Here is a 56665-nt window from a genome sequence, read left to right as displayed (position 1 = left end):
AAAGGCCACAATTTCGCAGGGAAAGGCGGGGTGACGGGCTAATGCCGCCTGCAGATGCTCCAGACTTTGCAGGCCGCTGACCGGATCAATATTGCAATGGCTGCGGGCGCGGGTGGTGCCTTTGGCGTGCAGCAGGGCGATCAACCCTTCGGCGCGCGCCTGAGAGTGCGGCAGCAGTTGCGGAATCAGCACCTGTTCACGCGCAATCATGTCCATGATGGTTTTGCCCTGACGGGGACGCGGAGCCTGCCACGGGCCGCCGTAGAAGGTTTTATCAAGGTGGATATGCATATCCTGGGTGGCGGGCAGCAGCAGGGCATCCTGTGCATCCCACGACGGCAGGGTGCTGTCACCCTGACCCGCAGGTGTCAGCTGGTCAATTTTACCGTCGCGCACGCTGATGTCGTAACGCCCGGTTCGGGTCGCGACGATCTCATCATCCTCACGGATAAAGCCCTCCTCCAGCCGCACATTGCGCAGCAGATAGTGATCCTGCCGGGGCAGGGCGGCGGGCTGGTCGGGATTGATGGAGGACAAAGGTGATGGCGTGGCGGCACTGGCCTGGCCGAAACCAGCCGCCAGCAAGCCGCCTGCGGCGGTCCAGCGGACGCTCTGGCCAAGGAAATCACGGCGGCTCGGCGAAGAGGAAATAGGCATCAGAGGCTCCTGCAAAGTGAACAAAATCTTAATCTGACAAACGACGCTCCACCCTGCTGCGTTATTTTCCACTGACGACTATTCGATATCTCACTGCCAGCGCAGCTGGCTGAAGGTCGCCAGGGATTCTGCCAGCTCACGCTGCAGCGGATCCTGCGGATCACGACAGAACAGCGCCAGTTCGAAGGTATCAATTACCGGCAGGCCCTGTTCCGGGCCCAGTACCCGATGTTGCGGCAGGCGACAGCTGGCGGGCAGTAACGTCAGCCCCAGACCCTGCGCACTGGCGGCGGCCAGCGCGACCAGGCTGGCGCTGCTGTAACTAATGCGCCAGCCACGGCCCAGTGCATCGAGCGTCTGACACACCTCATCGCGATAGAGCCCCTGCTGGGGAAACAGCACCAGCGGTACCGGCGTCTGCTCAAAGCAGGGCCACTCTGCGCTATCGAGCCACAGCAGGGGTTCAGGACGCGACGCCAGCGGACGCTCGCCGTAAGGCTGCTTAATCAGCATGATGTCGAGCTCTTCACGCTGCCAGGCGCGACGCAGCTCCACCTGCATGCCGCTCATCACGTCCAGCCGAAGGTGTGGATGGTCGCGACTGAAGTGCGCCAGCAGACCGGCCGTAGGCGCGGCGAAATCTTCCGGCACGCCAAGACGCAGCACGCCGTCGCGCCACTGGTCACTCAGCACATCGTGCGCTTCCCCATTCAGGGCGATAATCCGCCGTGCGTAGCCTAAGAGTTTCTCGCCCTCTTCGGTGATCTGCACCTGATGCGAGGAGCGGTTAAGTAGTGCTTTGCCGACCATCTCCTCCAGCCGTCGTACCTGCTGGCTGACGGTGGACTGCGACAGGTGCACCCGGTCGGCGGCGCGGGTGAAGCTGGCGGTTTCGCACACCGCGACAAAGCTGAGCAGCTGCTGCGGAGTAAACATCGGCTGACGATTCATATTTCCACTACCTGGCAGAGTAATATTTCATTTCCAGATAGTAGCGACTGCTGCCAGGCTGGCAACTTTTAACTGTATGGATCTCAGATGAAGAGAGAGAACAACCTGCTGCTGGCGGCGCTGGTGCTGGCCGGGCTCAATATGCGACCGCTGATGACCTCGGTCAGTCCGTTACTCGGCGAGTTGCGGCAGAGCATCGGACTGTCGCCACTGGCGGCATCGCTGCTGCCTGCGGTGCCGATGATGACGATGGGTGCCATTGCGTTAGTCAGCGCTCCGCTGATGCAGCGCTTTGCGGTGCGTAAACTGCTGCTGGGTGGCCTGTTGCTGCTGTTGCTGGCGCTGGTGAGTCGGCTGTTTGTGGCTGACGGAGGCTGGCTGGTGCTGAGTACTGTGCCAGGTGGGGCGGGCATTGGCATCGTACAGATGGCGATGCCGGGATTGATCCGGCAGCGATTTGGCAGCCGCAGTGCCGGCGTGACCGGACTGTGGGCGGCGGCGCTGATGGGTGGCGGCGGGGTTGGCGCGGCCATCTCGCCGTGGCTGAATGGGCAGCTTGGCTGGCAGGGCGCCCTGAGCAGCTGGGCGCTGCCAGTGGTGCTGGCCATCCTGCTCTGGCTGTTTATCACCACGACACCCGCTGCCCGGACGGAGGCCGCCGCTCTGCCTTCACTGTGGCGGAAAACCCGCGCCTGGACGCTGGCATTAAGCTTCGGTCTGGTGAACGGCGGATATGCCATCTGTGTCGCCTGGCTGCCCGATTTTTATCATCTACTCGGCTGGAGCGCGCAGGCGGGCGGTTCACTGCTTGGTATGATGATCGGCTGTCAGGTCACGGGTGCGCTGCTGCTGCCCTTGCTGGCGCGAGGCCGCGATCGCCGTCCGCTGCTGCTGCTGACGCTGGTGATGCAGTTCAGCGGCATGCTTGGCTTCCTGTTTGCGCCACAACTGGCCCCGTGGCTCTGGGCGGGAATGGCGGGCTTCGGGCTGGGCGGGGCATTTCCGCTGGCGCTGGTGCTGGCGCTGGATCATCTGGATCAGCCGCAGGCTGGCGCGCGGCTGGTGGCTTTTATGCAGGGCGTCGGCTTTATTATCGCAGGCAGCATGCCGTTTATCGCCGGGCAGTTGCATGCGCTCACCGGTCACTTTACCAGCGTCTGGTTATTGCAGGCAGCGGTCACGCTGCTGTTAATCGTGCTTAATCTGCGTTTCCATCCGCGTAGCTATCAGCACGCCTTTCCTGAGGTGAATCGCTGATTTTGGTCCGACCAATCCCGGCAATATTTTTCTCTGGTTCACACTCCGGAAAAATTCGCGCATCTTCTGTTGCCACAGGTTAACAATGCGTTAACTATCTGTTGCCATAAGCCCCGACACAACGGTTTGGTCTGACCAATCCGGGGCAGATGGCACCAGCGCTGCGGCTGCGTGCCACGTCACCTTTTTCCTCTGGAGATACTGGCATGCAGATCTGGCAACAAAACTACGATCCGCTGGGTAATATCTGGCTTTCAAGCCTGATCGCACTGATCCCGATTCTCTTTTTCTTCTTTGCGCTGATTAAGCTGAAGATGAAAGGCTACCTGGCGGCCTCCACCACCGTTGTGCTGGCGCTACTGGTGGCGCTGTTTCTCTATCAGATGCCGGTTGCACAGGCGCTGGCCGCCGTGGTGTATGGCTTTCTTTATGGCTTGTGGCCGATTGCCTGGATTATTGTCGCCGCGGTGTTCGTCTACAAAATCTCGGTCAAAACCGGCCAGTTCGACATTATCCGCGCCTCGATTCTGTCGATTACTCCCGATCAGCGTCTGCAGATGCTGATTGTCGGCTTCTCGTTCGGGGCGTTTCTGGAAGGTGCCGCAGGCTTTGGTGCGCCGGTGGCGATTACCGCCGCGCTGCTGGTGGGACTCGGCTTTAATCCGCTCTACGCCGCCGGGCTCTGCCTGATTGTGAACACCGCGCCGGTGGCCTTCGGCGCCATGGGCATCCCGATTATCGTGGCGGGTCAGGTGACCGGGCTCGACAGTTTTGCCATTGGCCAGATGGCCGGACGCCAGCTGCCGTTGCTGACTCTGATTGTGCTGTTCTGGATTATGGCGATCATGGATGGCTGGCGCGGGGTGAAAGAGACCTGGCCGGCGGTGGTGGTGGCAGGCGGATCGTTTGCCATTGCCCAGTTCCTCAGTTCCAACTTCCTGGGGCCGGAGTTGCCCGACATTATCTCGTCACTCGCCTCGCTGATTTCGCTGACGCTGTTCCTGCGGGTCTGGAAGCCGGTGCGCATCTTCCGCTTTGCCGATGCAGAGGCGAAGCAGGGTGATCCGTTGCTGCCACCGCAGAAGTATCGGCTGGGACAGGTGATCCGTGCCTGGATGCCGTTCCTGTTTCTCACCGCCACCGTCACGCTCTGGAGCATCCCGCCGTTTAAAGCGCTTTTCGCCAAAGGCGGTGCGCTCTATGAGTGGGTGCTGGCTATGCCGGTGCCGATGCTGAATGAGCTGGTGGCGCGGATGCCGCCCGTGGTCGGCACTGCAACCCCTTATCCGGCCATCTTTAAGCTGGATCTGGTTTCCGCCACCGGCACCGCTATTTTAATTGCAGCGATCATGGCGATGATTTTCCTGCGCATGAAGCCAAAGGCAGCATTGCAGACTTTTGGTGAAACGCTGAAAGAGCTGGCGCTGCCGATCTACTCCATCGGGATGGTACTGGCCTTTGCCTTTATCTCGAATTACTCCGGGCTGTCTGCGACGCTGGCGCTGGCGCTGGCTCACACCGGCCATGCTTTTACTTTCTTCTCTCCGTTCCTGGGCTGGCTGGGCGTCTTCCTGACCGGATCAGACACCTCATCGAATGCGCTGTTTGCCGCCTTACAGGCCACGACCGCGCAGCAGATTGGCGTCTCCGATATTCTGCTGGTGGCGGCCAACACCACCGGTGGCGTGACCGGTAAGATGATCTCGCCGCAGTCGATCGCCATCGCCTGTGCGGCGGTCGGGCTGGTGGGTAAAGAGTCCGACCTGTTCCGGTTTACCGTTAAACACAGCCTGATTTTCACCTGTATGGTCGGGGTGATAACCACGCTTCAGGCCTACGTCTTCCCCTGGATGATCCCATGAGCAGTAATGCCGATCCGCTGGTGACGCGCCTGCGGGCGTACATCACCGAACATCAGCTTGAGCCGGGCATGCGCCTGCCCGCCGAGCGGCAGCTCTCTGCGGAGCTTGGCGTCTCCCGCTCCTCGCTGCGTGAAGCGATACAGCAGTTAATCAGCAACGGCATGCTGATCAGCCGACGCGGCGGCGGCACCTGGATCCGTCAGCAGCTGGCGCCCTGGTCGGAACAGCGCATTGTCGAGCCGATTCGCCAGCTGCTGCGTGACGATCCCGACTACCGCTACGACATTCTGGAAGCGCGCCACGCCATCGAGGCCAGCACCGCCTGGCACGCTGCACTGCGCGCCACCGACGCCGACAAAGAGAAGCTGCAGTACGCTTTCGACGCCACCCTGAAGCTGAAAGAGAGTGACGATCCCGATCTCGCCGCCCAGGCGGATGTACGCTTCCATCTGGCGATTGCCGAGGCGTCGCACAACGTGGTGCTGCTGCAGACCATGCGTGGCTTTTTTGAGCTATTGCAATCGTCAGTGATGCAGAGCCGTCAGCGCATGTATACCCAGCCTGCGATTTTCGCCCGCCTGACTGAACAGCATCAGGCGCTGCTCGATGCAATCCTCACAGGCGATGCCGAAGCTGCGCGTCAGGCGGCGATGCAGCATCTGGGATTTGTGCACACCACCATGAAAAGCCTGCATGAAGATGAAGCGCGTCAGGCGCGCATCACCCGCTTACCGGATAACGACACACGCAACCCAAAGGAATCTGACTGATGATTATCTCCGCTGCCAGTGACTATCGCGCGGCCGCGCAACGTATCCTGCCGCCGTTCCTGTTTCACTATCTTGATGGCGGTGCCTATGCCGAGCACACCCTGCGTCGTAACGTGGAGGATCTCTCGGATGTGGCGCTGCGCCAGCGCATTCTGAAAAACATGTCGGAACTGAGTCTTGAAACCAAATTGTTCAATGAAACCCTGTCGATGCCGGTTGCGCTGGCACCGGTCGGCCTGTGCGGCATGTATGCCCGCCGGGGCGAAGTGCAGGCGGCGCGCGCGGCAGACCTGAAAGGCATTCCGTTTACCCTGTCGACGGTCTCGGTCTGCCCGATTGAAGAGGTGGCCCCGCAGATTAAGCGTCCCATGTGGTTCCAGCTCTATGTGCTGCGTGATCGCGGCTTTATGCGCAATGCGCTGGAGCGGGCCAAAGCCGCTGGTTGCTCTACGCTGGTGTTTACCGTGGATATGCCCACGCCGGGTGCGCGCTATCGCGATGCGCACTCCGGGATGAGCGGCAATCACGCGGCGCTGCGTCGTTACTGGCAGGCGGTCACCCATCCACAGTGGGCGCTGGATGTGGGTCTGCAGGGGCGTCCCCACGATCTGGGAAATATCTCCACTTATCTGGGCAAGCCTACCGGGCTGGAAGATTACATCGGCTGGCTGGCGAACAACTTCGATCCCTCTATCTCGTGGCGCGATCTGGAGTGGATCCGCGAGTTCTGGGATGGGCCGATGGTAATCAAGGGCATTCTCGATCCGGAAGATGCGCGTGATGCGGTGCGCTTTGGCGCCGATGGCATCGTGGTCTCTAATCACGGCGGGCGCCAGCTGGATGGCGTCCTCTCCTCGGCGCGTGCGCTACCGGCCATTGCCGATGCAGTAAAAGGTGACATCGCCATTCTGGCGGACAGTGGCATTCGCAACGGGCTGGATGTGGTGCGGATGATTGCGCTGGGCGCAGACAGCGTGCTGCTGGGACGGGCATTTATCTATGCGCTGGCAACCCACGGTCAGCGCGGCGTAGAAAATCTGCTGACGCTGATTGAAAAAGAGATGCGCGTTGCCATGACCCTGACCGGCGCGAAGTCGATCGGTGAAATTACCCGCGATTCGCTGGTGCAGGCTGAGACGTTACTGGCACCGCAGAGCGCATCGCCACGTCCCCGCGCGGTGAGTTAAGCCTGCGAAAATGAATGTATTGTCTATACTTAGCTTCTTTACCAACAGGAGGAACGACATGACCATTCATAAGAAAGGTTCGGCGCACTGGGAAGGCGATATCAAAGGCAAAGGCACCGTCAGCACCGAGAGCGGCGTGCTGAGCCAGCAGCCTTATGGCTTTAACACCCGTTTTGAAGACGGCAAAGGCACCAACCCGGAAGAACTGATTGGTGCAGCGCATGCAGCCTGTTTCTCTATGGCGCTGTCGCTGATGCTGGGCAACGCGGGTCATCCGCCGGAAAGCATTGATACCACGGCCGACGTGTCGCTGGATAAAAAAGGCGATGGCTTTGCTATTACTAAAGTGGCACTGACCAGCACCATTTCCCTGCCAGGCATTGATGAGTCGACCTTCGACGAGATCATCAATAAAGCCAAAGCGGGCTGCCCGGTTTCTCAGGTACTGAATGCGGAAATTACGCTGGATTACACTCTGAACAACTGATGCGGACAACGGGTCGCCTTTTGGCGGCCCGGGCGTTATGCTATGCCTCACCGGTCTCGTTGCTGACCGGAACAGATGCGCCTTGTGGCGCATCTTCGCTTTCTGACCAGAGGAAACTGAGGTGACGAGATACCGGGCGGCCAAAAAGTACTGGAAGATGGTGCTGGTTCTGTTATGCATCTGTGGCGCGCTGCTGCTGATCCGCTGGGCTGCTATGATCTGGGCCTGAACAGATGAAAAGGATTGGCCGCCACACGCTGGGCATATTATTGATGGTGATTATTGTGCTGGAAGCAGTTCACTATCTGCTTACTGCCTCATGGCTGCCGTGGCGATAAACGCGCTCAGACAAAGACATCCTCGCGCCTTTTAGCCCGTACATCGCTGCGCGCAATGCGATAAGCTTTGCGGGGATCGCCCACCACAAACTCAAAGGTTGGTGTGTAGTAAAAGGGCAACCAGCCGCCATAGCTGCTCTCCCACTCCCATCGGACGGGGCAGGGCCACAGAATGCCATCATACAAAAGATAGTAAACCCAGCGTCCACCAGGACGACGGGGGCGTGATGTTTTCATGGGATTCACAACGATAATGGTTAACAACAGCTTATATTTTGTACGCTAAAGCGTCAGCTTGCAACGTTACAGCCCTGCTTTATTGAACCTGGCCCTGAATTAGCGATGCACTTCGCCGCACAGCAGTACCACATTCGGTCTGACTTTATGAATGCGGTTCGCCATCGTTTCACAGTCGACCTTCGTCGGATAGATGCGCTCTGAAACCGGCAGCGCCTCGCAGGCATCGTAGCCGCATGCGCTCACTAACAACACAAATCCTATCAACATAGATCCTCTCCTTTACACGGTCTGGTGGTCCGGACTGTGGTGCTTTTTATCCCTTTTTAACATCCAGTATAGACAAACGTGCCGGGGCGGCATTGTCAGTGTGAGCTGTGGGCCGCCAGTCAGGAGGGTGCTGCGGTCTGTAAGGCGTCTCAGAAGGGGCGTGCCTGGCGCTAGCCTGCGAAATACCAGGCGGGCAGCAGTGCAATCAGGTTATTCAGCGTATGCAGGAAGATGGGCAGCGCCAGACTGTTACTCCGCAGCCGGGCGTAACAGAGCAGCAGGGAAAACAGCGTCAGGGCGATAAGGGTCTGCCAGTGCACATACTGCGTATGCATCACCGCAAACAGCAGTGAGGTCAGCAGCATACAGGCGAAGCGACTTCGCGGCGCCCACAGCAGAAAGCCCTGCAACAGAAAACCACGGAACAGCACCTCTTCAAACACCGGTGCCAGCAGCACGGCGGTGAGCAGCAGGATCAGCAGCGAATTACGTCCCTGCTGGGCCTGCATCACCAGCCATCCTTCCGGCTGCATGAACTGCATCTGTGCGGCCATCAGAACAAACAGCGCGCCAGTAAACAGCAGAGTTTGCAGCGTGCAGAGTTCACCCAGCGGCAGGTCGGTGCGGCGCTGGCAGTAAAAGCGGTAAAGCGGATAGATAACAGCAAATTCAAACAGGCAGAGCACCGGCACCAGCAGGCCGTCATTACGCAGCACGCTGTAATTAGGGAACAGCGTGATCAGCATGGTAACCAGGTAATAGACCACAAAGCTGCCGACGTAGAACAGCGTCAGTGTCACTCTGTCGGAATTGGTATTCATAGGCGACTCTGCCAGCGAAGGTTAGCGCATAGTAGCAATGCACCAGATCGCTGTCGAGTCAGCCTGTAACACAATATTTAAGCGCAAAATGTTAACCGCAGACTAAACACCAGCGCGCGCGAGCCGATAACTGAGGAAACTAATCTGGTCAGCACTGCATGTTGTATTGCAGGCCCGTCATCTCAAACTCTGGCTGTGTAGTGAGCACTCTTAATGACTTCTAACCCTCCGGCGCCACCCTCGCCTCCATTCAGACATGCCGCTGAAGACCGCACTGTCCGCTTTACGCGGCGCAGCCTGCGCACGCTTTCGCTGCTGCTGTTTGGCGTGCTGGTGCTCTCGATGCTGATGGTGCTGACGATTGCGCAGCGGCAAAACAGCGTATCGGTTGAGCATGACCGGCTGCTAATGCAACAGGCGTGGAAAAGTCGTCAGGAGGCGATGGTCACGGATATCCGGGATTATGCGTTCTGGGGCGAAGCCTGGCGCAATCTCCATGTCAGGGTCAACAAAGTCTGGGCTTACGACGAAGAGAACTTTGGTCCGGGCCTCTACGAAGAGTATCACTATGAGGGCGTGTTTGTAGTCGACGGCAATGGTCACACCACGTACAGCGTCATTAATGGGCAACTGGTGGATACGCCGCTGGAAGCCTGGCTGGGAAAAAAGACCCCAGCGCTGATCGCGGCGGCACGTCAGCGCAACGACACGGCGATGACCCGTGATGCGCTGATTCATCATCTGCCCGCCATTGTGGTTGCAGCCCCCATCGGCAGCGGCAGAATTGCCAATATGCCGCCAATGGCGGGGCCAGCGTCAGTCATGGTGTTTGTAAATCTGTTCACCCCTGCCAAATTACAGGCGCTGGGCGCCACGCTGGATGTGCGCGAACTGCGCCTGCCCGTCAGTGAAGGGGATGCCCTGCGTGAACCGCGGATGGTGCAACGGTTACCCGGTGGCGAGCTGATTGTGCTGCGCTGGACGCCAAAGATGCCTGGTATGGGCCTGATCTGGTTTTTGTTGCCACTGCTGATGTTCATGGCGATCATCATTGGCATCATCACCCATCGCGTCAGCCGCCATGCGCTCTCCAATGCGATTCTCTCTGATCGGCGCTTTGACCTGCTGGCGATCAGTCAGCAGGAGCTTGCCAGCAGTGAAGCGCGGTTCCGCGATCTCGCTGAGGCGGCGTCAGACTGGATCTGGGAAACGGATGAAGAGGGCCGCCTGATCTACCTGTCAGCGCGCTTTCATACCGTGACCGGCCACGATATTACACACTGGCTGGGACGTCACATCGATCACCTGCTGACGCATCCCAGCCATTCGCTGGTCGCCTGGCTGCAGCGTCAGGAGGAGGAGGGTCAACAGATGCCACTGCGCTGTCAGTTTATGTCGGCACACGGCAACCGCCGCATCGGCCAGCTGGTCGCGAAAACGATCTGGCATGACGCGCGACGTATCGGGTTTCGCGGCACGGTATCGGACATCACTCAGGGCATGGAAGCGGAGGCGCGCATTCAGTTTTTGTCGCGTCACGACGTTTTAACTGGCCTGTCGAACCGCGTGCAGCTGCAGGAGTTTTTGACGCTACACCTTGAGCTGCCTGAGGGCGCTGCGCCGCTGACGCTGATTACCCTCGATCTCGATCAGTTCAGGCCGATTAATGAAACCTGGGGCCATGCGGCGGGCGATGAGGTGCTGAACCAGATCGCGCAGCGTCTGAAACGCTCTATCGGCCCGCAGGAGCTGGTGGCGCGGCTGAGTGGCGATGAGTTTGTGCTGGTATTGCGTGAAACGAACCGTGAGCGGGTCGATCAGCGTTGCGCTCAGCTGGTGCATGAGGTTCAGCAGCCTATCAGCACCGGCCAGCATGTCCACTATCTCACCGTCAGTATGGGGATTGCCTGTGTACCGCAGGATGCCAGCCATCCGGAAGCGCTGCTGCAAATGGCGGATATCGCGCTGAATGAAGCGCGCGAAGCGGGACGCAATCAGTGGGTCTGGTATGCCAACGAGATGGCCAGCCAGCGTGAGGATAAGCGTGAAATGGCGCGGCGGATTGAGAAAGCGCTGAAGAACAATGAATTTCGCCTGCACTACCAGCCCCGTTATCAACTGCTGACCGGTCAGCTGGCGGGTGCCGAGGCGCTGATTCGCTGGCAGATTGCACCCGATGAGTGGATTACTCCCGATCACTTTATTCCGCTGGCGGAAGAGAGCGGCCTCATCGCCACCATCAGCGACTGGGTGCTGATGCGCGCGTGTGAGGATGCGCTGGGGTGGGGGGGCGATCGCTATGTTTCGGTTAATATTTCGCCAATGGAGTTCCGCACCAGCGATTTAGTGCAGCGGGTTGCAGATGTGCTGGCGAAAAGCGGCCTGCCAGCTACCCGGCTGGAGCTGGAGATCACGGAGAACGTGACCTTTGAACATCCGCAGCATGCGCTGGAGGTGATGCAGGGTTTACGGTCACTCGGGGTAAGGTTAACCGTTGATGACTTCGGCACCGGCTATGCGGCCCTGGGCTACCTGAAGACGTTTCCGTTTAATGGGCTGAAGATCGATCGCTCCTGGATGAAAGATTTCCCGGAGTCGCAGCAGGCGCAATCAGTGGTCGCGGGGATTATTGCGCTGGCACGCGCCTTTGCCCTGACAATTACGGCTGAGGGGATTGAGACAGAAGCGCAGCTGAACCAGCTAAAACAGCTCTCGTGCGAAGAGGGGCAAGGCTACTTCCTCGGTCGACCGATGCCGCTGGCTGCATTCAGTACGCTTCTGGAAAGAACCGCGCAGAACCCGTTTAACGGACTTTGACCGCTACAGCGGTCATCAGCATTGCGCAGACGACAAAAATAATCAGTTCCATCATGACCTCCACAGAGTTAAGACTATTCTTAATATTGTAGTGGCTCGCTGTGCTTTTTTTAGGCACCGAGTGCGATTAATCTTAAAGTGTGATCTGTGACGCGACCCGTTTAATGCTGCTGTAACAACTTTACTTTTTTAGAGTTCAGTTCAGCAGGCGCGCTTTGCTACTCTTGGGACAAGGTTTTAAACGTCCAACAGGAGAATAAACGTGAAATTTTATGGAAAAGGGCTGCTTGTCGTGGGGCTGTTCGCATTAACCGCCTGTCAATCTGCCTCTAAGCCCGATACCGCCCATGTGGCGCAGGATCCCGAGGCTGACCGCTGTGGTGCCTCTCAGTTTCAGAACTATGTCGGCAAACCGTTAACCGCGCTGCAGGGTCAGCACTTCGAACAGAAGATGCGTGCAATCCCCTATAATTCTGCCGTCACCATGGACTTCAATCTCAACCGGCTTAACTTCCTGGCCGATAAAAATGGCAATATCAGCTCCGTTTATTGTGGCTAATGGCAAAGATGTCATAGGCTTGTCATAACGGCAGGCGAGGATAGCAGGGCGTTTAAGAAACGTCCTCGTCACACAATAAATAGTGCTCGTCTTGTTTATTCCCGCCCCGGCGGGAATTTTTTTAGCGGCTTCGCGCCGGAACAGGAGCAGAGAAGATGAAACGCATAATCGGGGTACTCCTGCCTGCATTGTTACTCAGCAGCACACTGGCGCAGGCTTCCAGTGAAGAAGCCTGGGAAAAGAGCCGCCAGGTGATGGTGCAGGCCTGCATTAATGCCAGTCATCTGAGCAAAGTAAAGGTGTCGGGCGAGGCGATCGAGTATGACGACAACACGGGCTTCAGCGCACTGTTGCTGGAGGGACGCTATCCCCAGCGGCAGATGAAAAATAAGCGTGGACGGGAGCTCTGCCTGTTTCAGCGCAGTAGCGGACGGGCCAGCATCAGCGAAGCGGATAAATTGCGCTGGGTGAAGTAGGCAGCGGGTTTATGTCTCCGGCCGCGTGTCGATCACCTGTGCCAGCAGAGTGCGATAACGCTGCAACTGCGTCTCATCGCCTTCCACTTCCAGTTTAGCAATCACCCGCGCAATAATGGCTTTGTTGGTCGCGGGTTCACCTGCTTCCATTATTTCACGCAGAATCACCGCCAGCAGATCGGACTCTGGCGGTGTCCGCCAGTCCGGGCTATTGAAATAGTCGCTGATAGCACGGCTGGCGCTATTAGGTTGCACTCTCATTCCCCACCTCCGCTAAAACAATACCCACTCCCTTACACCTGAGCATAAGGGCATCTATTCACCAGATAAGCTGGTTCGCCTCAGCGTAGCCGGACGGTCTGCACCGTTTATTTTGCGGAGGACGTCGCGCCGATAAAAAAGATCGCCACACCGCCGCGGCTGGCGGTTTTTTAAACATAGAAGCGAGGTGAAGCGTTGTCAGTAACAAAATGACATATTTTTCCATATTGATGAGGGCTGGTTGAGTAAGAGCGCCTCAGGGAAGACCTCCGCCCACATGATTCGCGCTATAAAACCGGGGAATGAAAAATTTGCGCCGGGGATTGAGCAGAATCAAAGAGGAATGCGGTCTTTTGCCATTTGTGCCATGTTTTGTCGGTCACGTTAAGAATAGCCGCGTTAGACTGAGCATTCCCTCTCTTTAAAACAACTGCTCATGCCACGCACTATGGAACCCTGGAAGATAAACCTGATCTCGGTCTGGTTTGGCTGTTTTTTTACCGGACTGGCCATCAGCCAGATTATCCCGTTTCTGCCGCTCTACCTTGAGCAGCTTGGCGTAACCGGTGGCGAATCACTGAGCCTCTGGTCGGGTCTTACCTTCAGTATCACCTTTGTGGTTTCGGCGGCCGTAGCCCCGCTGTGGGGCAGTCTTGCCGATCGCAAAGGCCGTAAACTGATGCTGCTGCGCGCCGCGTTTGGCATGGGCGTAGTGATTTTGCTCCAGGCTTTTGTCACCGAAGCCTGGCAGTTACTGCTGCTGCGCGCCCTGATGGGGCTGACCTCCGGATATATTCCCAACGCCATGGCGCTGGTGGCGGCTCAGGTGCCGCGTGAACGCAGCGGCTGGGCGCTGAGCTGTGTCTCAACCGGTCAGATTGGCGGGGTGATTCTGGGGCCGATGCTGGGCGGGCTGCTGGCAGACTGGGTCGGTTTACGTACGGTGTTTATTGTCACCGCAGCGCTGCTGATGGTCAGTTTTCTGGTGACGCTGTTCCTGATCAAGGAGACCGGTTACACGCCGGTGAGTAAAAAGGAGAAGCTCAGCGGACGCGAGGTTTTCCGCTCACTGGATAACCCAAAACTGATGCTCTGCCTCTTTTTCACCACCATGGTGATCCAGATGTGCAACGGATCGGTTAACCCGATCCTGACGCTCTTTGTGCGGGAACTGGCACCCACCGCTGAGAATATCGCTTTTCTTAGCGGAGTTATCGCCGCGCTGCCTGGCGTCTCTGCACTGCTGGCCGCGCCTCGTCTGGGACGACTCGGCGATCGCATTGGCACGCAGCGTATCCTGCTGGCAACGATGGTCATCTCGCTACTGCTGTTTATCGCCATGTCCTTTGTCACCAGCACGACACAGCTGGGGGTATTACGTTTTCTGCTGGGCTTCGCCGATGGCGCGATGATGCCCGCGGTGCAGACGCTGCTGGTGCGTCATTCGCGCGACAACATTACCGGCCGGATCTTCGGCTACAACCAGTCCTTTATGTATCTCGGCAATGTCGCGGGTCCGCTGCTGGGGGCCGCAGTGTCGGCGGTGGCCGGTTTCCGCTGGGTCTTTTTTGCCACCGCCGTGGTCGTGCTGATTAATGTGCTGTTTCTGAAGCGCTTTTACCGGCGTCCGAAGACAGTGCTGCCCGCGTCGACTGGCAAATCGTCAGTTCAGCCTGCCAGCGCTGCTGAGTCAGCAAAAACTCAGGACTGACGCTGGGACTCCAGGAGTCATCACCGCCGACACCCATATGGCAGGCATCCAGATGCAGCCAGCAGCCCGCTTCCGGACGCAGATGGTGGCGGTGGGATGCCTCGCGCAATTGCTCCAGGCTGAAACGGCTCAGTGAAAAAGCGAAATCGCCGCTGACCTGCCAGCTGCCGCTGTCGAGCTGACGGGTGCCGCCGCGCAGACCGTTCTCACCCGGGAAAACATAAGGCGTTGAGAGCTGATCCAGCGGCAGCTCCCACCGGGAAAACTGCGCGGCCAGCTGACGATCGGGATAGTTTTCATGCGGCCCCAGGCCGAGCCAGCTCACCTGTTGTGGTATCTGCGCCAGTTCGCAGCGTAATCCGATGCGCGCGGGCGGCGGCAATCCGCGCGACTGCTCAACGGAAAGCTGCAACTGCAATTCACCCTGCGCATTGATCAGATAACGTTTACGGCTGATAAAGGCGATCTGGCCATTGGCGAGCCAGCTGTGCAGCGTCTCAATCTGCACCGCCTGCGGCAACGCATTTGCCGTCATTGACACCACCTGGCTGCCCATCTGGTCATAACCCGCGGCTTTCCAGCGTTCAACCCAGGCATTAGGATCAACCCGTTCCGCTTCACTGGTACCGATGTCATTGTCGAGCGGCGCGCGAATAAAGCAGTCCTGGAGAGGTGAGAGCAGCGTCGGCTCCTCATTAACAAACCACTGTGTCAGTTCGCCGCTGTGGCGTGAAAAATGCCAGCGCTGCTGCTGATGGGTGACGATAATTTCACTGGCTTCATCGTGCAGGTCCGGCGCTTCGCCCGCCTCCGGTAGTGACGGCAGCGCCATTGCGGAAGGCAGCGCCCATTGGTGCCAGGCGACGCACCAGTCGGCGGCGCTCCAGCGAGTTGGGTGAATCTGATGAACCGCGACATTGAGCCAGCATTCGCCGTGTAACGCTGGCGGTGACGGCAGCGTGATGCGCTGCTGACCCTGTGGAGCGATATCCAGCGGCACTTCTCCTTCCGCTACTACACGACCCGCCTGTTCGATGCGCCAGCGCAGTACTTCGTTGTCACTGTGGCGGAACAGATAGTCGCTGCTGATCGTAAAGCTCAGCGCATCGCCGGGATCAACCGTGAACTGCCAGAACTGCTGCGCGCGCTGCGCTTCATAAAGCGCCGGATGCGGCGTGCGATCGGCAAATACCAGCCCGTTCATACAGAACTGACGATCGTTGGGTTTATCGCCAAAATCGCCGCCGTAGGCCTGCCAGGATTCGCCCTGATCGTCATAGCGGGTCAGGCTCTGATCAACCCAGTCCCAGACGAAGCCGCCCTGCAGACGCGGGAACTGGCGGAAGGCCTCCCAGTATTTAGCGAAACCGCCAAAGCTGTTGCCCATGGCATGCGCGTATTCACACAGGATGAGCGGACGCGTCTCACCCGGCAGACCGATCCACTTTTTCAGCGACCATTTCGGCACCGCCGGGAACGGCTGATCTTCATCAACCCTGGCATACATCGGGCAGATGATATCGGTAGCGGCGGTATCCGCACCGCCGCCTTCATACTGAACCGGTCGCGTTGGATCGCTGCTTTTCACCCAGCGGTAAAGTGCATCGTGTGTGGCACCATGTCCAGACTCATTGCCCAGCGACCAGATAATAATGCTGCAGTGATTACGATCGCGCTGCACCATGCGCGTCACACGTTCGCTATAGGCGGCGAACCAGCGGGGATCATCGGAGAGCCGGTTCATCGGCTGCATGCCGTGGGTTTCGATATTGGCCTCATCCACCACATAAAGCCCATACTGGTCGCACAACCGGTACCAGAGCGGATGATTAGGGTAGTGTGAACAGCGCACCGCATTAAAATTGTGCTGCTTCATCAGTTCGATGTCGCGGCGCATCGTCGCCTCATCCACCACCTGGCCCCGTTCCGGATGATGCTCATGACGGTTGGTGCCGCGGATCAGCAGCGGTTTGCCGTTCAGGCAGAGCAGACCGTTGTCGATGGTGACCTGACGGAAGCCGACATCATAAGCTTCCACCTCGATCAGCTGCTGGTTCTCATCCAGCAGCGCCAGTGTAGCGCGATAGAGATGGGGCGTTTCGGCACTCCACAGCGCAGGCTGTTCCACCGGCAGGCTGAGCAGGGCGCGTTCGGAATAGTGACCCCGCTCGTCAATAATGGCACTGCCCAGCGGCTGCTGACACTGAGCAATCTGCTGGTCACCCTGCCACAGCGTCAGGCGCAACTGATAGCGCGAGCTGACGTCAGCTGGCAGAGCAACCCGAACCCTGGCGCGCAATTCGGCACGGCAATACTCCGGGCTGAGCCGGGTTTCCAGCTGAACATCGGCCAGATGCACCTGCGGTTTATGCATTAACGTGACGTCGCGAAAAATGCCGCTCATCCGCCACATATCCTGATCTTCCAGATAACTGCCATCGCTCCAGCGCAGCACCATCACTGCCAGCCGGTTTTTACCCGGCCGCAGATAAGGCGTCAGGTCGAATTCAGCGGGCAGACGACTGTCCTGAGAGTAGCCAATCCAGTGTCCGTTGCACCACAGATGAAAGGCCGAGTTTACGCCGTCAAAAATGATGCGTGTCTGTCCGGCATCCAGCCAAACTGCGTCAGGGCTGAATGTGAGCGAGTAACATCCGGTTGGATTCTCTGTGGGTACCCGCGGCGGAGTCACCGGAATCGGATACTGCACGTTGGTATAAATGGGCGCATCGAAACCGTGCATCTGCCAGTTGGCCGGAACCGGAAGGGTCGTGGTGTCCGGCAGATCCTGCAGTAACCAGCTGGCCGGGACCGCTTCAGGCTGCGTAAAATAACGGAAACCCCACTCTCCGTTGAGGCTCTGCAGTGACGCCGAGGGGCTGTCATCCCGCGCGGCCGTTTCATTTCGCCAGCTGGCGAAGGGCGGGTGCGCATCCAGCCGATGCAGCGAGGTCACGACCGGATTTTCCCAGTCGCGCCGGGAGAGGATGTCACTGAAAGCAGCCTGAGAGAGAGTCATCGTTATATCCTGTAAATGTAATGCGCTCACAATGCGCAAAATTAAGCTGTCTGTAAAGTGTTCACCCTCCCGATTCGCACAAATAATTTTGCGCTGTAAGCTGGCCGGGATGTTGAGAATGTGGCGGCATAGTGACGGCAAAACGTTAAGTCTGGTCAGCAAAGATGAATAGTCGCCGGATGCAGAAGAATCTCACTTGTCGGCATGCAGGTAGCTTCATACACTCAGCCCGATTTCATCACCCTGAGGTAGATATGGTACGAATCGTTAAGCTGGCTGCCGCTGTGGCATTAGTGACTGCATTAAGCGGATGTATTTTCCCGCCTCCTGGCGGCGGTGGTGGCGGTGGCTGGGGCGGACACGGCGGCGGGCCTGGCCGCGGATTTGTCGATCCGCGTTAAGCCTCGCTAATCGATTTCTGGCAGTCGAAACGTTTAACAGCGGCGTTATTTGCCCGCAAAACGTTTCGGCTGCGAGATTAGCCGGATATCGCTGAAAAACGGACGAAAATAAGAGGCTAACTCACTGAAAAAATAGCTGTTACCCTCTGTTTTTTTTGCCAGCGTGGTGATAATTTCAGCTTTTCTCCACCGCTGAGACAACAGCATGAAAAACCTGATTGCTGAGTTACTGGTAAAGCTGGCTGAAAAAGAGGCGACAGCCAAAGAGCAGATGGCGCAGATTGAAGCGCTGGAGATTGTTGTTACCGCGCTGGTTCGTAAGCTGGAGCCGCAACAACATCTGGCTATAACCACCAGCATTGAAAGCGCAATGGACAACGTCGCCGATGCCGAGGATAACGATGCGCGGCTGCTGCGGAATTACATTGAAAAGCTGCTCCGGCATCCCCGCCAGTAACGATCCCAGTGCCAGACTGGAATGGGATCTTCACATCACTTTGACCTGAAACATTTACCGCTTTGCTTATTCGCTGCCAGAATAAGAGAGGATAATCCACTCTGGAGATAACAAGATGAAAGTCGGTTTAATGGCGATGATGATGGCGGGCCTGCTGGTCAGCGGGCTGGCAGGTGCGGCGGAAAAGACACCGCAGCAGGAGAAGATGACGATGTGTAACCAGCATGCCAAATCACAGGATCTTAAAGGGGATGCGCGCAAAACCTTTATGAGTGAATGCCTGAAAAAGGACAGCAAGCTGTCGCATATGTCACCGCAGCAGATGAAAATGAAAAGCTGTAACGGCGAAGCGGGCGATAAAAAGCTGGCGGGCGATGCGCGCAAAACCTTTATGAGCCAGTGCCTGAAAAAAAGCTGATTATTCCCCCGGCCACGCAGGTGGCCGCTTCTCCTTTCCACGTAATCCCGATTAAATATCCTTCCATAACAAAAAGTTAACCTTCTGATAAACATTCGTCGTCAGGCTTCCCGGTTCCTTTGCCACACTTACTGTTTGTGGGGATTTGCGCAGAACCCTGTTTTGCTGTGCAGCACAAGACAACAACAGTGATGTTTTGCCGCGCAGCACAAGACAAGAACAGTGAAAGGAGCCATGCCGTGAACTATCAATTTACCGTCGACCTGAACGATCTGCCCCAGCGCCAGCCGGTTAAAAAAACGCTCGGCGAGGTGGAGGTGTTACTGATCCGCGAAGGTGACAACGTACGTGCTTACCAGGCGAAATGTCCGCACGCGGGCGCGCCGCTGGAGCAGGGGGCTATTTGCGGCGAGCGGCTGGTCTGTCCATGGCACAAAGCCGCGTTTAATCTTGCCGATGGCAAAATGTGTGAACCGCTGGCGTTAGCCGATCTCAAACAGTATCCGCTGCGTATTGAAGACGGCCGGGTGCTGGTGAACCCGAAAGCGATGTCGCCCGCGGCGCCGATTGGCAGCGGGGCTGCCGCGCCGGTCTATGTGGTGCTTGGGGGAGGAGCGGCGGGCAGCGCAGCGCTGTGGCGTCTGCGTCATGACGGCTTTAAAGGTCGCCTGATTCTGGTCGAGCGGGAAGGGGACGCGCCTTATGACCGCACCGCGCTGACCAAATTTGTGCCGTCGGGAAAAATGGATATCAGCGAGGTGCCGCAGTTGCTCAAAGCGGATGTGATGGATCATGTTGAACGACTTCAGGCCAGGGTGAGCCGCCTCGATGCTCAGCAGCAACGGCTGATTTTCGAGGATGGCGAGACGCTCGCCTTCGACAAACTGCTGATCGCCAGCGGCGCGTCCCCAGTCCGCCCCGATTTGCCGGGCAGCGATCTCGATGGGGTCCATCTGCTGCGCAGCAAAGCGCAGACCGATGAGCTGCTTCAGGCGGTGGATGCCAGCCATAAAATCGTGATTATCGGCAACAGTTTTATCGGCACCGAACTGGCGTCGGCGCTGCGTAACCGGGGCATTGACGTGACGGTCATCGCCCGTCAGGCGCTGCCCTTTGCTAAACGGTTTGGCGATCAGATTGGCCGCTATTTCTATCAGTTGCATGAGCAAAACGGCGTGAAGTGGGTGCAGGGCGAGATCGAAGCCTTACAGGGTGACCAGCAGGTGCGCAGCGTGCAGCTCAAAGGTGGACGGTTGCTGGACGCGACGGTGGTGCTGTTTGCCACCGGGGTAGAACCCGCTACCGATTTTATCCACGATCTCCCGCTGGCAGAGGATGGCAGCCTGCTGGCGGATGAGCAGTTGCGGGTCGCTGACAATATCTGGGTGGCGGGTGATATCGCCACCTGGCCGTCGGCACAGGGGCCGCTGCGCATTGAGCACTATCGCGTCGCGCATCAGCAGGGGCAGACCGCCGCATGGAATATGCTGGACCAGGCCGTCGCCTTTGATCGTGTACCGTTCTTCTGGACCACGCAGTACGCCACCCGCTATGAGTATCTGGGCCACGCGGCAGAATGGGATGACTTTCAGCTGATTGGCTCGCTGGAGGATAAAAAGTTCATGGCGTTTTATGGCCAGCAGGGGAGGCTGGCAGCGATCTGCTCATGCGGCATGTATACGCTGACCGCTAAGCTGGTGGAGCGGATGCAGCAACCGATAACGCTTGCCGAGGCAGTGGCGCTCGGTCAGGAACACATTAGTTAATATCTGTTAAGGCGGAGGCAAGGCGGGCCAGCGTACGGGGCCGCCTTGCACATCCTTTGATGATCGGTTAGCTGCGGCTCAGTTTTTCTGACTTCGCCATGCACTGCTGCATCGCTTCCATCACCGCCGAGCGCATGCCTTTTTCTTCCAGCACTTTCACCGCTTCAATGGTGGTGCCGCCTGGGGAGCAGACCATATCTTTGAGTTCAGCCGGATGTTTACCGGTTGTCAGCACCATCTGCGCCGCCCCTTTCACCGCCTGTGCAGCAAACTGATAGGCCTGAGCGCGTGGCATGCCGCCCAGAACGGCCGCATCGGCCATCGCTTCGATAAACATAAACACGTAGGCCGGCGCAGAACCGCTGACGCCGACCACGGAGTGAATCAGATATTCATCCACCACGGCCGCTTTGCCGAAGCTCTCAAAAATCGCCACAACGTCGTCGATTTCACTCTGTTCAACCAGCACATTGGGCGTGACCGAAGTCATGCCTTCGCTCACCAGCGAGGGAGTATTCGGCATCGCCCGGACAATTTTACGATCGTAGCCCAGCACCGATGAGAGCGAATCCAGCGTCACGCCAGCCGCAATTGACACCACAAGCGCCTCTTTTTTCAGGCTGCCTGTCAGCTCTTTTAAAACTTTGAGAATGACATTGGGTTTTACCGCGCCGAACAGGATGTCCACTTCACGCGCCAGCGCTTCAGCGCTCTCGGCTGCGTTGATGCCGTACTGCTCTGCCATCGCCTGGTTGGTCTCTGCTTTGCGATCGTAAACGAAGATATCAGACGGGGCGATTTTGCCGCTGTTGACCAGTCCGCCGATAATGGCTTTCGCCATATTTCCCCCGCCGATAAACCCGATTTTCTTTGCCAGCATCGCCATCTCCTTAGGACATTATTCGTTTTTCTCAGTGAGCTAGCTTACTTCAGCCAGCCTGAATAACAAGTCAACCGGGCGCAGGCTGGAAAGCGCGCCGCAAATAAAATTTGCCATTTAAGGGGAACCCGGCAAGATCTCAGGCTTCTCTGACTTTAAGGAATCATGATGTTTATCTGGGTCGATGCCGATGCCTGTCCAAATGTGATCAAAGAGGTGCTCTACCGCGCAGCCGACCGCACCGCGACCACGATCACCTTTGTGGCGAACCAGTTTCTGCGCGTGCCACCCTCACCTTATCTGCGCACCCTGCAGGTGCCTGCCGGATTTGATGTGGCGGACAATGAAATCGTCAGGCGTTGTCAGCCCGGCGATCTGGTGATCACCGCCGATATCCCGCTGGCAGCAGAGGTCATTGAGAAGGGAGCGGCGGCGCTGAATCCGCGCGGCGAGCGCTACTCACCGGCGACGATACGTGAACGCCTGACGATGCGGGATTTTATGGATACCCTGCGATCAAGCGGCGTGCAGACCGGCGGCCCCGCGGCGATGAGTCCGCGTGACCGCCAGCAGTTTGCAAATGAGCTGGACAGCTGGCTCACCCAGCAGAAACGCTGAAATTAAACGAAGCTGTCGTCGTCGTAATCGTTGCCGCCAAAGTCATTCAGATCGCTGTTGTCGGCATAATTACTGTCCCAGCCCGTATTCTGGTCGAGGAAGGCGTTGTCACTACCGCCGTTAAAGGTATCGGCATTGTCATCGCCACCGTTGAAGGTGTTGAGATTGTCATTCACATCGGGCAGGGGTGGCTCATTGATGATGTTTACAATCTCTTCCGGCTGTGAATGGTGGAACATGCTGGTCAGCATATCGGCCATCACCACACCGCCCGCCACACCCACAGCAGTCTGCAGTGCGCCGCCGAGGAAACCGGTGCCGCGTGGTGCAGGCGCTTGTGCCGGCGCATATTGCGGCTGAGCCGGTTGTTGTGGCGCACTGTTCCACGGTGACGATTGCTGTTGCTGCTGCACAGGCGGCTGCTGACGCGAACCGCTGCCAAACAGCCCGGACAGAAAGCCGCCGCTGCTCTGTGCAGGTTGCTGCTGCTGTTGCTGTTGCTGGGCCATCTGGCTTTCCAGCGCCGATACTTTCTCATTGAGTTTTTTCAGCGCCGCTTCCTGAATCAGGATCGCCTGCGCCATGTAGTAAGGCGCGCCCGGCTGCGCCTGCAGATGCTGGTTAATCAGTTGTTCGGCAGCGGCATCGCGTGCCACGGTCTGGCTTTCAGCCTGTTTCAGACGGCTGAACAGCCCTTCGATCAGTTGTTGTTCTTCGCGTTGCATGATGACTCTCCTGTGGCGATTGTTACCAGTATATGTGGGCGCCAGCGTGAAAAGTAAAATCGGGGCAGTAAGCAAATATTGCCGACGCATTTTAGCCGCTGTTTTGCGGGGTTTTTATCGCTCTGTTACGGCCCTGATGCACAAAACGTGCATGCATTTCCCCTTGAAAACACAAAGATTGTCGCTGTTCAGGGGACGAAAATGCGTAAATCGTGCCTGACAGGTAGAGGCCATAATAATTTCCAGTTATTATGCGTCGCATTAATAAGCTCACCATGCAGCCGCATCGCGCGGTCAGGCGGAGGAACGGCCCTGATGTCACTACCCATCTTTTTGATTGGCGCTCGCGGTTGCGGCAAAACCACGGTCGGCGAGGCGCTGTCGCAGGCGCTGGGCTACGCCTTTACGGATACCGATCACCATCTGCAACTCAGCACGCAGCGCAGTGTGACGGAGATTGTGTCGGCGGAAGGCTGGGAAGGTTTCCGCGCCCGTGAAACGGAATCGCTTAAAGCGGTGACGGCACCCAGAACCGTTATTGCCACCGGCGGCGGCATGATTCTGGCTGAAGAGAACTGTCGTTTTATGCAGGAGCAGGGCCAGGTGATCTGGCTCAGCGCATCCCCCGAGGTGCTGGCAGAGCGGCTGGAAAGTGAACCTGAAGCGGCCCAGCGTCCGACTTTAACCGGCCGTCCCATTGCTGATGAGATGAGTGATGTGCTGCGTGAACGTGCGCATCTCTATCAGGCTGCGGCCCATCATCAGGTGAATGCGATGCAATCGCCCGAGTGCGTGGTAGAGGAAATTCTGCTGTCACTCTCCCTGGCGCGCGCCAGCTAACTCTCAGATTTTTCCCGCTTTGATCCCGCTTCAGACGGCATTGTCTATACTTATCCTACGACAGGCAGCGGCCTGTCCTGTGGAATGTTATTCAGACAAGAGGGACACAGTATGCCGACCAGACCACCGTATCCACGTGAAGCGAAAGTTGTGCCTGTTGAAAAGGGCACTGAAGGTAATAAAGTAACCTCTTACGAATTGCGTGCTGATCATCCCAAACCGAATTCATTAATCAGTGAGCACGAAACGGAAGAAGAAGCGCGTGACGCCAAAGCGCGCTACGAAGACGTTGAAAAAGAGTAAAGCTTTACTGCTGGCAGGGACGCCAGCCTGTCACACTCAATTACTGACCCGCACAACGCTGTGCCTGAACGACGCCTCTTTTTACCTCCCCTGAAGTCGAACGGGTTATTTAAGAAGCAAAATTGACGCAGATTTACTGTCAAATGCACTCTGCGTATGCTTCTGTTCTGCACTCTCTTTGCCTTGCCAGATAAAGCCCCGCTAATCATTTTTATCTCCTTATTTTCTCTGCTGCCGATCTCCCGGTGATTCAAATTGTCGCTTGACCGATTCGGTGCCACGCTTTATTTTCATCAAACCAATAGAGGAACTTAGTTCCATATAGTGGAACACGTAACATGACCACACTTGAAAATGCCGCCGCCATACTTCGATTGTTTCAGCACAAAGGGGTGACGCAGGGGCATGTTGGTCTCTCATTTAGTGAGGTAGTTGAGGCGTTAAACCTGCCAAAAAGCACCGTTTCGCGTCTGCTGGCCACTATGGAAAGTCAGGGGTTGCTGGAGCGGAATGCGGATACGCGCGGTTATCACATTGGTCGCGTATTACTGGCTGCCGCCGGACATTATCTTTCGGCACCGCTGGTTGACAGCGTTTCAGCGGCGATGGTCAGGCTGGCTGCGAAAACCGGCTGTATGGGCTACGTGTCGAAGCTCGACGGGCGGGAAGTATTAGTGATGCGTATGTTTCATGGGCGTCACTTTACGCAGATGGTCACGCCGCCGGGCAGTCGGATGCCGGCTGCCGCGACCTCAACCGGCCGGGCGCTGTTAGCGCAGTTAAGTGATGAAGAGGTGCTGGCGCGCTTCCATGATCAATGGCAGGTCGTATCGGCAAACTCGCCGCAAAGTCCTGAGGCACTCTGTGCCAGACTGGCTGAGATCCGCCAGCAGGGCTGGTCACTGGCCCGAAATGAATCGCTGCCAGGCATCAGCTCGCTGTCAGTTATTGTTCATAACAAACATCATGGCGAAACGGTGGCACTCTGCCTGTCGTTTCCGTCTATGGAGACTGAACCGGGTTTCCCGCCAGAGCTCCTTGAAGCATTACGCGCAACGGCCACAGAGATGACCGAAAAATATGGCGCGTAACTTCACACCGTTTTTATCGGCGTAATACTTTCGCCACACCAGGGAAAACAAAGGCCTTCGGGCCTTTTTCTTTCAATCTGATCGCCACGCTTTACGCAGCACCCCGGTTGCCTGTGTCCGTCTCTCATTGCCTCCTGTTTCGGTTCAGCATGCGGAGGGACGACCATCTGCAGTGGCGGTTGCAATGTCTGTGCGCATCAGAGCAGTGAAACTGATAACCGGCGTAAACCGGCCAGCGGGCGGGTAGACGTTATTTCATTTCTTCTGGACAAGGACTGGCGGGGACATATGGAACGGGTAAATCCGATTAAGCACGTTGGCGTGGCACTGGTTTTAATTCTTCTTTCCATCGCGGGTGCCATTATTGGCATTCAGCTGATTACCACCATTGGCGTAACGCCTAACACCTCTATTATCGGCGCGCTGTTTGCCATGCTGCTGGCGCGTATTCCGCTGCAGGCATTCCGCCGTTATCGTTCGATTGAAATCCAGAACCTGGCGCAGACCGCTATCTCTTCAGCCACCTTTGGGGCGGCGAACAGCCTGTTGATGCCGATTGCCGTGCCCTGGGCGCTGGGTGAACCGCAGCTGGTCCTGCCGCTGTTCTGTGGCGTCAGCGCCGCGATGCTGCTGGATGCCTGGCTGCTCTATCAGCTGTTTGATACCCGCGTCTTTCCGGCCAGTAATGCCTGGCCACCGGGCGTTGCAGCAGCGGAAGCGATCAAAGCGGGTGATAAAGGCGGACGCCAGGCGTGGCTGCTGGTGCTGGGCATTGTGGGTGGCGTCGTCGGTGCCATGCTGAAGATCCCGATGTCCGCTTTCGGCACCGCGTTTATCGGCAATATCTGGGCGCTGTCGATGCTCGGCATCGGTTTTCTGCTGCGAGCCTATGCGCAGCCGGTGGCCGGTATTGATATTAATGCGCTCTATATTCCGCATGGCGTGATGGTCGGTGCCGGTCTGTTGGCGCTGATTCAGGTCGTGATGGTGATCCGTAGCCGCAAAAATGATGCGCTGGTGGTGAGCCGCAATGGTAATGAGGTGCAGCGGGCGCTGGGTTTCGGCAGCGTAGGTTATATCGTGATTTCGGCGCTGCTGGCGCTGGCGGGCGGCCTGTGGAGTGAGATGGGCATCGCGATGCTGCTGCTGTTTGTTCTTTATGCCGCGTTTGCGGCTTTCGCCCATGAACTGATTGTCGGCATTGCCGCTATGCACTCCGGCTGGTTCCCGGCCTTTGCCGTGGCGCTGATTACGCTGATTATCGGCATTCTGATCGGCTTCCCACCGCTGGCGCTCTGCCTGCTGTGCGGCTTTACCGCCGCCACCGGTCCGGCGTTCGCCGACATGGGATATGACCTGAAGGCGGGCTTTATCCTGCGCGGCAACGGTGCCGATCTTCAGCAGGAGCTATGGGGACGTCGCATTCAGCTTATCGCAGCTATGATCGCTTTTGTTGTGTCAATTCCGCTGGTCTGGTACGCCCATACCTTCTTCTTTGCTGACAACCTGCTGCCGCCTGTAGCGCGGGTGTATGCCAAAACGATTCAGGCGGGTGCTGAGCCAGGTATTGCCGGGAATCTGCTGATGTGGGCGATTCCGGGTGCCGTTATCCAGTTGATCGGCGGGCCAAAACGCCAGCTGGGCGTGCTGCTCGCCACCGGTTTATTAATTAATAACGCCATGGCGGGCTGGGCAGTGGTGGTGGGGATCGCTTTACGCATTGTAATTATCCGCATCTGGGGCGAGCGGGGCCGCTCGCCTATGGAGGTGATGGCGGCAGGCTTTATTGCCGGTGATGCCCTCTACAGCTTCTTTCATTCGCTGTTTGCCAGCAGCAGCAAGAAATAAAGGATAAAGCATGAGTTTGCAGCAGACCCTGGCGGTTTTTGAGTTACTGGATAGCGCCCACATTGACGGGCAGCAGGTGGTGGATCTCTTCACGGCGTATCCTGATGTTGATGCCCGCTTTACCCGTGTCTCCGGTCCCAAAGGCCGCACCGATTTTGTGCGCATTGATATTCCGGGGACGCAGGGCAAATCAGGCGGCGGCAGTGCACCGACGCTGGGGATTATTGGTCGCCTTGGTGGCATCGGCGCGCGTCCTGGCCGTATCGGCATGGTGTCAGATGCGGATGGCGCGATTGCGGCCGTGGCCAGCGCGCTTAAACTGGCGCAGATGCAGAGCAAAGGCGACAGGCTTGATGGCGACGTCATCATTACCACCCATATCTGCCCGGATGCGCCAACTCGGCCGCATCTGCCGGTCGATTTCATGGACTCGCCGATTGACGATGTCACCATGAATGATAACGAAGTGGTGGCGGATGTGGATGCGATTCTGTCAATCGACACCACCAAAGGTAACCGCATTATCAACCACAAAGGCTTTGCCCTGTCGCCGACGGTGAAAGAGGGCTACATCCTGCGGGTTTCGGAGGATCTGCTGCGCATCATGGAGATGACCAGCGGCCGTCCGGCGGTGACTTTTCCCATCACCACGCAGGATATTACGCCTTACGGCAATGGGGTTTATCACCTCAACAGCATTCTGCAACCTTCTACCGCCACGGATGTGCCGGTAGTGGGTGTGGCAATCACTGCCGAATCGGTGGTGCCGGGCTGCGGAACCGGCGCCAGCCATGAAGTGGACATTGCGGCAGCGGCAAAGTTTGCCATTGAGGTGGCCAAGGAGTTTGGTCGTGGAACCTGTCACTTCTACGACGCCGAAGAGTATGCGCGGCTGATTTCACTCTATGGCAGCCTGGCGCATCTGCGTCACCGGAATCACTAAGATGACGAAACCACTGGTAACGCTGACTATCGGCCAGTCACCGCGCAGCGATATTCTGCCACTGCTGCGGCAGCATCTGCCGGATGCGCTGACCGATCACGCCGGTTTACTGGATGGACTCAGCGCGGCTGACGTGGCCGCACACTTCGCGCCAGCAGCGGGCGACCGGGTTCTGGTGTCGCGGCTGCAGAGTGGCGAACAGGTGCGGCTGGCGGCGTCGAAAGTTGAGCAGGGATTGCAGCGCAAAATCAGTGCGCTGGAGCAGGCGGGCTATGCGACCATTCTGCTGCTCTGCACCGGTGAATTCAGCAGCCTCCACACCCAGCATGCGCTATTGCTGGAGCCGGATCGCCTCATTCCACCGCTCATCTGCGCGATGGTGCAGCAGCAGCGGGTCGGCATTGTCGTGCCGGTTGAGGAGCAGATTGTTGAGCAGGCTGGTAAGTGGCAGCAACTGCCTGTGCAGCCCTGCTTTGCGGTCGCCAGTCCCTATCAGGGCGATCAGGCAACCTTCGCTGATGCTGCAAACAGTCTGAAAGCACAGGGCGCAGCGCTGGTGGTGCTCGACTGCATGGGGTATCACCAGCAGCATCGGATATGGTTGCAGCAGCGGCTGGGCGTACCGGTTCTGCTCTCTAATCAGCTGGTGGCGCGCCTGGCGGCGGAGTTACTTCCCTGAGGGAAGAGATCACAAACGGCCATCATTTCGCGTGACAGATCAGCGGGTTCCCTTCTACACTGCCAGACACACAACATGTGCTCTGGAGAACTATTATGCTCAACGTAAGTGAGTATTTTGACGGAAAAGTTAAATCTATCGGTTTTGACAGTGCGAGCACCGGCCGCGCAAGCGTGGGCGTAATGGCTGAAGGTGAATACACATTCGGTACCGGCCAGCCGGAGGAGATGACCGTGGTCAGCGGCTCGCTTAAGGTATTACTGCCAGGTGAAACCGAGTGGAAATGGTTTGAAGCGGGTTCGGTGTTTAACGTGCCGGGCCACAGCGAATTTCATCTGCAGGTTGGCGAGCCAAGTTCCTATCTCTGCCGTTACCTGAAAGATTAAAAAAATGGCCGCTTAGCGGCCATTTTTTTGGCGAATATCGTCTGTCAGGATGATGCTGCCGGTGACTGATTAACGCTGGGCTTCGCCGCCCAACGCTTCCACCAGATTGCTGGTCAGTGCGGCCAGTTCGCTGGTCATCAGAATAAAATCAGCATCAAAGCGCTGTGCAAAGTCTTCACGGTCGATATCGTCGTTCTGATCGCGCAGCGTGTCGCTGAACTTCAGACGTTTCACCGAGCCATCGTCGGCCAGCACGAACTGAATGCGCTCCTGCCAGTCGAGCGCCAGTTTGGTCACCAGCTTGCCCGCTTCGATGTGGTTGGCGATCTCATCGCACACCAGATCCTGTTTCTTGCAGCGGATAACGCCGCCATCTTCCAGCAGCGCTTTCAGCTCCGCTTCATCCATCAGGGCGAAACCGGCTGGAACGTCACCCGAACGCACCCATTCGGTCAGGGTCAGTTCAATCGGGCTTTCCAGCGTCAGCGGCACCACCGGCAGTGAGCCCAGGCTTTTACGCAGTAGCGCCAGGGTATCTTCCGCTTTTTTTGCGCTGGCACAGTCAACCATAATCAGGTTGTTGACCGTGTCGATCCAGAGGTAGGTCTGGCTGAAACGGCTGAAGGCGCGCGGCAGCAGGTTGTGCAGCACTTCATCTTTCAGCGAATCTTTTTCGGTCTTTTTGAGCTTGCGGCTCTGCTCAGATTCCAGCTTGTCGATTTTCGCTTCCAGCGCCTGTTTCACCACCGGCGAAGGCAGGATTTTCTCTTCTTTGCGGGCGCAAATCACAATCTGGCCTTTGTTTTCATGGGTCAGCGCATCGCTGCGGTTGCCCATCGGCGAGACCCAGCCGGTCTTGCTCATATCCTGACTGCCACACGGTGAAAACGTGAAGGCGTCGAGCTGCTTTTCCATCTCATCTGCGGACAGCGGAATGTCACGATTCAGACGATAAACCATCATATTTTTAAACCACAACATCGGGATTCCTTACCGTGGCGCGATCGGGCGCACAAGTCTGCGAGAGTCAGCGCGCATGATAGCGAAACATCGGAGTGGTTTCATTGCCTTTCCGGCAGACGCCTTTTACTGTATCTCTCACCTGAACGAATAACGAGGACGTAATCTTGCGCATAGGCATAGATCTGGGTGGCACCAAGACAGAAGTGATCGCATTGTCGGATAAGGGAGAGGAGCTGTTCCGCCACCGGGTAAATACCCCGCGTGATGACTATCAGGCAACGGTACAGGCGATTGTCGATCTGGTCACGCTGGCGGAGCAGAAAACCGGCGAAACCGGCACGGTGGGTCTCGGTATTCCCGGCACGCTTTCGCCCTACAGTAAGCGGGTAAAAAATGCCAACTCCACCTGGCTCAACGGCCAGCCGCTGGATAAAGATCTGGCGCAGGCGCTGAACCGGGAAGTGCGTATCGCCAACGACGCCAACTGCCTGGCGGTGTCGGAAGCGATCGACGGTGCCGGTGCCGGAAAGTCGCTGGTGTTTGCCGTGATCATCGGCACCGGATCGGGCGCCGGTGTGGCGATCAACGGTGAGTCGCGTATCGGCGGCAACGGCAATGCCGGTGAGTGGGGCCACAATCCGCTGCCGTGGATGGATGAGGATGAGCTGCGCTACCGTCAGGAAGTGCCCTGTTATTGCGGTCAGCAGGGCTGCATAGAGACCTTTGTTTCAGGCACCGGTTTTGGTATCGACTATCAGCGGCTGAGCGGCGTGCATCGCAAAGGTGCGGAGATCGTCTCGCTGCTGGCGCAGCAGGATCCGATCGCCGAACTGGCGATGAGCCGCTATGAGCTGCGGCTGGCAAAATCGCTGGCGCAGGTGGTGAACCTGATCGATCCCGATGTCATTGTACTGGGTGGTGGGATGAGCAATGTGGATCGTCTCTATCAGACCGTGCCGGTGCTGATGAAGAAGTGGGTATTTGGCGGGGAGTGTGAAACGCCGGTGCTGAAGGCGCAGCATGGCGACTCCAGCGGCGTTCGCGGTGCAGCGTGGCTCTGGCCGCTTAACGGCTGATGCCGCAGGCACGCTCCCGCTGACGATTCAGCGCCGGGTATCGCTGGCGCTGAATCGTTAACCCACGGCACTCACCCGCGCCGGTGTTATTCGCCGACCAGCATACTGTCCTGCGGCGCCCGATCGCGCTGGGCTTTGGTGGCGAGGAAGTAGAGATAGCCTGCCAGCATGATGGCGAAAAACAGCGCGCCAATCACCGGATTAAACCACAGCATCGCCAGCAGACAGACCACCGACAGCAGCAGGGCGATGCCCGGAACAATCGGATAGCCCGGCGCGCGGAAACTGCGGACCATCTCCGGCGCGCTGCGGCGCAGTTTAAACAGGCTCAGCATACTCATGATGTACATCACAATCGCGCCAAACACCGCCATGGTGATCATCGCCGCCGTCAGCGTCATCCCCTGCAGATTAATCACGCCATCGCTGTAAATCGCCGCGATACCCAGCACGCCGCCGAGAATAATCGCCCGATGCGGGGTCTGGAAACGCGACAGTTTGGCCAGGGCAGGCGGCAGATAGCCCGCGCGTGCCAGGGCAAAAAACTGCCGTGAATAGCCGAGAATGATGCCGTGGAAACTGGCAATCAGGCCAAACAGCCCGATCCACACCAGCATATGCATCCAGTTAGAGTGTTCGCCGACAATCATTTTCATCGCCTGTGGCAGCGGATCGTTAATGTCGGCGAGTTTGCGCCAGTCACCCGCGCCGCCCGCCATCAGCATCACACCTATCGCCAGCACCACCAGCGTCAGAATCCCGCTGATGTAGGCGCGGGGAATGGTCCGGGTCGGATCTTTCGCCTCTTCGGCCGCCATCGCCGCGCCTTCAATGGCAAGGAAAAACCAGATGGCAAAAGGAATGGCGGCGAAAATGCCGGAGAAGGCGGGCAGTCCGAAGCTGTCACTGCCTGCCCAGCCGTGCGCGGCGAAGTTCGCCAGGCTGAAGCCGGGTGAAACCACACCCATAAACACCAGTAGTTCAATCACCGCCAGCACCGTCACAACCAGTTCAAACATCGCCGCCAGTTTAACGCCGAGAATATTCAGCGTCATAAACAGCAGGTAGGCACCAACCGCCGCAGTTTTCGGGTTCAGTTCGGGATACTGCACGTTGAGATAGGCCCCAATCGCCATGGCAATCGCCGGTGGCGCAAAGACAAACTCAATCAGCGTCGCCAGACCGGCAATCAGTCCGCCGGTTTCGCCAAAGGCGCGGCGACTATAGGCAAATGGCCCGCCTGCATGGGGGATCGCGGTGGTCAGTTCGGTGAAGCTAAAGATAAAACAGGTATAGAGTGTGGCGATCAACGCGGTGGTAACCAGAAATCCCAGCGTGCCCGCCACGGCCCAGCCGTAACTCCAGCCAAAATATTCGCCTGAAATAACCAGGCCAACCGCAATCCCCCACAGATGCAGGGTGCCCAGAGTGGGCTTGAGTCTGTTTGTCATTATGTTATCCCCGTCGTTGTTGGTCTCACGCGGCGTTACACCGCCATTACTCTACAGTAAGGGGATAATGCCGTTGCATTACTCGCCACGACTTGACGCGGGCGCAGTGACTTCTGTCCTCCACGGTCAACTCACGGGCAACAACCGGGCCAGCTGCACGCTGCGGTCAACTTTGTCTCTTCCGGAGTCAAGCAGCTCACCTTCTGGCAACGCATGCTGAGATAACGCAAGTGACAAGGAGCCGGACTGATGAGCGCTAAACAATATGACAACCTGACTGATTCCCAACTCACCCTGATGGCGCAGCAGGCGCTGGCCTGTTATCCCGCCGCGCTGCAGGGCCAGCTCAGCCTGCTGTGCCGCTCAGAGAACGCCACGTTTCTGCTGCAGGCGGCAGGCCGGCGTTATGCGCTGCGGCTGCATCGCGGCGATTACCATCAAAAAGCCGACATCGTCAGCGAACTGCTGTGGCTTGATGCACTGCGCGAAACCGGCATTATGGTGCCGGAAGCGGTGCCGGACAAAGAGGGCGAAACCGTACTGACGCTGCGGCTGCCGGAGGGCGGTGAACGCTACGTGGTGCTGTTTCACTGGATTGACGGGGAGATGCCGACCACCGACGTCGATCCCCGTGCCTTTCAGCAGCTCGGCCAGATCACCGCGCGGCTGCATCAGCACAGTAAACAGTGGCAGCCGCCTGCGGGTTTCCAGCGGATTATCTGGGATCACCACACCATGACCAGCAGCGAGAGTCACTGGGGACGCTGGCAGGATGCGCCGAATCTGAACACCGCCGATCACGGCGTGGTAGAGCAGGCGATAAGCCAGGTCGGCGCGGCGATGGCGCAGTTTGGTAAAGGATCGGATCGCTTTGGCCTGATCCACGCCGATCTGCGGCTGACCAATCTGCTGCTGCACAAGGGCGAAACACGGGTGATCGACTTTGATGACTGCGGGCTCGGCTGGTATATGCACGATCTGGCGGCGGCGATCAGTTTTGTTGAGCATCATCCGCGCGCGCCAGAGTGGATCGATCACTGGATCCGTGGCTATGAGCAGGTGGCGCATATCAGCGATGCGGAGATGGCCATGCTGCCCGCGTTGTTGATCCAGCGTCGTATCCAGCTCACCGCATGGGTGGGATCGCATGCCGATACCGAAATGGCGCGCAGTCTGGGTCCGGAATGGGCCAGCCATTCGGTGCGACTCTGTCGCCGTTATCTGGAAGGTCAGCAACTGCCGGTCGGCGTCTGATGCACCAGCGGCGGGCGTTACTGCGCCGCCGCAGTGCCGGATGCCATGCCCGCGTGCAGTCCGGCCCGCCCGCAGGCGGCGCGGCGGGCATCAGGGATCTGGTATGGAATTTGCTCGGATAGAAGGGACGGGTGATCCACCTGAATTCTGACTGAGGCGACCATGAATCCGACACTGATAAAGCCCGATGCGTTTGCGGCCTGTTCGGCAGCGGCCGGGGCAGGCAATCACGGCGTGCTGGCAGCGGCGGCGACCGGCTTAAGCGATTTTATTCATACCCAGGGCGGCGATGTTGATCGCATCTTCGGCATCAGCGGCATCGATCCGGAGCGCCTGGCCAGCCCGACGCTCAGCCTGGGGCTGGTTAACTACTGTCGGGTGCTGGAAGAGGCGGCGCGTCACTCCGGTTTTGATAACTTCGGTTTGCACTACGGCAGGCAGTTTAAACCGCAGTCATTAGGCCTGATCGGCTACATCGGTTTGTGCTCCGCCACGCTGGAACAGGCGCTGCATAATGTGGTCAACGCGTTTCCCTGGCATCAGCACGACACCTTAACCCGGCTGGTGGATAAGGGAGAGTGCTGGCGGCTGGACTATCAGGTGCGACATGGCGCGATCCTGTCGCGCCGTCAGGATGCAGAGCTGACGCTGGGGATGTTTATGAATCTGATCCGCCACGTGGCGGGCAGACACTGGGCACCGCGCGAAGTCCACTTTGAACATCCGCGTCCCGGCCAGTGGCACGATCACTGCAAAGTGTTTGATGCCCCGGTCTGGTTCGATCAGCCGTTTAATTCACTGGTGATCCCCAAACGCGATCTGCTGCGCGCTATGCCGGAGAGCGATCCGATCCTGTTAATGGTGATGCAGGATGCGATCCGACGGCTTAACCGTGGGACGGCGCAGCAGAGCATGATTGAGCAGGCGCGTTCGCAGGTTAATTTATCGCTGATGCAGGGTGAGCCGGTGCTCGAAGAGGTGGCGGATAAGCTCGGACTGTCGAGCTGGTCACTGCAGCGGCGACTACGTGAAGAGGGCAGCAGCTTTACCGCGCTGGTGGATCAGGTGCGCTGCGAAATGGCGACGCACTATCTGCAGCAGAAGCAGCTGCCCATCTCAGAGATGGCGCTGCTGCTGGGCTACTCGGAAGTCAGTGCGTTCTCACGCGCGTTTCGCCGCTGGTTTGGCATCAGTCCGCGGCAGTGGCGTCAGGAAGGTCTGGCCAGCTAACCGTGCGGCGCAAAGCCGAACCACGCCGGCTGTCCAGGCGTCGGCGGCGGTGGCAGATCGCGGGTCTGCGCCACCAGTTGCCAGGCACGCAGGCAGAGCGCTTCATCCCCCTGCGTCTGTGTCACCGCATAACGTCTGCTGTGTTCCTGCCACTCCATCCGTACCAGACATTGCTGACCGGCATAACGCGCCGCATCGCGGAACTGCCGGTTTAGTACCGGCTGCATTTGATTAGTCCAGTGACAGGATTTGCTGTCCGGATCTTTCGCGGGCTGACAAAGGTTTGCCACGCTATCCCGTTGCTTTGTCACAGGATGCTGACAGGCACTGAGCGATATTGCAATAATCACTCCGAGCAACATTCTCATTTTTATATTAATTAAATTCATTTAACTGGCCAACTTTCCTTAAAGATCTTTCCGTCTGCTGCCGACAGTCTACAGACCGGCATGATGAATGCTATGGCATTACTCCGACTGTCGACAGAACCAGAATTTACCGCCCTGGCGCGGGTTACGTCTTTTTCACTTCATGGATTAGAAATGCAGAAAAAATATGCCTTTGCGGCACTCTCCCTCTTAACGGCCTCGCTCATCAGCGGCTGCGCCACCGAATCTTCCCGCGCTATTCAGGCCCCGCAGGTTCGCGCGGCCAGTCAGCCGGTTTATCAGGGCATGCGCAGCCCGATTGCGGTGGGTCAGTTTGATAACCGCTCCTCCTATATGAACGGCATTTTCTCTGATGGTGTCGATCGGCTGGGTAATCAGTCGAAAACCATTCTGATTACCCATCTGCAGCAGACCAACCGGTTCAGCGTGCTGGATCGCAGCAACCTGAAAGAGCTGCAGCAGGAGTCAGACTTCAAACGCAGCCAGCAGAATATCAAAGGCGCGAATTACATCATCACCGGTGATATCACCGAGTTTGGCCGCAAAGAAGTGGGCGATCAGCAGCTGTGGGGCATTCTGGGCCGCGGCAAAACGCAGATCGCCTATGCCAAAGTGAATCTGAACGTAGTGGATGTCACTACCTCAGAGGTGGTCTACAGCACCCAGGGCGCGGGCGAGTATCAGCTCTCCGCACGCGAAGTCATCGGCTTTGGCGGCACCAGCAGCTATGACTCCACGCTGAACGGCAAAGTGATGGATCTGGCGATTCGCGAAGCAGTCGATCATTTAGTGGATGGAATCAACAACGGCGCATGGCGTCCGGCTAAATAAGGAAGCAGTAAATGAAAATGATGACATTGAGCGGCGTGCTGATTACAGCGGCGCTGCTGGCAGGCTGTGCGCCAAAAGCGCCGAAAACGATCTACTACTGGGGCGATTATCAGCAGCAGGTTTACAGCTACTATCTGCCGGGCAGCGATCCGCTGAAGCAGATCGATGCGCTGAATCTGGACATTGAAAAAGCCCGTGCCGTTAACCAGCCGGTTGCGCCTGGCCTGCACGCCCAGCTTGGTCTGCTCTATGCCAAAACCGGCGATACCAATAAAGCCTTTGGTCAGTTTGCCACCGAGAAGCAGCTGTTTCCCGAATCGGCACCTTACATGGATTTTCTGATGAGTAAAAAACAAGGAGTGGTACGGTGAAAAAACTGATTGCCCTGAGCGGCGTGCTGATGATGTTGCTGCTGACCGGTTGTGCGACGAAAAAACCGTATGACTACAGTGCGTTCCGTGCCAGCAAGCCCGCCTCGATTCTGGTGCTGCCGGCCGATAACACCTCGCCGGATATCAATGCCGCGCACAGTCTGACCTCACTCGTGACGCGTCCGCTGGCCGAAGCCGGTTACTACGTCTTCCCGGTCGCGGTCGTTGAAGAGACCTTTCAGCAGAATGGCCTGACCAGCGCCAGCGACGCCCAGGCCATCAGCGCGAAGCGCCTGAATGAGATCTTCCACGCCGACAGCGCGCTCTATATCTCGATCAGCGAATATGGCAGCAGCTATCGGGTCATTGACAGCGTGACGACCGTGACGGCCAAAGCACGGCTGGTGGATCTGCGCAGCGGCAAAGAGATCTGGCAGGGTAAGGCCAGTGCCAGCGACAGTGAAGATGGCAACAACAACAACGGTGGGCTGGTCGGTATGCTGGTCAGTGCGGCGATCAAACAGATTGCCAGCAACGTGACTGACAAAGCGCATACTGTGGCCGGACTGACCAGTAATCGTCTGCTGGCACAGAATGAGCAGGGCGGGTTACTCACCGGCCCTCGCTACAAGCTCGTCAGCGCCCGCTGATTGCACGTAAACGGGCGCTTCGGCGCCCGTTATCCCTGCGGCAGTTCCAGCTGGCTGTAACCCAGCCCATTCATTTTGCGCACTTTAATCTGCACCGGAATACGCTCCTTCATCGCTTCCACGTGGCTGATCACCCCAATGGTTTTGCCGCTGGCGTTGAGTGCATCAAGTGCGTCCAGTGCGGTGTCGAGCGTCTGCGCATCCAGCGTGCCGAACCCCTCATCCAGAAACAGCGATTCGATGCGCGTTTTGTGGCTGACCAGATCGGATAACGCCAGCGCCAGCGCCAGACTCACCAGGAAGCTCTCGCCACCGGAGAGCGTGCGGGTATCGCGCGCCGCATCGGCCTGCCAGGTATCGACCACATCCAGCTCCAGCAGATCCTGCGCCCGCCGCTGCAGCAGATAGCGGCCATGCAGCCTATCGAGCTGACGGTTAGCCAGGGCCACCAGGTGATCCAGTGTTAAGCCCTGTGCGAAGCGCCGGAATTTATCGCCGCTGGCGGAGCCAATCAGATCGTTGAGCAGGCTCCACTGCGCCAGCGCCACACCATCCTGTTCAATCTGCGTCATCAGGCTTTGCTGGCGCACACGAAGGCTGGCATCGCTGTGCAGCTGCTGCTGAATCTGACCCTGCTGGCTGGCGTTGTCGCGCAGTGCCAGCCGTAACTGCTCAAGCTGTTGCGCCAGCGCCCCGGCAGATTCCGGCATCGCAGCGGGCTTCACCTGCTGATGAGCGCTGAGCCGCTGACGCAGATCCGCCAGTCGCGCCTGCTGCTGCTGGCATTGCTGATCGAGCTGCTGCAGCTGCTGACGCAGTTGCAGAGCGGTCTGCTCATCCAGCAGCGCCGCGCGCAGGCTGGCTTCATCCGCGAATCCGGCGCTCTCAAGTGCCTGCTGCAGGGCGGTTTCCGCCTCTGCCAGTTTGCTGTTGAGCGTCTGCCGCTGATTTTCCAGCCCAGAAAGCTCACCCTGCAGGCGACTGACCTCGGCCTGCGCCTGTTGCAGGGCAGTAAGCTGTTGTGCCAGTTGTTCATCAGCCTGCTGAACGCGGGCCTGCATCTGCTGACGGGCGAGGGTGACCTCGCGATCGCCAAACAGCGCCAGACGGGCGCGGCGCATCTCGCTGAGCTGCGTCTGGCTCTGTTGCTGCTGCTGCTGACGAATCGCCATCTGCTGCTGTTCCAGCTCTGCCTGCTGTTGCAGGGCGGTGAGCTGGGTTTCGCCTTTTAACAGCTGCGGTTGCAGGTTAGCGAGCAATCGCTCACTCTCCTGCCAGCGCTCCCAGCGCCGTTGCTGTTCTGTCAGCCACCCATCGCGATCGGCGGCGTCGGGCAGGGCAAGGTTGTGCGCACTGAACTGCTGCTCCAGACGACTCTGCAATTGCGCCATGGCCTGCTGTTCCTGCTGCTGACGCTGTTGCAGCGCATCCAGCGCCTGCTGCAGGCTGGACAGAGACTGCTGCGCCAGCTGTTCAGCCTGCAAATGCTGCTGCCAGGCCTGCGACTGCTGAAGATGGTAATCCTTTGCGGCCTGACGCGCCTGTTCGGCGGCTTCCTGCGCCTGTCGCTGCTGCTCAAGCTGGCTTTCACGTTCGCTTTGCTGCTGCTCCCACGCGGCTAAGGCATCCCGATCGGCGAGCGGGAAGGTAAGTGCCAGCTCACCGCTCAGCGCCTGCCATTGCTGCTCAAGCCGATCGAGCTGTTGCTGCACCTCCGCGATTTCATCGCGCAGGGTCTGCTGCTGCACGGCTGACTGTTTCAGCTGTTCGCTTTTTGCCGTGCCCGCTTCGCGCAATGCCTCGGTTTGTTGCTGCAGTGCAGCCCGGCGCTGCTGGTTAGCACTGACTTCCAGCGTGCTGTAGGCCTCAACGGCGGGATGCGTGCAGGAGCCGCACAGCGGACAGGGCTGATCGGCGGCGAGCCGGGCGCGGTAATCACTGAGATCGACAATCTGCTGCTCCAGCGCGCAGATTTTTTCGACATCATCCAGCTGCTGTTTTTCGCGTTTCCACGTCTCGCGCAGGGCCTGGAGTTCCGCTTCACTCTGCTGATGCGTTTTTGCAAGCGTAGTCAGCCGCTGCTGGCGCTGGCCCAGCTGCTGATGCAGCGGCTGCCACTGGGTTGAAAGCAGCAGCAGTTGCTGACGAGCCGGACGGCTGCTCTGCAACTGACTTAATGCCTGACGCAGTGCGGCAGGCGGATGCTGTTCCTGTAGCGAAGTTAGTACTTGCTCCGCCTGCAACAGCGCCTGGTGGGCCTGTTGCTCCGCCTGCTGGCGCGGCAATGCCTGTTCTGCCTGCTGCTGCTGTTTCGCCTGTTGCGTGACGATCTGTTGCTGCTGCTGTTCGCGCTGCTGCATCAGTCCGGCCAGGGTGGCTTCCCGCTGCGCCAGCAGGGCAAAGTTCTCCTGCCACACCGGCAGCGAAGCACCCCATTGGGCGAGATCGGCAAGCTGCTGGCGTAACTGATGCTGTTCAGCAATCGCCTGCTGCCATGAATCGACCTGGCGCGTCTGCTCTGCCAGGCTGGCCTGTGTCTGGTCGGCATGCTGCTGCTGTCGGGCGTTTTCCTGCTGCTGCTCCGCAAGCTGCTGTTGCAGTGTGCTGATCCGCTGATCCAGCGGCAGCACCTCTTCTGTCAACAGACTTTCCTGCTGCTGCTGTTCCTGCAGCGCCTGCTGGCGGGCACGCTGGGTGGCCGCGTAGTGCTGCTGATGCTGCTGCTGTTGGCTCTGCGCCTGCTGCTGCGCCGCCGTGAGATGCTGACAGCGGCTCACGACCTGCTGCTGTTCGGTGCGTAACGCGTCGCGCTGCTGCAGTTTTACCCGCAGCTTTTCAGCCGGTTCGCTGCGTGCCAGTCGTTGGCGATCCGCTTCTGCCGCCTGGGATGCGGCCTGGGCCTGCTGTACCGCCACCTCGGTCTGCTCGCTCTCCTGCTGTAACTGCTGTGCCTGCTGTTGCCACTGTTGCTGTTGTTGCGCCTGTTGATAGTGCGCGCTGAGCCGCTGTTCCGCATCGGTCAGATCAGTAAGCTGCTGTTGCAGCGCGTCGCGTGCATCGCTGTCCAGCAGCGCCATCGCTCCCGCCTGGCTGCGCAGCAGATCCAGCTGGTTTTTTGCCTCTTTGTGGCGCTCGTAGATGGCGGCGGAAATCAGACCGTAAATTTCGGTGCCGGTCAGCTCCTCAAGCAGTTCGGCGCGCTCACTGGCTTTCGCGTTGAGAAAGGCGGCGAACTGGCCCTGTGACAGCATCATTGAGCGGGTAAAACGCTCAAAATCGAGCCCGGAGAGGGTTTCGATCAGCTTCAGCTTGTCACCGACTTTATCGGCAACAATGATGTTGTCGGCGCAGCGTGCCAGTTCAACGCGCGGTGCCTGAAGTTTGCCGTCGGCAGTGCCGCGCGCGCGGTTCTGGCTCCAGAAGGCGCGCCAGGCTTCTCCTTTGATCTCAAACTCCACCTCGGCCAGACATTCGGCACAGTCGCGAGTCATCAGCGCATTCTGGCTCTGGGAAATCGCGCCCAGGCGCGGCGTCTGGTGATAGAGCGCCAGGCAGATGGCGTCCAGCAGGGTGGTTTTACCGGCGCCGGTGGCACCGGTAATGGCGAACAGGCCGTTGCTGGCAAAAGGTTCGGCGCGGAAGTCGATAAACCATTCACCGCGCAGGGCATTAAGGTTTTTGAACCGTAGCGTGAGGATCTTCATTGGGTCTCTTCCATGGCGGCCAGCGTCTGGCGGAACAGGGTGGTCATCTCGTCGATTTGCGCCGGTTGCAGCTCCTCATCCAGCGCCAGCCTGCGGGCAAAGACCTCTTCCACCTTCAGCTCACTCAGGGTTTCATTGTCGAGCCGCGCCAGGCTCTGTTGACGCTGTTCACGGCTGCGGCGAAGCAACAGGACTTCGACCGGCAGCGTGGCGGTCAGGGTTTCTACCTGACGTTGCAGATCGCTGAGGTACTCCTGGGTGGTGACTTCGATGTCGAGCCAGGTCGGCTTCTCCTGCTCTGTCATGCTGAAAGCGTTTAACTGTTCTGCAATCTGCGCCAGCGATCCTTTCAGCACCTGCATCGGCTGCGCCTGTGGCACGACCAGCGGCGTGACTGATTGCAGGCCGCTGGTGGTGAGTTCCAGCAGAAAGACGCTTTTTTCTGTGCCCAGCTCGTCAAAGCTCAGCGGAATCGGCGAGCCGCTGTAGCGGATATGTTCGCTGCCCGCGACGCGCTGGGCGCGATGAATATGCCCCAGTGCGATATAGTCAGCCGCGGGAAACGCGCTGGCCGGGAAGGCATCCAGCGTCCCGATATAGATGTCGCGCACTGAATCGCTCTGGCTGACGCCGACGGTGGTGAGATGGCCAGTGGCAATAATCGGCAGTGCATGGTCCAGCGCCTGGGCGGCAGAGAAACGCTGCTGATAGTGGTGGGCGATCGCTTCCAGCAGCGAGGTCTGCTTGTCGCGTCCCGACTGACCCGCCCGGCTGCGCAGAATATCGCGCGGCCTCAGATAGGGAATCGCACACAGCAGCGCGCCCGGCTCGCCCTGCCGGGTGTTGAGCAGCAACACATCATCCTGCTCCTGCGGGGTGGCGATCACCCGGGTATTGAGACAGGCGAGCAGCTCACGCGACTCATTCAGCGTCGCAACGGAATCGTGGTTGCCCGCCAGCACAATCAGCTGACAGCCGCTGGGCTGCAGCGCCACTACAAAGCGGTTAAACATCTCGCGGGCGTAGCTGGGCGGCGTGCCGGTATCAAACAGATCGCCTGCAATAATCAACGCATCCACCTGATGCTGTTCAATCTGGCACAACAGCCAGTCGAGAAACGCCTGATGTTCCGCTGCCCGACTTTTGTTGTAAAAGAACTGCCCCAGATGCCAGTCCGCAGTATGAATGATGCGCATGATAAGTCCCTGCCGTTGTGATTCGCCCGGCGATTATACTGGCTCTGCGGCCAAAGCAAAAAATTGTCGCTGCGCTGTCATAAATGATTACCAGTGAGGTTACCGGCAGGTTATGTTTTTCATAAAAGTGTCACAAATCTGACGCATAATGGCGCCGCGAATCTCAGTGACATCCGTCATAATCAGCAGGAGTAATAATGGCTAAGCGCATTTTGGTTGTGGAGGATGAAGCCCCCATCCGTGAAATGTTGTGTTTTGTTCTGGAGCAGAACGACTATCAGCCAATCGAGGCGGAAGATTATGACAGCGCCATTGGCAAGCTGATTGAACCCTGGCCCGACCTGATTTTGCTGGACTGGATGTTACCCGGTGGCAGCGGTATTCAGTTTATCAAACATCTGAAACGCGAGGCGATGACACGCGATATCCCGGTGATGATGCTCACCGCGCGCGGCGAAGAGGAAGATCGGGTGCGCGGCCTGGAAGTGGGTGCCGATGATTACATTACCAAGCCCTTTTCACCCAAAGAGCTGATGGCGAGAATCAAAGCGGTGATGCGCCGTATTTCGCCGATGGCCGTGGAAGAGGTGATTGAGATGCAGGGGCTGAGTCTGGATCCCTCCTCACATCGCGTGATGTCCGAAACCACGCCGCTGGAGATGGGCCCCACCGAATATAAGCTGCTGCACTTCTTTATGACCCACCCGGAACGCGTCTACAGCCGCGAACAGTTGCTGAACCACGTCTGGGGCACCAATGTGTATGTGGAAGATCGTACTGTCGATGTTCACATCCGCCGTTTACGTAAAGCGCTGGAAGTGTCCGGCCACGATCGCATGGTACAAACCGTTCGCGGAACAGGGTATCGTTTCTCTGCCCGCTACTAAACGGAGCCTTAACCGTGCTGGAACGCCTCTCCTGGAAGAGATTACTGACAGAACTGCTGCTGGTCTGTCTGCCCGCAGTGCTGCTGGGCCTGCTGTTCGGCGGTCTGCCCTGGTGGCTGCTGCTGAGCGTGCTGACGGTGCTGTTGTGGCATTTTCACAATCTGATGCGGCTGTCGCACTGGCTGTGGCTCGACCGCACCATGACGCCACCAGCCGGGCGTGCCAGCTGGGAACCACTGTTTTATGGTCTTTACCAGATGCAGCTCCGCAACCGGCGGCGGCGGCGTGAACTGGGCAATCTGATTAAGCGTTTCCGCAGCGGTGCCGAGTCGCTGCCGGATGCGGTGATCCTGACCACCGAAGAGGGCACCATTTTCTGGTGTAACGGCCTGGCGCAGCAGCACCTGGGTCTGCGCTGGCCGGAAGATAATGGCCAGAACATCCTCAATCTGCTCCGTTATCCGGAGTTCTCCCGCTATCTTCGCCAGCGCGATTTCGACAAGCCGCTGACGCTGGTGCTGAACAACAAACTTCACATGGAGTTCCGCGTCATGCCCTACAGCGAGGGGCAGTGGCTGCTGGTGGCGCGTGATGTCACGCAGATGCATCAGCTGGAGGGGGCACGCCGCAACTTCTTTGCCAACGTCAGCCATGAATTGCGCACACCGCTCACGGTGCTGCAGGGCTACCTGGAGATGATGAACGACTCGGTAATGAGCGAGCCTTCGCGCAGCAAAGCGCTGCACACCATGTCGGAGCAGACGCGCCGCATGGACAGCCTCGTCAAACAGCTGCTGACGCTGTCGCGCATTGAAGCTGCGCCCGCGATCGATCTGAAAGAGAAGGTTGATGTGCCGGTGATGCTGAAACTGCTGCAGCATGAGGCGGCAACGCTGAGTGGCGGCCGTCACGACATCCACTTCCATACCGATCCCCATCTGAAAGTGTTCGGCAACGATGAACAGCTGCGCAGCGCCATCTCCAATCTGGTTTACAACGCGGTAAACCACACCCCGGATGGCACACGAATCGATATCAGCTGGCTGCGCGGCAAACAGGGCGCCATCTTTAGGGTGTGCGATAACGGGCCTGGCATCGCGTCAGAACATATTCCGCGTCTTACCGAGCGTTTCTACCGGGTCGATAAAGCGCGTTCGCGTGCGACCGGCGGCAGCGGGCTGGGGCTGGCGATAGTGAAACACGCTCTGAGCCACCATAACGCGCGGCTTGATATCACCAGCGTGCCGCACAAGGAGACCTGTTTTACCTTTACGCTGCCAGCGAGGTTGATTGTCAGCAGCGTGATGCAGGAGAATGCCGTTCATTAATCGCTGCCGGATCTCCCTGATGCGCATCCTTCTTTTGTTGATCGTTACTCTGCTGCCGGGTCTGACACTGGCCCAGCCCGTCACGCTCTCCGGCAATCTCAGCAGCGTCGGTTCCGATACGCTGGGCTATCTGATGACGCTGTGGGGCGAAGATTTCAGTCGCCAGGCACCGGGCGTTAATGTGCAGGTTCAGGCCTCCGGCTCTTCTACCGCACCGACCGCGCTGGCGGCGGGTGCAGCACAACTCGGTCCGATGAGCCGCCCGATGCAGGCAGATGAACGCCAGGCCTTTGAGGCGCGCTACGGCTATCCGCCGCTGGCGGTTCCGGTGGCTATGGATGCGCTGGTGGTGGTGGTGAATCAGCGTAATCCGCTGCAGCAGATTGAACCGCGTCAGCTCGACGCCATTTTCTCCGTTACCCGTCTGTGTGGCGCACATACCGTGCCGCTGCGCTGGGGCGATCTCGGCTTAACCGGCGCGCAGTGGAGCAAACGGCCAATTCAGCGCTATGGACGTAACTCTGCCTCCGGTACCTGGGGTTTCTTCAGGCAGCAGGCGCTGTGCAAAGGTGATTTTCGCAGCGACGTGGCAGAATTTCCCGGATCGGCCGCCGTGGTGCAGGCGGTGGCCGGTAATTCACGCAGCATCGGCTACGCCAGTTTTGGTTTTCATCTCAGCGGCGTGAAAATGCTGGCGGTGATGAATGATCAGGGTCAGGCGATTGCCCCAAATGCCGATGCCATCCGCAGTGGCCGTTATCCCTGGGCGCGCCCGCTCTATCTCTATGTGAATAAAGCGCCCGGCAAACCTTTGCCGCCGCTGGTGGCCGCGTTTCTGCAGCAGGTACTTTCGGCACAGGGACAGCGGCGGGTCAGTGAAGCGGGCTATCTGCCGCTCTCTGACAGTCAGATGACTCAGGCGCGCGCCGCGCTGCGTTAATCCCCCGAAGTTGAATTTTTTTCAACATCACTGAATTTTCTTCAGTTGCAGAAGAAAGCCGCCCATGCCACTCTGTATTCAGACATGTAGCCATCCAGATGGCTATTTATATCAGGATGCAACTATTTCCTGCCGTCATTACCGGCAGGAGAGACAGGAGTGATCATGCAAAGAGAAACCGCCCCGTTCCGTGCCGATACCGTTGGCAGCTTTCTGCGTCCCGCCGCCATTAAGCAGGCACGCGAAGAGTTTGCAGCCGGAGAGATTGATGCGGCTGCCCTGCGTCAGGTTGAAGATGAGGCGATTCGCGATGTGGTGGCGAAACAGCGGGAAAATGGCCTGAAAGTGGTCACTGATGGCGAGTTTCGTCGCGGCTGGTGGCACTTCGACTTTTTCTATGGCCTGAATGGCGTAGAGCGCTATGAAGCGGAGCAGGGCATTCAGTTTAATGGCGTGCAGACCAAAGCGCATGGTGTGAAAGTGGTGAGCAAACTCGGTTTTCCGGCGGATCATCCGATGCTGGCGCATTTCCGCTTCCTGCAGAGTATTGCCGGTAATGCGGTGCCGAAGATGACCATTCCCAGCCCCAGCGTGCTGCACTTCCGTGGTGGCCGTAAGGTGATCGACGCGGAGGTCTATCCCGATCTGGCGGACTACTTCGACGATCTGGCGCAGACTTATAAAGCGGCTATCCAGGCGTTTTATGACGCGGGCTGCCGTTATCTGCAACTGGATGATACCGTCTGGGCTTACCTCTGCTCTGAAGATCAGAAGCGCGATATCCGTGCGCGTGGCGACGATCCGGACCAGCTCGCACAGACTTACGCTCGCGTACTGAATAAAGCGCTGGAAGGTAAACCTGCCGATCTGACCGTGGGCCTGCATGTCTGTCGCGGCAACTTCCGTTCAACCTGGATCTCTGAAGGCGGTTATGGGCCGGTGGCAGAAATCCTGTTCGGCAGCGTCAATGTGGATGCCTTCTTCCTGGAGTATGACAACGCCCGTTCCGGTGGCTTTGAGCCACTGCGTTATATCAGGCCGGGCCATCAGCAGGTAGTGCTGGGTCTGATTACAACCAAAGTGGGAGAACTGGAGGATCCGGCGCAGGTGAAAACCCGGCTGGAAGAGGCGGCGCAGTATGTCAGTCTGGATCAGATCTGCCTCAGTCCGCAGTGTGGTTTTGCCTCAACCGAAGAGGGCAACAGCCTGACCGAAGCGCAGCAGTGGCAGAAGATTCGCTTAGTGGTCGATATCGCGAATCAGGTCTGGTAGTGCTGTAACGTTGTGCAGACAGGCGCGTAAAACGCGCCTTTTGTGTATCTGCAGACCCGTTTATGCGGGGACTTCTCACGCTCTGACTATTATTTAGGCACATCATCTTGTGCGCCTGCTGCAAAAATTAACGCTATCCACTGCCTTTTGAAAAAATGGCGGCATAACCTTCTGGTTTTCCGATCCCGTATTGCCTTTCACCGCTATAAACGTTTTACTTAGCGCCGTTGTCGATCCATCCCTCTGTGAACAGAATAAAAGCAGCTTAAATCACCTGCGCTTTACCCTGCGACGAGCATAATGCGCTGACATTGTCAGCCTGGTCGCGGTTTACACGCAGCGAGGGGACAACACTAACCCAACTTCCACCGCAACATCAGTGACAGGCCGTATGACACATCGTTTAACTTCGAAGGACATTCTCGCGCTGGGCTTTATGACATTCGCCCTGTTTGTTGGCGCGGGCAACATCATTTTTCCGCCCATGGTCGGTATTCAGTCTGGCGAACACGTCTGGACTGCCGCGATTGGTTTTCTGATTACCGCAGTTGGTCTGCCCGTGATGACCGTGATCGCGCTGGCCCGGGTCGGCGGCGGCGTCGATGCACTCAGCACCCCGATTGGCAAGGTTGCTGGCATCGTGCTGGCCACCGTTTGCTATCTGGCTGTCGGGCCGCTGTTTGCCACACCGCGTACGGCAACGGTCTCGTTTGAGATGGGCATTGCCCCGCTGACTGGTGATGGCGCGCTGCCGCTGTTCATCTATAGCCTGATTTACTTCGCGCTGGTGATTGGCGTATCGCTCTATCCCGGCAAGCTACTCGACACGGTAGGGCACTTCCTTGCGCCATTAAAAATTATTGCGCTGACCGTGCTGGGCGTTGCTGCCCTGGTGTGGCCCGCCGGCGGCACCATTCCGGCCACCGCTGATTATCAGCGTGCGGCCTTCTCCAGCGGTTTCGTCAATGGCTATCTGACCATGGATACGCTGGGCGCGCTGGTATTTGGCATCGTGATTGTCAACGCCGCCCGTTCGCGTGGCGTCGATAATGCCGCGCTGCTGACCCGTTATACCGTGCTGGCAGGGTTAATCGCCGGTCTGGGCCTGACGCTGGTCTACCTCTGCCTGTTTAAGCTGGGCGCGGGCAGCGGTGCGCTGGTGGATCAAAACGCTAACGGCGCAGCGATTCTGCATGCCTATGTTCAGCATACCTTTGGCAACATGGGCAGCTTCTTCCTTGCCGCGCTGATCTTCGTCGCCTGTATGGTGACCGCCGTAGGCCTGACCTGTGCCTGTGCGGAATTTTTTGCGCAATACCTGCCGTTATCGTATAAAACGCTGGTGTTTATTCTGGGTCTGTTCTCCATGGTGGTGTCGAATCTCGGCCTGAGCCACCTGATTCAGATCTCCATCCCGGTACTGACGGCGATTTATCCGCCTTGTATCGTGCTGGTGGTGCTGAGTTTCACCCTCAACTGGTGGAATAAGAGCAGCCGGATTATCGCGCCTGCCATGCTAATCAGCCTGCTGTTTGGTATTGTTGATGCGATTAAAACCACCGGGTTTAAAGATTTGCTGCCTGCTTTCAGTCAGCATCTGCCGCTGGCCGATCAGGGTCTCGCCTGGTTGCCGCCGTCGCTGGTGATGCTGCTGATTGCCGCTGTTGTTGATCGGGTGAAAGGGCCGGAACAGGTGACCGTTCACTCGTAGCAGAGAGCACTGATTTTTCTTTAACCACGGGCCTGCCCGTGGTTTTTTCATTTCACAGGTACAGGTTGTTATGCAAGAAACCAACAAGCTCAAACGCGGACTGAGCACGCGCCACATCCGCTTTATGGCGCTGGGATCGGCGATTGGCACCGGGCTGTTTTACGGTTCCGCTGACGCGATAAAAATGGCCGGACCGAGCGTGCTGCTCGCCTATATCATCGGCGGGGCAGTGGCTTACATCATCATGCGTGCGCTGGGTGAGATGTCCGTTAACAATCCTCAGGCCAGCTCCTTCTCACGCTATGCGCAGGACTATCTTGGGCCGATGGCAGGCTACATCACCGGCTGGACGTACTGTTTTGAAATCCTGATCGTGGCGATTGCGGATGTCACCGCGTTCGGCATTTATATGGGCGTCTGGTTCCCTGAGGTGCCGCACTGGATTTGGGTGCTGAGCGTGGTGCTGATCATCGGTGCCGTCAATCTGATGAGCGTGAAGGTGTTCGGCGAAGTGGAGTTCTGGTTCTCCTTCTTCAAAGTCGCCACGATTATCGTGATGATTCTGGCCGGTTTCGGCATGATCATCTGGGGTCTCGGCAACGGCGGCCAGCCGACCGGCATCCACAATCTCTGGACTAACGGCGGCTTCTTTGCGCACGGCGTGGTCGGTATGCTGCTGTCGCTGCAGATGGTGATGTTTGCCTATGGCGGTATCGAAATCATCGGTATCACCGCCGGTGAAGCGAAAGATCCGGAGAAGTCGATTCCGCGCGCCATCAACTCGGTGCCGTGGCGCATTCTGGTGTTCTACGTCGGCACGCTGTTTGTGATTATGTCGATCTACCCGTGGAATCAGGTAGGCACCTCGGGCAGCCCGTTTGTGCTGACCTTCCAGCATCTGGGCATTGCGGCGGCCGCCTCTATCCTCAATTTTGTGGTGCTGACCGCGTCACTCTCGGCGATTAACAGCGATGTGTTTGGCGTAGGCCGCATGCTGCACGGGATGGCGCAGCAGGGACATGCGCCGAAGGTCTTTATGAAGGTCTCTTCGCGCGGGATCCCGTGGGTGACGGTAGTCGTGATGATGTTCGCCATGCTGATTGCGGTTTATCTCAACTACCTGATGCCGGAAAAAGTCTTCCTGGTCATCGCCTCGCTGGCGACCTTTGCGACGGTGTGGGTCTGGATTATGATTCTGCTGTCGCAGATCGCGTTCCGTCGCAAAATTGGCAAAGAGGCTGCCAGTAAGCTGCAGTTTGCGCTGCCAGGCGGCAGTCTGACTGCCGGTGTCGGCGTTGCCTTCCTCTGCTTTATTATCGGGCTGATTGGTTATTTCCCCGATACCCGCATTTCACTCTATGTGGGTATGGTGTGGATAGTGGTGCTGCTGCTGGGCTATAAGCTGGTTCGTAAACCCCGCTAATCTCCTGTTCTGCTCTCTCATTCGTGGGGGAGCAGAACACGCTATTTTCCGCTTTTTTATATTCCTGCTCATCTGATTATTTATGTGACCTAATCCACAATATGAAATCCTGTTATCAGGAGCAAAACGCCTGTCTGCGAAATAAGATCATGCCCAGGTTTATTTTCATGAATGCGTATTTTAATTGGCGTTGAACGTGGCTGATAGTGATAACCGGGCACGGGACGATAAGGGAGCTTCAGAGGAGTGAGTGAGCAGTCACACAGGCGCTGGAGGTCAGCAGTAGCGGGGCGTGTAAGAAATAAAAAACGGCGAAACCAGTCGCCGAAATACTCAAGGATTACAGGAAAATAGTTAATAAAGGGATGATTGACGGGTCTATCGTAAAACAAAACGGGTGGCGCTGATAGTCAGACGATTTAAATAAGAAAAAGTCGGAATGGCGTTAATTAACAGCAGTTAACATTATTCAGGCCGCACTGATGCTACGGCCTGAATTTGATTAGCCACAGACTCAGGGTAATATAACCGAAACTGGCAGCACAGCGCTGTTATCCAGGTGTTTCCGCAGCTGAGTCAGTGTGGATTGATAAGGGCAGAGCACGCCGACATCGGTGACTCTGCAGTCAGACTGATGCCACTCCTGACGTAATAATGAATGTTTATCATCAATCGGTTGTAACTGACGAATCCCCTCCAGACTCTGCGCCTGGAAATAGAGCCGCAAAAAACGTTCGCCGCTGCGAGTGTCGCGCCAGCGCTCCAGCACCAGACTACTGCCCGGTGGAATGTTGCCGCGTGAATAGCCTGGCAACTGCCAGCTAAAGCCCATCAGGGTGCGCACCATCGCAATATTGGTGTCATGTGCCACCAGAATCAGCCAGCGGCCCGGCGCGCTATCGGAAGCGATCGCCTCCAGCAGGGCGTTGAGCAATATCGAGCCACGGCGCTGTGCCTGATAGAGCACGTCGTTGCTGAGATCGTAGTTTGCGGTCAGCAGCGGCAGCAGTGTGGTGATCTGCGCGGCCGACGTGATGTGTCCCCAGGCGAGCTGATCCCACGGCAGATTCTCGCTGTAGCCCAGTCGCAGCGTCTCCACCATGCTCGCCATCACACTCAGCCCGTAAACGTATGTGTTGCCGTTACGGGTTTGCCGGAACGACCAGGGCGCATCAAAGAGGGGGCAGTCAGTAGTGGGCGGGCAGACGGCGGCTTTTAACTGCTGAATGGCGGGCTGCAACTGCTGTTGCAGCCGCGCCAGGTCACCCGCTTTCTGCTGTTTAGCCGCCAGCTCCTGAGCGGGATCGGTGTGGGTGACCACCAGCTTTTCACTCTGGAACAGCGGATCGACATCGCCCGCGACGTGATGCACTGGCACGCCGCAGCCGGGAAAGGCCCCGTCAGTCAGCGCCGATGCCGTCGCGCGGGTGCGCTGCAGCGGACTGGCGCGCACGTAGACCTGTGCCGCATCAGGACAGCCGGCGCCCAGCAGGCCGAGCTGGCGATAGTGCTCGCCTTCCCAGCGTCCTTTATTGACCACCGCGCTGTAGCCATGACCGGTCAGCTCACCATCGGCGGTGCTCCACTGCGTCCAGGGTTGCTGGCTGGCGGCTTCAATCTCTTTACGATTGCCGGGGGTGGGCGGACGGACACCGTGACGGCTCAGTTCGACCACCTTCTCCAGCTGGTAATCCGCCGCCTGTGACGCCGGACTTAACAGCCAGAGAAAACTAAGGATCAGCGCGCAGCGGTACAGGCCTGGCAGCGTCATTTACTCCTCCAGTGCGCGATTACCGGTCAGCGCTTTAATTTTTGGATAAAGGGTCGCATTGGCCAGCAACACCGGGTTGCCGTTTTTGAGTCCTTCGTTGCGCAGATAATCATTAGTGACGCCGCCCGCTTCGCGCATCAGGACGATGCCCGGCAGACTATCCCAGGGATGCATATGCGCTTCATAGTAGCCAATCAGTCGCCCGGCGGCCGCCCAGGCGCTGGTCAGCGCGCCAGAACCGATGCGAATAAACATGCCGCCCTGTTCAGTTAAGCCGCTAATCAGGCGCGAGACGCTTTCGGCAGGGGTGCGACTGGAGTTGCTGATGCCGAGCAAACCTTCGTTGAGATGCGTCGCGCCATGAACCTGCAGACGGCTCTCATTAACCCACGCACCCTGACCTGCTCGTGCGTGAAACAGCTCCTGATGATTGGGATCGCAGACCACGCCGATCACCGGTTCGCCGTCACAGACCACCGCCAGCGAGACGCACCAGTTAGGCAGGCCGTTGACGAAGCAGGCGGTGCCATCAATGGGATCGACCACCCAGATAAAGGGCGCGCCCTGAACCTCACCGCCGCTCTCTTCGCCATAGACAGCATCGTCAGGAAAGCGCTCAGCGATTAATGTCTTAATCAATGCCTCAACGTTACGATCAGCCTCGCTGACCACGTCCTGCAAATCCCTTTTGTGTTCCACCACCAGTGTCTGACGCTGCTGATACCACGAATAAGCCCGGCTGGCCGCCGCACGGGCGATGTCGCAGGCGTAACGGTAACGCGCGTCAATTTCAGAATGCGAAGCGGATGACATCTTTTCCTCTTATGTCTTTTGGTCAAAACAAACGGAAGGCACGCCTGAACAGGCGGTCTGGCTGTGATATTTACTTAACTATTGTTAAGAAAGGCTTCATTAAGCCGCAGATAGAAAGTAATGGCAAGATGGTGCGGGGCAGGGTGAGGCGCTTTCCCTGCGGGCGAAAGCTGGCGTCCGCCAGCCCGGCAGCAGAGGATCGGGTTTTACAGGGTTCTGCTGGTCGCCAGCGCCATTAAACGCGGATAAAAAACAAAAAACAGCGCTTCCAGCTGATCATAGTGTTGCGTGAAATCGTGGTAAGAGTCGCGCAGGGCCGCCAGGCGTGGACGGCGGCTGGCCATGCCGTGCAGTACCCGCTCCAGCCGCGCGGGCTGGGCATAATGCTCAAACCAGCGCTCGCGCCACATCACCGCGTTGAGTTCCTGAAACTCAATGGGGGTGTCTGCCAGTTGCGTCATGATTTCGCGCTCGGCGGCGGCAGAAAACGCCACCAGCGTCTGATCGGGCGTGAAGCGCTGCCAGTGCCGGGCCAGAAAATGGTCCCAGATGACGTCCAGCGTAATGGGTGCCACGCGATAGGTTTCAGCACGGAACAACTGACGGGCACTGCGCACTTCCGGCAGCGCATCGGTCATCACATCCAGACGGCGATGCATCAGAATGCCATCCGCGACGGGCGCAGACCAGTGCTGGCGCGGGTTGCCACGCACAAAATCGGCCATTAAATTGCCGAGTAAGGAGCTGTCGGCCAGCTTAGCCAGATGGAGATGAGCAAGAAAGTTCATGCCGCATTATAGGCTGAACTGCCTTTGCGCAGCCAGTTGTTCAGAATTGGTCGATTTTCCGCTAAACTGTGCCGCCTGTTTTTGCCTGAGAAAGAACTCTTTCATGCGTGTCGCCGATTTTGCTTTTGAACTGCCCGAATCCCTGATTGCTCACTATCCCCAGGCGCAGCGCAGCGGCTGTCGTCTGCTGTCGCTCGAGGGTCCCAGCGGGACGCTGTCGCACGGTGTGTTCACCGACGTGCTGGATAAGCTGAATCCGGGCGATCTGCTGGTGTTCAACAACACCCGTGTGATTCCGGCGCGCGTCTTTGGCCGTAAAGCCAGCGGCGGCAAAATCGAGATGCTGGTAGAGCGGATGCTCGACGACAAGCGTGTGCTGGCCCATGTGCGTGCCTCGAAAGCGCCGAAGCCGGGTGCAGAACTGCTGCTGGGCGAAGACGAGAGCGTGAAAGCGACGATGGTGGCGCGTCACGATGCGCTGTTTGAGATTGTGTTTGATGATGAACGCGCCGTGCTCGACATCCTCAACAGCGTCGGCCATATGCCCCTGCCGCCGTATATCGACCGTCCGGATGAAGAGGCGGATCGCGAGCTGTATCAGACGGTTTACAGCGCCCGTCCGGGTGCCGTTGCGGCACCGACCGCCGGTCTGCATTTTGATGAGCCGCTGTTGCAGGCGCTGAAAGAGAAGGGCATTGAGATGGCGTTTGTGACGCTGCATGTCGGTGCGGGAACCTTCCAGCCGGTGCGCGTCGAGACCATCGAAGAGCATCACATGCACGCGGAATATGCCGAAGTGCCGCAGGAGGTTGTTGATGCGGTGCTGGCCTGTAAAGCACGCGGCAATAAAGTGGTCGCTGTTGGCACCACCTCTGTCCGTTCGCTGGAGAGCGCCGCCAAAGCGAGTCAGGATGCCCTGATTGCTCCGTTCTTCGACGATACCCAGATTTTTATCTATCCGGGCTATGAGTATCAGGTGATCGATGCGCTGATCACCAACTTCCATCTGCCCGAATCGACTCTGATTATGCTGGTCTCGGCGTTTGCCGGTTATCAGCACACCATGGCCGCGTACCGCGCAGCCGTGGCTGAGCAATATCGTTTCTTCAGTTATGGTGACGCGATGTTTATCAGCAAAAATCCGCAGGCGCCGCTGGAAAAAGTGGGCGACTGATTTATTAACCGATAGCCGGAATCGACTGAGAGCGACTGAAGGTTATCTGCATCGGACTGTTTCTCCGATGCATCGGTTTCCAGCGGCTGCGGAACCTAATTTAATTTCATTCTAATACATCAACTTACGAGAGTTATCCGGCCAGACTCACTCTCGTAACTTCCTTCCTGTGCCAGAAATGTGACAACGCCGCTGAATTTGCTCAAATGTTCACCACTCAGATGCGCGTACTTGTTCACCATCTCCAGCTTCTCCCATCCCCCCAATTCCTTCAGAACCATCAACGGAGTTCCGTCCTGAACATGCCAACTCGCCCAGGTGTGTCTCAGGTCGTGAAACCGGAAATCCTTTATCCCTGACAGCTTCAGTGCCCTGTTGAAATCACTGCGGACGAAGTAGTCCTGCATGGTTCCATCGGAAGAAAAAACATATTCACGCTCGACCGGTATTTTCCGCAGGATTGAAACAGCCTCATCACTCAGAGGCAGTTGCCTCGCCCGCCCTGACTTTGCATTCTCAGCCTTCACTACCGCCCGCCGACGGCCCAAGTCAATATCCTGCCAGGTCAGCGAAAGAATCTCCCGTAACCTGGCCCCCGTCAGCAGCGCGAATGAGCACAGGTTTCTCATCCATTCGTTCTGAAGGTTGCTGATTAGCGATCGGGCTTCATTCTTATCAATCCACCGGATGCGAACCTTTGGCTCACGCAGTGTCTGCGAGTAAGGTATCTGGTCAATCCAGCCACTTTTATAGGCCAGAGAGAATCCACGCATGATGAATGCCCGGTAGCGGTTCTTCGTCGCATTAGACAGGCGCTTATGCGTGATGCGGCTGTGAGTCGGGAGATTGTCCGTAATCTCCTCGCCGCTTACTGACGATACCAGTCGGCCTTCGAAAAGGCTGTGCCAGTATCGGGCATAGATTTTGATGTTCTCGATATTGGAGTTGTGCTCAGCATCCCGGAGAGCCAGCATGATTAGGTCTTCAAACAGGCGCTCCGGTCGCTTATCCAGATTCTTAACGGCCCATGCCTCATGCTTCAGCTTGTCGTGCAGTTGCTGTGCCTTCTCTTTTTCTTTGGTGCCAGCAGAGCGTCTAATTCGCGAGCCGTCTGGCTTCGATATATCAATCCAGTACGTGTTTCCTCGTTTGTAGATCGGCATTTCCTCTTCTCCTTACCGCCTACAACAGCCAGCCGGAAAACATTGTTGTCGTTTGCTGCCTGCTGTTCAAACTTTTTCATGCTTTCGGAATTGGCGCGCCAGCAGCCGCCCACTTTGAACATGTGAAATTTCGCCGGGTCGCGATAGATGGTTGACGCTGACACTCTGATAAGCGCAGCGTACTCTCTGACTTTCATGAATGCCTCTGCGTCGGGCATATCTACTCCTTATACGGCCAGTTCCAGACCAGCACGATGCCAATAAAAAAGGCGAGCCACAGAGTGAACTCGCCAGGGGTGATGTCGCAGATGGTGTTCACTGGTCAATCCCAGCACAACACTGAAGCGAAGTAAGCGCCGCGGCATGGTGTGTCGCGCGGGTGATTCCAGCGGGAGTATCCGTCCTGACCACCAAGGGGTGACGTTTTGTACCAAGACTGGTAATAGCGAGCGTGTGACCATGCAACCGTGTCTTCTGGTTCGATTTCTCCCTTCTCGACTGCGGCTGCCAAAATTTGCTCGGCAGTGTAATCGCCACGCATAACGATGAAGCGAGAGTCATCGGAGTTCATGGTATCGACTGAACCATCGTGCTTTTGTTTTTGCTCAGGCTTAACTAAAGACATAACAACTCCTCACGCAGAGCGCGATAGTGAATAGGGTGGGTGGGGGTTACTTCAGGGTGATGTGGGGCTGGCTAAATCGTTATTTCAGTCTATCTAACACCGTTATCCATTCATAAATAGCCTCACCAAGATGCGAATGATCGCCATCCGTAGATTTCATAAACCCACTGATAAAGTTATCGAGGCATGCAATTCTTTTATCACGCTCGCGCTCTTCTTCGGTTCGGATGGGGCGGAATTTTATTTTATCCAGCGGTTGAATAAATTCATTATTTGACGCCCAGTGCTGCATAAATACATTCGACTCACCATATGCAATCACCATTCCACGAGAAAAACTTTCCCTGTATTTGCCGATAAATGCATACTCACACTCAAATCCAGCCGGCGGCAAACCTTCGCCATTCCACTCAATACTCATGCCACTCTCCTATGCTGCTTAGCGCGCTCAATGCGCTCATAGTCTTCCCTGCATTCGCTACAACAGAAGAAGCCTTTATCTACTGACTCCTCGCAGTTATAGCAGGCACCGGTAAACTGCATTTCCGGGCGTTTACGGTTAGCCAGGGCTATGGTTCTTTCCAGTTCTTCAAGCGCTGCGGCCTGGTCTAATTCGTCAG

Annotated in this window: 56 protein-coding genes (1 of these 56 cut by a window edge); 35 read left to right on the top strand and 21 right to left on the bottom strand. The window is 57.7% G+C overall.

What is annotated here, in order from left to right; genetic code table 11:
- Positions 1-657 carry the 5' portion of an amidohydrolase gene (locus tag AC0T7J_RS20045; RefSeq protein WP_473796342.1) on the bottom strand. It extends 732 nt beyond the left edge of the window, so only the first 657 of its 1389 coding nucleotides appear in the window; it begins with the start codon at positions 655-657; its stop codon lies off the left edge, out of view.
- A 90-nt stretch (positions 658-747) separates the two neighbouring features.
- On the bottom strand, positions 748-1608 hold the full coding sequence (locus AC0T7J_RS20040) for a LysR family transcriptional regulator (protein ID WP_473796339.1): 861 nt from the start codon (positions 1606-1608) through the stop codon (positions 748-750).
- Between the two features lie 87 nt (positions 1609-1695).
- Between AC0T7J_RS20040 and AC0T7J_RS20035 the strand changes: the two genes are divergently transcribed.
- The 6 genes from AC0T7J_RS20035 (at position 1696) to yniD (ending at position 7400) form a co-directional block, all read left to right on the top strand.
- A complete protein-coding gene (locus AC0T7J_RS20035; RefSeq protein WP_473796336.1) occupies positions 1696-2865 on the top strand; it encodes a cyanate transporter in 1170 nt (389 codons plus the stop codon).
- A 206-nt stretch (positions 2866-3071) separates the two neighbouring features.
- Positions 3072-4727 carry an L-lactate permease gene (lldP, locus tag AC0T7J_RS20030; RefSeq protein ID WP_473796333.1) on the top strand — a complete coding sequence of 552 codons (1656 nt, stop codon included), beginning with the start codon at positions 3072-3074 and terminating at the stop codon, positions 4725-4727.
- Positions 4724-5497, top strand: a complete 774-nt coding sequence (lldR, locus tag AC0T7J_RS20025; protein ID WP_425012946.1) for a transcriptional regulator LldR — start codon at positions 4724-4726, stop codon at positions 5495-5497. The genes lldP and lldR overlap by 4 nt, the downstream gene beginning before the upstream one ends.
- Positions 5497-6684 (top strand): FMN-dependent L-lactate dehydrogenase LldD, encoded by a 1188-nt coding sequence (lldD, locus tag AC0T7J_RS20020; protein WP_473796329.1) that lies wholly within the window; start codon positions 5497-5499, stop codon positions 6682-6684. Before lldR ends, lldD begins: the two co-directional genes overlap by 1 nt.
- 58 nt (positions 6685-6742) lie before the next feature.
- Positions 6743-7171, top strand: coding sequence for an OsmC family protein (locus AC0T7J_RS20015; RefSeq protein ID WP_473796325.1), 429 nt, complete (start codon positions 6743-6745; stop codon positions 7169-7171).
- Between the two features lie 121 nt (positions 7172-7292).
- Complete coding sequence (yniD, locus tag AC0T7J_RS20010; protein WP_022625163.1) at positions 7293-7400, top strand: small membrane protein YniD; 108 nt, start codon at positions 7293-7295, stop codon at positions 7398-7400.
- 115 nt (positions 7401-7515) lie between these two features.
- On the opposite strand, the gene AC0T7J_RS20005 is transcribed toward yniD, so the two are convergent.
- From AC0T7J_RS20005 to AC0T7J_RS19995, 3 genes are all read right to left on the bottom strand, one after another.
- Positions 7516-7746: a hypothetical protein gene (locus tag AC0T7J_RS20005; RefSeq protein WP_473796322.1), complete on the bottom strand. Its 231-nt coding sequence runs from the start codon at positions 7744-7746 to the stop codon at positions 7516-7518.
- Between the two features lie 99 nt (positions 7747-7845).
- Entirely contained in the window at positions 7846-8016 is a 171-nt protein-coding gene (locus AC0T7J_RS20000; RefSeq protein ID WP_003850083.1) for a hypothetical protein, read from the bottom strand.
- A 170-nt stretch (positions 8017-8186) separates the two neighbouring features.
- Positions 8187-8837, bottom strand: coding sequence for a CPBP family intramembrane glutamic endopeptidase (locus AC0T7J_RS19995; RefSeq protein WP_010255238.1), 651 nt, complete (start codon positions 8835-8837; stop codon positions 8187-8189).
- A gap of 213 nt (positions 8838-9050) precedes the next feature.
- On the opposite strand from AC0T7J_RS19995, the gene AC0T7J_RS19990 reads away from it, so the two are divergent.
- The 3 genes from AC0T7J_RS19990 (at position 9051) to AC0T7J_RS19980 (ending at position 12689) form a co-directional block, all read left to right on the top strand.
- A complete protein-coding gene (locus AC0T7J_RS19990) occupies positions 9051-11654 on the top strand; it encodes a bifunctional diguanylate cyclase/phosphodiesterase (RefSeq protein ID WP_473796318.1) in 2604 nt (867 codons plus the stop codon).
- Positions 11655-11916: 262 nt separating this feature from the next.
- Entirely contained in the window at positions 11917-12213 is a 297-nt protein-coding gene (locus AC0T7J_RS19985) for an I78 family peptidase inhibitor (protein WP_473796315.1), read from the top strand.
- Between the two features lie 155 nt (positions 12214-12368).
- Positions 12369-12689 (top strand): hypothetical protein, encoded by a 321-nt coding sequence (locus tag AC0T7J_RS19980; RefSeq protein WP_473796312.1) that lies wholly within the window; start codon positions 12369-12371, stop codon positions 12687-12689.
- 9 nt (positions 12690-12698) lie between these two features.
- On the opposite strand, the gene AC0T7J_RS19975 is transcribed toward AC0T7J_RS19980, so the two are convergent.
- Positions 12699-12950 carry a biofilm development regulator YmgB/AriR family protein gene (locus AC0T7J_RS19975; RefSeq protein ID WP_473796309.1) on the bottom strand — a complete coding sequence of 84 codons (252 nt, stop codon included), beginning with the start codon at positions 12948-12950 and terminating at the stop codon, positions 12699-12701.
- 436 nt (positions 12951-13386) lie between these two features.
- Between AC0T7J_RS19975 and AC0T7J_RS19970 the strand changes: the two genes are divergently transcribed.
- Complete coding sequence (locus tag AC0T7J_RS19970; protein ID WP_473796306.1) at positions 13387-14661, top strand: multidrug efflux MFS transporter; 1275 nt, start codon at positions 13387-13389, stop codon at positions 14659-14661.
- Here the strand turns inward: AC0T7J_RS19970 and AC0T7J_RS19965 are convergent.
- Positions 14543-17680, bottom strand: a complete 3138-nt coding sequence (locus AC0T7J_RS19965) for a beta-galactosidase (protein ID WP_473796303.1) — start codon at positions 17678-17680, stop codon at positions 14543-14545. The genes AC0T7J_RS19970 and AC0T7J_RS19965 overlap by 119 nt on opposite strands.
- A 254-nt stretch (positions 17681-17934) precedes the next feature.
- Here AC0T7J_RS19965 and AC0T7J_RS19960 point away from each other — a divergent pair, with 254 nt between their 5' ends.
- The 4 genes from AC0T7J_RS19960 to AC0T7J_RS19945 all read left to right on the top strand — a co-directional run bounded on the left by AC0T7J_RS19960 (position 17935) and on the right by AC0T7J_RS19945 (position 20722).
- Entirely contained in the window at positions 17935-18081 is a 147-nt protein-coding gene (locus tag AC0T7J_RS19960; protein WP_473796301.1) for a hypothetical protein, read from the top strand.
- 205 nt (positions 18082-18286) lie between these two features.
- Positions 18287-18538 carry an anti-adapter protein IraP gene (gene iraP / locus AC0T7J_RS19955; RefSeq protein WP_473796298.1) on the top strand — a complete coding sequence of 84 codons (252 nt, stop codon included), beginning with the start codon at positions 18287-18289 and terminating at the stop codon, positions 18536-18538.
- 115 nt (positions 18539-18653) lie between these two features.
- Positions 18654-18956 (top strand): PsiF family protein, encoded by a 303-nt coding sequence (locus tag AC0T7J_RS19950; protein WP_013356938.1) that lies wholly within the window; start codon positions 18654-18656, stop codon positions 18954-18956.
- Between the two features lie 239 nt (positions 18957-19195).
- On the top strand, positions 19196-20722 hold the full coding sequence (locus tag AC0T7J_RS19945; RefSeq protein ID WP_473796296.1) for an FAD-dependent oxidoreductase: 1527 nt from the start codon (positions 19196-19198) through the stop codon (positions 20720-20722).
- A gap of 67 nt (positions 20723-20789) precedes the next feature.
- Here the strand turns inward: AC0T7J_RS19945 and proC are convergent, their stop codons facing one another.
- Positions 20790-21602 (bottom strand): pyrroline-5-carboxylate reductase, encoded by an 813-nt coding sequence (gene proC, locus AC0T7J_RS19940; RefSeq protein WP_473796293.1) that lies wholly within the window; start codon positions 21600-21602, stop codon positions 20790-20792.
- A gap of 168 nt (positions 21603-21770) precedes the next feature.
- Between proC and AC0T7J_RS19935 the strand changes: the two genes are divergently transcribed.
- A complete protein-coding gene (locus tag AC0T7J_RS19935; protein ID WP_010255266.1) occupies positions 21771-22220 on the top strand; it encodes a YaiI/YqxD family protein in 450 nt (149 codons plus the stop codon).
- A 2-nt stretch (positions 22221-22222) separates the two neighbouring features.
- Here AC0T7J_RS19935 and AC0T7J_RS19930 read toward each other — a convergent pair whose 3' ends face one another.
- On the bottom strand, positions 22223-22945 hold the full coding sequence (locus AC0T7J_RS19930; protein ID WP_473796290.1) for a DUF2076 domain-containing protein: 723 nt from the start codon (positions 22943-22945) through the stop codon (positions 22223-22225).
- 315 nt (positions 22946-23260) lie between these two features.
- On the opposite strand from AC0T7J_RS19930, the gene aroL reads away from it, so the two are divergent.
- The 7 genes from aroL to ppnP all read left to right on the top strand — a co-directional run bounded on the left by aroL (position 23261) and on the right by ppnP (position 29035).
- Positions 23261-23785: a shikimate kinase AroL gene (gene aroL / locus AC0T7J_RS19925; RefSeq protein WP_473796287.1), complete on the top strand. Its 525-nt coding sequence runs from the start codon at positions 23261-23263 to the stop codon at positions 23783-23785.
- A 111-nt stretch (positions 23786-23896) separates the two neighbouring features.
- Positions 23897-24088, top strand: coding sequence for a YaiA family protein (locus tag AC0T7J_RS19920; protein WP_010255272.1), 192 nt, complete (start codon positions 23897-23899; stop codon positions 24086-24088).
- 338 nt (positions 24089-24426) lie between these two features.
- The gene (locus AC0T7J_RS19915; protein ID WP_473796283.1) at positions 24427-25179 is read left to right on the top strand and encodes an IclR family transcriptional regulator; all 753 of its coding nucleotides are present in this window, start codon (positions 24427-24429) and stop codon (positions 25177-25179) included.
- 288 nt (positions 25180-25467) lie between these two features.
- Positions 25468-27027 carry an OPT/YSL family transporter gene (locus AC0T7J_RS19910; RefSeq protein ID WP_473796279.1) on the top strand — a complete coding sequence of 520 codons (1560 nt, stop codon included), beginning with the start codon at positions 25468-25470 and terminating at the stop codon, positions 27025-27027.
- A 10-nt stretch (positions 27028-27037) separates the two neighbouring features.
- Positions 27038-27970 (top strand): DUF1177 domain-containing protein, encoded by a 933-nt coding sequence (locus AC0T7J_RS19905; RefSeq protein ID WP_473796276.1) that lies wholly within the window; start codon positions 27038-27040, stop codon positions 27968-27970.
- Position 27971: 1 nt separating this feature from the next.
- On the top strand, positions 27972-28649 hold the full coding sequence (locus AC0T7J_RS19900; RefSeq protein WP_473796273.1) for an AroM family protein: 678 nt from the start codon (positions 27972-27974) through the stop codon (positions 28647-28649).
- 95 nt (positions 28650-28744) lie between these two features.
- Positions 28745-29035, top strand: coding sequence for a pyrimidine/purine nucleoside phosphorylase (gene ppnP / locus AC0T7J_RS19895; RefSeq protein WP_009091800.1), 291 nt, complete (start codon positions 28745-28747; stop codon positions 29033-29035).
- A 69-nt stretch (positions 29036-29104) separates the two neighbouring features.
- Here the strand turns inward: ppnP and rdgC are convergent, their stop codons facing one another.
- The gene (gene rdgC, locus AC0T7J_RS19890) at positions 29105-30016 is read right to left on the bottom strand and encodes a recombination-associated protein RdgC (protein WP_473796270.1); all 912 of its coding nucleotides are present in this window, start codon (positions 30014-30016) and stop codon (positions 29105-29107) included.
- Positions 30017-30162: 146 nt separating this feature from the next.
- Here rdgC and mak point away from each other — a divergent pair, with 146 nt between their 5' ends.
- Entirely contained in the window at positions 30163-31074 is a 912-nt protein-coding gene (mak, locus tag AC0T7J_RS19885; RefSeq protein WP_031593982.1) for a fructokinase, read from the top strand.
- An 86-nt stretch (positions 31075-31160) separates the two neighbouring features.
- On the opposite strand, the gene eat is transcribed toward mak, so the two are convergent.
- Positions 31161-32525, bottom strand: a complete 1365-nt coding sequence (eat, locus tag AC0T7J_RS19880) for an ethanolamine permease (RefSeq protein ID WP_064704584.1) — start codon at positions 32523-32525, stop codon at positions 31161-31163.
- A 249-nt stretch (positions 32526-32774) separates the two neighbouring features.
- Here eat and AC0T7J_RS19875 point away from each other — a divergent pair, with 249 nt between their 5' ends.
- Both AC0T7J_RS19875 and qhpR read left to right on the top strand, forming a co-directional pair.
- Entirely contained in the window at positions 32775-33779 is a 1005-nt protein-coding gene (locus tag AC0T7J_RS19875) for a phosphotransferase enzyme family protein (RefSeq protein ID WP_473796266.1), read from the top strand.
- A gap of 162 nt (positions 33780-33941) precedes the next feature.
- Entirely contained in the window at positions 33942-35009 is a 1068-nt protein-coding gene (qhpR, locus tag AC0T7J_RS19870; RefSeq protein WP_473796263.1) for an AraC-like transcriptional regulator QhpR, read from the top strand.
- Here qhpR and AC0T7J_RS19865 read toward each other — a convergent pair.
- A complete protein-coding gene (locus AC0T7J_RS19865; protein WP_473796261.1) occupies positions 35006-35299 on the bottom strand; it encodes a cell envelope integrity TolA C-terminal domain-containing protein in 294 nt (97 codons plus the stop codon). The genes qhpR and AC0T7J_RS19865 overlap by 4 nt on opposite strands.
- A gap of 252 nt (positions 35300-35551) precedes the next feature.
- On the opposite strand from AC0T7J_RS19865, the gene AC0T7J_RS19860 reads away from it, so the two are divergent.
- The 3 genes from AC0T7J_RS19860 to AC0T7J_RS19850 are packed head-to-tail and all read left to right on the top strand — an operon-like array spanning position 35552 to position 37250.
- Positions 35552-36229, top strand: coding sequence for a CsgG/HfaB family protein (locus AC0T7J_RS19860; protein ID WP_473796258.1), 678 nt, complete (start codon positions 35552-35554; stop codon positions 36227-36229).
- An 11-nt stretch (positions 36230-36240) separates the two neighbouring features.
- Positions 36241-36600: a DUF4810 domain-containing protein gene (locus tag AC0T7J_RS19855; RefSeq protein ID WP_473796255.1), complete on the top strand. Its 360-nt coding sequence runs from the start codon at positions 36241-36243 to the stop codon at positions 36598-36600.
- Positions 36597-37250 (top strand): DUF799 domain-containing protein, encoded by a 654-nt coding sequence (locus tag AC0T7J_RS19850; protein ID WP_473796252.1) that lies wholly within the window; start codon positions 36597-36599, stop codon positions 37248-37250. The genes AC0T7J_RS19855 and AC0T7J_RS19850 overlap by 4 nt, the downstream gene beginning before the upstream one ends.
- Before the next feature lie 29 nt (positions 37251-37279).
- On the opposite strand, the gene AC0T7J_RS19845 is transcribed toward AC0T7J_RS19850, so the two are convergent.
- Together AC0T7J_RS19845 and sbcD are read right to left on the bottom strand one after the other, a co-directional pair.
- Positions 37280-40954, bottom strand: coding sequence for an AAA family ATPase (locus tag AC0T7J_RS19845; RefSeq protein ID WP_473796249.1), 3675 nt, complete (start codon positions 40952-40954; stop codon positions 37280-37282).
- Entirely contained in the window at positions 40951-42150 is a 1200-nt protein-coding gene (gene sbcD / locus AC0T7J_RS19840) for an exonuclease subunit SbcD (RefSeq protein WP_473796246.1), read from the bottom strand. The genes AC0T7J_RS19845 and sbcD overlap by 4 nt, the downstream gene beginning before the upstream one ends.
- A gap of 197 nt (positions 42151-42347) precedes the next feature.
- Between sbcD and phoB the strand changes: the two genes are divergently transcribed.
- The 6 genes from phoB (at position 42348) to proY (ending at position 49711) form a co-directional block, all read left to right on the top strand.
- Positions 42348-43037 carry a phosphate response regulator transcription factor PhoB gene (gene phoB, locus AC0T7J_RS19835; RefSeq protein WP_021507143.1) on the top strand — a complete coding sequence of 230 codons (690 nt, stop codon included), beginning with the start codon at positions 42348-42350 and terminating at the stop codon, positions 43035-43037.
- Between the two features lie 14 nt (positions 43038-43051).
- Positions 43052-44365 carry a phosphate regulon sensor histidine kinase PhoR gene (gene phoR, locus AC0T7J_RS19830; RefSeq protein WP_010255313.1) on the top strand — a complete coding sequence of 438 codons (1314 nt, stop codon included), beginning with the start codon at positions 43052-43054 and terminating at the stop codon, positions 44363-44365.
- Between the two features lie 19 nt (positions 44366-44384).
- Positions 44385-45305, top strand: a complete 921-nt coding sequence (locus tag AC0T7J_RS19825) for a PstS family phosphate ABC transporter substrate-binding protein (RefSeq protein WP_473796240.1) — start codon at positions 44385-44387, stop codon at positions 45303-45305.
- A 165-nt stretch (positions 45306-45470) separates the two neighbouring features.
- Positions 45471-46577, top strand: coding sequence for a cobalamin-independent methionine synthase II family protein (locus tag AC0T7J_RS19820; RefSeq protein WP_473796237.1), 1107 nt, complete (start codon positions 45471-45473; stop codon positions 46575-46577).
- A gap of 391 nt (positions 46578-46968) precedes the next feature.
- Positions 46969-48288 carry a branched-chain amino acid transporter carrier protein BrnQ gene (gene brnQ / locus AC0T7J_RS19815; protein ID WP_473796234.1) on the top strand — a complete coding sequence of 440 codons (1320 nt, stop codon included), beginning with the start codon at positions 46969-46971 and terminating at the stop codon, positions 48286-48288.
- 70 nt (positions 48289-48358) lie between these two features.
- Positions 48359-49711: a proline-specific permease ProY gene (gene proY / locus AC0T7J_RS19810; protein ID WP_473796231.1), complete on the top strand. Its 1353-nt coding sequence runs from the start codon at positions 48359-48361 to the stop codon at positions 49709-49711.
- Between the two features lie 514 nt (positions 49712-50225).
- Here proY and AC0T7J_RS19805 read toward each other — a convergent pair.
- The 3 genes from AC0T7J_RS19805 to AC0T7J_RS19795 all read right to left on the bottom strand — a co-directional run bounded on the left by AC0T7J_RS19805 (position 50226) and on the right by AC0T7J_RS19795 (position 53083).
- Entirely contained in the window at positions 50226-51482 is a 1257-nt protein-coding gene (locus tag AC0T7J_RS19805; protein WP_473796229.1) for a histidine-type phosphatase, read from the bottom strand.
- A complete protein-coding gene (locus tag AC0T7J_RS19800) occupies positions 51483-52295 on the bottom strand; it encodes an inositol monophosphatase family protein (protein ID WP_022626128.1) in 813 nt (270 codons plus the stop codon).
- Positions 52296-52501: 206 nt separating this feature from the next.
- Positions 52502-53083 carry an ACP phosphodiesterase gene (locus tag AC0T7J_RS19795; protein WP_473796225.1) on the bottom strand — a complete coding sequence of 194 codons (582 nt, stop codon included), beginning with the start codon at positions 53081-53083 and terminating at the stop codon, positions 52502-52504.
- A 103-nt stretch (positions 53084-53186) separates the two neighbouring features.
- On the opposite strand from AC0T7J_RS19795, the gene queA reads away from it, so the two are divergent.
- A complete protein-coding gene (gene queA, locus AC0T7J_RS19790; protein ID WP_473796223.1) occupies positions 53187-54257 on the top strand; it encodes a tRNA preQ1(34) S-adenosylmethionine ribosyltransferase-isomerase QueA in 1071 nt (356 codons plus the stop codon).
- A gap of 119 nt (positions 54258-54376) precedes the next feature.
- On the opposite strand, the gene AC0T7J_RS19785 is transcribed toward queA, so the two are convergent.
- From AC0T7J_RS19785 to AC0T7J_RS19770, 4 genes are all read right to left on the bottom strand, one after another.
- Complete coding sequence (locus AC0T7J_RS19785; protein ID WP_473796219.1) at positions 54377-55420, bottom strand: site-specific integrase; 1044 nt, start codon at positions 55418-55420, stop codon at positions 54377-54379.
- A gap of 322 nt (positions 55421-55742) precedes the next feature.
- Entirely contained in the window at positions 55743-56045 is a 303-nt protein-coding gene (locus AC0T7J_RS19780) for a hypothetical protein (RefSeq protein ID WP_473796217.1), read from the bottom strand.
- 79 nt (positions 56046-56124) lie between these two features.
- Positions 56125-56466: a hypothetical protein gene (locus tag AC0T7J_RS19775; RefSeq protein WP_473796215.1), complete on the bottom strand. Its 342-nt coding sequence runs from the start codon at positions 56464-56466 to the stop codon at positions 56125-56127.
- A partial coding sequence (locus AC0T7J_RS19770; protein WP_473796212.1) for a hypothetical protein occupies positions 56463-56665 on the bottom strand: 203 nt, incomplete at its 5' end. The genes AC0T7J_RS19775 and AC0T7J_RS19770, both read right to left, overlap by 4 nt.

The sequence above is a fragment of the Pantoea sp. E956-1 genome (assembly GCF_982223955.1).
This window is presented reverse-complemented; position numbering and strand designations above follow the sequence as displayed.

Coding starts and splice junctions, on each gene's coding strand:
- AC0T7J_RS20040 (WP_473796339.1), bottom strand. CDS start 1,608: ATGAATCGTCAGCCGATGTTTACTCCGCAGCAGCTGCTCAGCTTTGTC.
- AC0T7J_RS20035 (WP_473796336.1), top strand. CDS start 1,696: ATGAAGAGAGAGAACAACCTGCTGCTGGCGGCGCTGGTGCTGGCCGGG.
- lldP (WP_473796333.1), top strand. CDS start 3,072: ATGCAGATCTGGCAACAAAACTACGATCCGCTGGGTAATATCTGGCTT.
- lldR (WP_425012946.1), top strand. CDS start 4,724: ATGAGCAGTAATGCCGATCCGCTGGTGACGCGCCTGCGGGCGTACATC.
- lldD (WP_473796329.1), top strand. CDS start 5,497: ATGATTATCTCCGCTGCCAGTGACTATCGCGCGGCCGCGCAACGTATC.
- AC0T7J_RS20015 (WP_473796325.1), top strand. CDS start 6,743: ATGACCATTCATAAGAAAGGTTCGGCGCACTGGGAAGGCGATATCAAA.
- AC0T7J_RS20005 (WP_473796322.1), bottom strand. CDS start 7,746: ATGAAAACATCACGCCCCCGTCGTCCTGGTGGACGCTGGGTTTACTAT.
- AC0T7J_RS20000 (WP_003850083.1), bottom strand. CDS start 8,016: ATGTTGATAGGATTTGTGTTGTTAGTGAGCGCATGCGGCTACGATGCC.
- AC0T7J_RS19995 (WP_010255238.1), bottom strand. CDS start 8,837: ATGAATACCAATTCCGACAGAGTGACACTGACGCTGTTCTACGTCGGC.
- AC0T7J_RS19990 (WP_473796318.1), top strand. CDS start 9,051: ATGACTTCTAACCCTCCGGCGCCACCCTCGCCTCCATTCAGACATGCC.
- AC0T7J_RS19980 (WP_473796312.1), top strand. CDS start 12,369: ATGAAACGCATAATCGGGGTACTCCTGCCTGCATTGTTACTCAGCAGC.
- AC0T7J_RS19975 (WP_473796309.1), bottom strand. CDS start 12,950: ATGAGAGTGCAACCTAATAGCGCCAGCCGTGCTATCAGCGACTATTTC.
- AC0T7J_RS19970 (WP_473796306.1), top strand. CDS start 13,387: ATGCCACGCACTATGGAACCCTGGAAGATAAACCTGATCTCGGTCTGG.
- AC0T7J_RS19965 (WP_473796303.1), bottom strand. CDS start 17,680: ATGACTCTCTCTCAGGCTGCTTTCAGTGACATCCTCTCCCGGCGCGAC.
- AC0T7J_RS19960 (WP_473796301.1), top strand. CDS start 17,935: ATGGTACGAATCGTTAAGCTGGCTGCCGCTGTGGCATTAGTGACTGCA.
- iraP (WP_473796298.1), top strand. CDS start 18,287: ATGAAAAACCTGATTGCTGAGTTACTGGTAAAGCTGGCTGAAAAAGAG.
- AC0T7J_RS19950 (WP_013356938.1), top strand. CDS start 18,654: ATGAAAGTCGGTTTAATGGCGATGATGATGGCGGGCCTGCTGGTCAGC.
- proC (WP_473796293.1), bottom strand. CDS start 21,602: ATGCTGGCAAAGAAAATCGGGTTTATCGGCGGGGGAAATATGGCGAAA.
- AC0T7J_RS19935 (WP_010255266.1), top strand. CDS start 21,771: ATGTTTATCTGGGTCGATGCCGATGCCTGTCCAAATGTGATCAAAGAG.
- AC0T7J_RS19930 (WP_473796290.1), bottom strand. CDS start 22,945: ATGCAACGCGAAGAACAACAACTGATCGAAGGGCTGTTCAGCCGTCTG.
- aroL (WP_473796287.1), top strand. CDS start 23,261: ATGTCACTACCCATCTTTTTGATTGGCGCTCGCGGTTGCGGCAAAACC.
- AC0T7J_RS19920 (WP_010255272.1), top strand. CDS start 23,897: ATGCCGACCAGACCACCGTATCCACGTGAAGCGAAAGTTGTGCCTGTT.
- AC0T7J_RS19915 (WP_473796283.1), top strand. CDS start 24,427: ATGACCACACTTGAAAATGCCGCCGCCATACTTCGATTGTTTCAGCAC.
- AC0T7J_RS19910 (WP_473796279.1), top strand. CDS start 25,468: ATGGAACGGGTAAATCCGATTAAGCACGTTGGCGTGGCACTGGTTTTA.
- AC0T7J_RS19905 (WP_473796276.1), top strand. CDS start 27,038: ATGAGTTTGCAGCAGACCCTGGCGGTTTTTGAGTTACTGGATAGCGCC.
- AC0T7J_RS19900 (WP_473796273.1), top strand. CDS start 27,972: ATGACGAAACCACTGGTAACGCTGACTATCGGCCAGTCACCGCGCAGC.
- ppnP (WP_009091800.1), top strand. CDS start 28,745: ATGCTCAACGTAAGTGAGTATTTTGACGGAAAAGTTAAATCTATCGGT.
- rdgC (WP_473796270.1), bottom strand. CDS start 30,016: ATGTTGTGGTTTAAAAATATGATGGTTTATCGTCTGAATCGTGACATT.
- eat (WP_064704584.1), bottom strand. CDS start 32,525: ATGACAAACAGACTCAAGCCCACTCTGGGCACCCTGCATCTGTGGGGG.
- AC0T7J_RS19875 (WP_473796266.1), top strand. CDS start 32,775: ATGAGCGCTAAACAATATGACAACCTGACTGATTCCCAACTCACCCTG.
- qhpR (WP_473796263.1), top strand. CDS start 33,942: ATGAATCCGACACTGATAAAGCCCGATGCGTTTGCGGCCTGTTCGGCA.
- AC0T7J_RS19860 (WP_473796258.1), top strand. CDS start 35,552: ATGCAGAAAAAATATGCCTTTGCGGCACTCTCCCTCTTAACGGCCTCG.
- AC0T7J_RS19855 (WP_473796255.1), top strand. CDS start 36,241: ATGAAAATGATGACATTGAGCGGCGTGCTGATTACAGCGGCGCTGCTG.
- AC0T7J_RS19845 (WP_473796249.1), bottom strand. CDS start 40,954: ATGAAGATCCTCACGCTACGGTTCAAAAACCTTAATGCCCTGCGCGGT.
- sbcD (WP_473796246.1), bottom strand. CDS start 42,150: ATGCGCATCATTCATACTGCGGACTGGCATCTGGGGCAGTTCTTTTAC.
- phoB (WP_021507143.1), top strand. CDS start 42,348: ATGGCTAAGCGCATTTTGGTTGTGGAGGATGAAGCCCCCATCCGTGAA.
- AC0T7J_RS19825 (WP_473796240.1), top strand. CDS start 44,385: ATGCGCATCCTTCTTTTGTTGATCGTTACTCTGCTGCCGGGTCTGACA.
- AC0T7J_RS19820 (WP_473796237.1), top strand. CDS start 45,471: ATGCAAAGAGAAACCGCCCCGTTCCGTGCCGATACCGTTGGCAGCTTT.
- brnQ (WP_473796234.1), top strand. CDS start 46,969: ATGACACATCGTTTAACTTCGAAGGACATTCTCGCGCTGGGCTTTATG.
- proY (WP_473796231.1), top strand. CDS start 48,359: ATGCAAGAAACCAACAAGCTCAAACGCGGACTGAGCACGCGCCACATC.
- AC0T7J_RS19805 (WP_473796229.1), bottom strand. CDS start 51,482: ATGACGCTGCCAGGCCTGTACCGCTGCGCGCTGATCCTTAGTTTTCTC.
- AC0T7J_RS19800 (WP_022626128.1), bottom strand. CDS start 52,295: ATGTCATCCGCTTCGCATTCTGAAATTGACGCGCGTTACCGTTACGCC.
- AC0T7J_RS19795 (WP_473796225.1), bottom strand. CDS start 53,083: ATGAACTTTCTTGCTCATCTCCATCTGGCTAAGCTGGCCGACAGCTCC.
- queA (WP_473796223.1), top strand. CDS start 53,187: ATGCGTGTCGCCGATTTTGCTTTTGAACTGCCCGAATCCCTGATTGCT.
- AC0T7J_RS19785 (WP_473796219.1), bottom strand. CDS start 55,420: ATGCCGATCTACAAACGAGGAAACACGTACTGGATTGATATATCGAAG.
- AC0T7J_RS19780 (WP_473796217.1), bottom strand. CDS start 56,045: ATGTCTTTAGTTAAGCCTGAGCAAAAACAAAAGCACGATGGTTCAGTC.
- AC0T7J_RS19775 (WP_473796215.1), bottom strand. CDS start 56,466: ATGAGTATTGAGTGGAATGGCGAAGGTTTGCCGCCGGCTGGATTTGAG.